At 70.1% G+C, this 56812-nt stretch carries 50 protein-coding genes and 2 pseudogenes (2 of these 52 running past the window's edge); 18 read left to right on the forward strand and 34 right to left on the reverse strand.

The window, feature by feature from the left end; genetic code table 11:
* Window positions 1-46: the beginning of a TetR/AcrR family transcriptional regulator gene (locus tag ACWCQM_RS32210; protein WP_450918603.1), read on the reverse strand. The gene continues 683 nt to the left of window position 1, outside the view; the window shows 46 of its 729 coding nt (coding positions 1-46); the start codon lies at window positions 44-46; the stop codon falls past the left edge of the window.
* 128 nt (window positions 47-174) lie between these two features.
* Here ACWCQM_RS32210 and ACWCQM_RS32215 point away from each other — a divergent pair, with 128 nt between their 5' ends.
* Window positions 175-630 (forward strand): nitroreductase/quinone reductase family protein, encoded by a 456-nt coding sequence (locus ACWCQM_RS32215; protein ID WP_450918604.1) that lies wholly within the window; start codon window positions 175-177, stop codon window positions 628-630.
* Here ACWCQM_RS32215 and ACWCQM_RS32220 read toward each other — a convergent pair.
* Window positions 614-1879, reverse strand: coding sequence for a geranylgeranyl reductase family protein (locus ACWCQM_RS32220; RefSeq protein ID WP_267077325.1), 1266 nt, complete (start codon window positions 1877-1879; stop codon window positions 614-616). The genes ACWCQM_RS32215 and ACWCQM_RS32220 overlap by 17 nt on opposite strands.
* A 195-nt stretch (window positions 1880-2074) precedes the next feature.
* Between ACWCQM_RS32220 and ACWCQM_RS32225 the strand changes: the two genes are divergently transcribed.
* A complete protein-coding gene (locus ACWCQM_RS32225; RefSeq protein ID WP_450918605.1) occupies window positions 2075-3439 on the forward strand; it encodes a M20/M25/M40 family metallo-hydrolase in 1365 nt (454 codons plus the stop codon).
* Between the two features lie 96 nt (window positions 3440-3535).
* The gene (locus tag ACWCQM_RS32230) at window positions 3536-4216 is read left to right on the forward strand and encodes an MBL fold metallo-hydrolase (RefSeq protein WP_450918606.1); all 681 of its coding nucleotides are present in this window, start codon (window positions 3536-3538) and stop codon (window positions 4214-4216) included.
* A 23-nt stretch (window positions 4217-4239) separates the two neighbouring features.
* Here the strand turns inward: ACWCQM_RS32230 and ACWCQM_RS32235 are convergent, their stop codons facing one another.
* Window positions 4240-5289, reverse strand: a complete 1050-nt coding sequence (locus tag ACWCQM_RS32235) for an NUDIX domain-containing protein (protein WP_450918607.1) — start codon at window positions 5287-5289, stop codon at window positions 4240-4242.
* Window positions 5290-5487: 198 nt separating this feature from the next.
* A complete protein-coding gene (locus ACWCQM_RS32240) occupies window positions 5488-5712 on the reverse strand; it encodes a hypothetical protein (RefSeq protein ID WP_450918608.1) in 225 nt (74 codons plus the stop codon).
* Window positions 5713-6159: 447 nt separating this feature from the next.
* Here ACWCQM_RS32240 and ACWCQM_RS32245 point away from each other — a divergent pair, with 447 nt between their 5' ends.
* Complete coding sequence (locus tag ACWCQM_RS32245) at window positions 6160-7347, forward strand: S8 family peptidase (RefSeq protein WP_450918609.1); 1188 nt, start codon at window positions 6160-6162, stop codon at window positions 7345-7347.
* A gap of 479 nt (window positions 7348-7826) precedes the next feature.
* Window positions 7827-11009, forward strand: a complete 3183-nt coding sequence (locus ACWCQM_RS32250; protein WP_450918610.1) for a S8 family peptidase — start codon at window positions 7827-7829, stop codon at window positions 11007-11009.
* Window positions 11010-11696: 687 nt separating this feature from the next.
* Here the strand turns inward: ACWCQM_RS32250 and ACWCQM_RS32255 are convergent.
* Both ACWCQM_RS32255 and ACWCQM_RS32260 read right to left on the reverse strand, forming a co-directional pair.
* A complete protein-coding gene (locus tag ACWCQM_RS32255; protein ID WP_450918611.1) occupies window positions 11697-12224 on the reverse strand; it encodes a hypothetical protein in 528 nt (175 codons plus the stop codon).
* A 30-nt stretch (window positions 12225-12254) separates the two neighbouring features.
* Window positions 12255-13458: pseudogene (locus ACWCQM_RS32260) on the reverse strand (IS110 family transposase).
* Between ACWCQM_RS32260 and ACWCQM_RS32265 the strand changes: the two are divergent.
* Window positions 13457-14158 carry an IS5 family transposase gene (locus ACWCQM_RS32265; protein WP_450918612.1) on the forward strand — a complete coding sequence of 234 codons (702 nt, stop codon included), beginning with the start codon at window positions 13457-13459 and terminating at the stop codon, window positions 14156-14158. The pseudogene ACWCQM_RS32260 and the gene ACWCQM_RS32265 sit on opposite strands and share 2 nt — an antisense overlap.
* Here the strand turns inward: ACWCQM_RS32265 and ACWCQM_RS32270 are convergent, their stop codons facing one another.
* The gene (locus tag ACWCQM_RS32270; protein ID WP_450918613.1) at window positions 14159-14635 is read right to left on the reverse strand and encodes a hypothetical protein; all 477 of its coding nucleotides are present in this window, start codon (window positions 14633-14635) and stop codon (window positions 14159-14161) included. It abuts the gene before it with no gap.
* A 503-nt stretch (window positions 14636-15138) separates the two neighbouring features.
* Between ACWCQM_RS32270 and ACWCQM_RS32275 the strand changes: the two genes are divergently transcribed.
* Window positions 15139-18900 carry a S8 family serine peptidase gene (locus ACWCQM_RS32275; protein ID WP_450918614.1) on the forward strand — a complete coding sequence of 1254 codons (3762 nt, stop codon included), beginning with the start codon at window positions 15139-15141 and terminating at the stop codon, window positions 18898-18900.
* Window positions 18901-18975: 75 nt separating this feature from the next.
* Here the strand turns inward: ACWCQM_RS32275 and ACWCQM_RS32280 are convergent, their stop codons facing one another.
* Both ACWCQM_RS32280 and ACWCQM_RS32285 read right to left on the reverse strand, forming a co-directional pair.
* Window positions 18976-20262: a choice-of-anchor A family protein gene (locus ACWCQM_RS32280; protein WP_450918615.1), complete on the reverse strand. Its 1287-nt coding sequence runs from the start codon at window positions 20260-20262 to the stop codon at window positions 18976-18978.
* 143 nt (window positions 20263-20405) lie between these two features.
* Entirely contained in the window at window positions 20406-21263 is an 858-nt protein-coding gene (locus tag ACWCQM_RS32285; RefSeq protein WP_450918616.1) for an MHYT domain-containing protein, read from the reverse strand.
* A gap of 1113 nt (window positions 21264-22376) precedes the next feature.
* Here ACWCQM_RS32285 and ACWCQM_RS32290 point away from each other — a divergent pair.
* Window positions 22377-22553 carry a hypothetical protein gene (locus ACWCQM_RS32290; protein WP_450918617.1) on the forward strand — a complete coding sequence of 59 codons (177 nt, stop codon included), beginning with the start codon at window positions 22377-22379 and terminating at the stop codon, window positions 22551-22553.
* An 85-nt stretch (window positions 22554-22638) separates the two neighbouring features.
* Here the strand turns inward: ACWCQM_RS32290 and ACWCQM_RS32295 are convergent, their stop codons facing one another.
* Window positions 22639-23607 (reverse strand): ROK family protein, encoded by a 969-nt coding sequence (locus ACWCQM_RS32295; protein WP_267077319.1) that lies wholly within the window; start codon window positions 23605-23607, stop codon window positions 22639-22641.
* A 172-nt stretch (window positions 23608-23779) separates the two neighbouring features.
* Here ACWCQM_RS32295 and ACWCQM_RS32300 point away from each other — a divergent pair, with 172 nt between their 5' ends.
* On the forward strand, window positions 23780-24811 hold the full coding sequence (locus ACWCQM_RS32300) for a LacI family DNA-binding transcriptional regulator (protein ID WP_450918618.1): 1032 nt from the start codon (window positions 23780-23782) through the stop codon (window positions 24809-24811).
* A gap of 3 nt (window positions 24812-24814) precedes the next feature.
* On the opposite strand, the gene ACWCQM_RS32305 is transcribed toward ACWCQM_RS32300, so the two are convergent.
* From ACWCQM_RS32305 to ACWCQM_RS32330, 6 genes are all read right to left on the reverse strand, one after another.
* Window positions 24815-26113: a DUF6986 family protein gene (locus ACWCQM_RS32305; RefSeq protein ID WP_450918619.1), complete on the reverse strand. Its 1299-nt coding sequence runs from the start codon at window positions 26111-26113 to the stop codon at window positions 24815-24817.
* A gap of 159 nt (window positions 26114-26272) precedes the next feature.
* The gene (locus ACWCQM_RS32310) at window positions 26273-27235 is read right to left on the reverse strand and encodes an electron transfer flavoprotein subunit alpha/FixB family protein (protein WP_450918620.1); all 963 of its coding nucleotides are present in this window, start codon (window positions 27233-27235) and stop codon (window positions 26273-26275) included.
* Between the two features lie 58 nt (window positions 27236-27293).
* Window positions 27294-28079 carry an electron transfer flavoprotein subunit beta/FixA family protein gene (locus ACWCQM_RS32315; protein WP_450918621.1) on the reverse strand — a complete coding sequence of 262 codons (786 nt, stop codon included), beginning with the start codon at window positions 28077-28079 and terminating at the stop codon, window positions 27294-27296.
* Between the two features lie 201 nt (window positions 28080-28280).
* The gene (locus tag ACWCQM_RS32320) at window positions 28281-28787 is read right to left on the reverse strand and encodes a flavin reductase family protein (protein WP_450918622.1); all 507 of its coding nucleotides are present in this window, start codon (window positions 28785-28787) and stop codon (window positions 28281-28283) included.
* A 43-nt stretch (window positions 28788-28830) separates the two neighbouring features.
* Window positions 28831-28911 carry a putative leader peptide gene (locus ACWCQM_RS32325; protein WP_323179255.1) on the reverse strand — a complete coding sequence of 27 codons (81 nt, stop codon included), beginning with the start codon at window positions 28909-28911 and terminating at the stop codon, window positions 28831-28833.
* Between the two features lie 72 nt (window positions 28912-28983).
* Window positions 28984-29310: a TlpA family protein disulfide reductase gene (locus tag ACWCQM_RS32330; RefSeq protein ID WP_450918623.1), complete on the reverse strand. Its 327-nt coding sequence runs from the start codon at window positions 29308-29310 to the stop codon at window positions 28984-28986.
* A gap of 219 nt (window positions 29311-29529) precedes the next feature.
* On the opposite strand from ACWCQM_RS32330, the gene ACWCQM_RS32335 reads away from it, so the two are divergent.
* Window positions 29530-30252, forward strand: a complete 723-nt coding sequence (locus ACWCQM_RS32335; protein ID WP_450918624.1) for a lysophospholipid acyltransferase family protein — start codon at window positions 29530-29532, stop codon at window positions 30250-30252.
* A 210-nt stretch (window positions 30253-30462) separates the two neighbouring features.
* On the opposite strand, the gene ACWCQM_RS32340 is transcribed toward ACWCQM_RS32335, so the two are convergent.
* From ACWCQM_RS32340 to ACWCQM_RS32355, 4 genes are all read right to left on the reverse strand, one after another.
* Complete coding sequence (locus tag ACWCQM_RS32340; RefSeq protein WP_450918625.1) at window positions 30463-31059, reverse strand: transglutaminase-like domain-containing protein; 597 nt, start codon at window positions 31057-31059, stop codon at window positions 30463-30465.
* A gap of 72 nt (window positions 31060-31131) precedes the next feature.
* Window positions 31132-32211 (reverse strand): threonine aldolase family protein, encoded by a 1080-nt coding sequence (locus ACWCQM_RS32345; RefSeq protein ID WP_450918626.1) that lies wholly within the window; start codon window positions 32209-32211, stop codon window positions 31132-31134.
* The gene (locus ACWCQM_RS32350; protein WP_450918627.1) at window positions 32190-32954 is read right to left on the reverse strand and encodes an SDR family NAD(P)-dependent oxidoreductase; all 765 of its coding nucleotides are present in this window, start codon (window positions 32952-32954) and stop codon (window positions 32190-32192) included. The genes ACWCQM_RS32345 and ACWCQM_RS32350 overlap by 22 nt, the downstream gene beginning before the upstream one ends.
* Before the next feature lie 26 nt (window positions 32955-32980).
* The gene (locus ACWCQM_RS32355; protein WP_450918628.1) at window positions 32981-34378 is read right to left on the reverse strand and encodes a DUF6421 family protein; all 1398 of its coding nucleotides are present in this window, start codon (window positions 34376-34378) and stop codon (window positions 32981-32983) included.
* A gap of 282 nt (window positions 34379-34660) precedes the next feature.
* Here ACWCQM_RS32355 and ACWCQM_RS32360 point away from each other — a divergent pair, with 282 nt between their 5' ends.
* On the forward strand, window positions 34661-35311 hold the full coding sequence (locus ACWCQM_RS32360) for a glycerophosphodiester phosphodiesterase (RefSeq protein ID WP_450918663.1): 651 nt from the start codon (window positions 34661-34663) through the stop codon (window positions 35309-35311).
* Between the two features lie 35 nt (window positions 35312-35346).
* On the opposite strand, the gene ACWCQM_RS32365 is transcribed toward ACWCQM_RS32360, so the two are convergent.
* Window positions 35347-35895 carry a GNAT family N-acetyltransferase gene (locus ACWCQM_RS32365; protein WP_450918629.1) on the reverse strand — a complete coding sequence of 183 codons (549 nt, stop codon included), beginning with the start codon at window positions 35893-35895 and terminating at the stop codon, window positions 35347-35349.
* 177 nt (window positions 35896-36072) lie between these two features.
* Between ACWCQM_RS32365 and ACWCQM_RS32370 the strand changes: the two genes are divergently transcribed.
* The 5 genes from ACWCQM_RS32370 (at window position 36073) to ACWCQM_RS32390 (ending at window position 39446) form a co-directional block, all read left to right on the forward strand.
* Window positions 36073-36684, forward strand: coding sequence for a DUF5134 domain-containing protein (locus ACWCQM_RS32370; RefSeq protein WP_450918630.1), 612 nt, complete (start codon window positions 36073-36075; stop codon window positions 36682-36684).
* 86 nt (window positions 36685-36770) lie between these two features.
* Window positions 36771-37706 (forward strand): M56 family metallopeptidase, encoded by a 936-nt coding sequence (locus tag ACWCQM_RS32375; protein WP_450918631.1) that lies wholly within the window; start codon window positions 36771-36773, stop codon window positions 37704-37706.
* 34 nt (window positions 37707-37740) lie between these two features.
* Window positions 37741-38430, forward strand: coding sequence for a phosphatase PAP2 family protein (locus ACWCQM_RS32380; protein WP_450918632.1), 690 nt, complete (start codon window positions 37741-37743; stop codon window positions 38428-38430).
* Window positions 38431-38460: 30 nt separating this feature from the next.
* Window positions 38461-39186: an HAD family hydrolase gene (locus ACWCQM_RS32385; RefSeq protein WP_450918633.1), complete on the forward strand. Its 726-nt coding sequence runs from the start codon at window positions 38461-38463 to the stop codon at window positions 39184-39186.
* 80 nt (window positions 39187-39266) lie between these two features.
* On the forward strand, window positions 39267-39446 hold the full coding sequence (locus tag ACWCQM_RS32390) for a hypothetical protein (protein ID WP_450918634.1): 180 nt from the start codon (window positions 39267-39269) through the stop codon (window positions 39444-39446).
* Window positions 39447-39678: 232 nt separating this feature from the next.
* Here the strand turns inward: ACWCQM_RS32390 and ACWCQM_RS32395 are convergent, their stop codons facing one another.
* Window positions 39679-41169 (reverse strand): LVIVD repeat-containing protein, encoded by a 1491-nt coding sequence (locus ACWCQM_RS32395; protein WP_450918635.1) that lies wholly within the window; start codon window positions 41167-41169, stop codon window positions 39679-39681.
* 163 nt (window positions 41170-41332) lie between these two features.
* On the opposite strand from ACWCQM_RS32395, the gene ACWCQM_RS32400 reads away from it, so the two are divergent.
* Both ACWCQM_RS32400 and ACWCQM_RS32405 read left to right on the forward strand, forming a co-directional pair.
* Entirely contained in the window at window positions 41333-42016 is a 684-nt protein-coding gene (locus tag ACWCQM_RS32400) for a DUF305 domain-containing protein (protein ID WP_450918636.1), read from the forward strand.
* 89 nt (window positions 42017-42105) lie between these two features.
* A pseudogene (locus tag ACWCQM_RS32405) lies at window positions 42106-43209 on the forward strand (FAD/NAD(P)-binding protein).
* Window positions 43210-43320: 111 nt separating this feature from the next.
* Here the strand turns inward: ACWCQM_RS32405 and ACWCQM_RS32410 are convergent.
* The 12 genes from ACWCQM_RS32410 to ACWCQM_RS32465 all read right to left on the reverse strand — a co-directional run.
* Window positions 43321-43698: an ArsR/SmtB family transcription factor gene (locus ACWCQM_RS32410; protein WP_450918637.1), complete on the reverse strand. Its 378-nt coding sequence runs from the start codon at window positions 43696-43698 to the stop codon at window positions 43321-43323.
* Between the two features lie 21 nt (window positions 43699-43719).
* Window positions 43720-44457 carry a class I SAM-dependent methyltransferase gene (locus ACWCQM_RS32415; RefSeq protein ID WP_450918638.1) on the reverse strand — a complete coding sequence of 246 codons (738 nt, stop codon included), beginning with the start codon at window positions 44455-44457 and terminating at the stop codon, window positions 43720-43722.
* A gap of 29 nt (window positions 44458-44486) precedes the next feature.
* Window positions 44487-45587, reverse strand: a complete 1101-nt coding sequence (locus tag ACWCQM_RS32420; RefSeq protein WP_450918639.1) for an NADH:flavin oxidoreductase/NADH oxidase — start codon at window positions 45585-45587, stop codon at window positions 44487-44489.
* 140 nt (window positions 45588-45727) lie between these two features.
* Window positions 45728-46120 carry a hypothetical protein gene (locus ACWCQM_RS32425; protein WP_450918640.1) on the reverse strand — a complete coding sequence of 131 codons (393 nt, stop codon included), beginning with the start codon at window positions 46118-46120 and terminating at the stop codon, window positions 45728-45730.
* Between the two features lie 36 nt (window positions 46121-46156).
* Window positions 46157-49333, reverse strand: coding sequence for a glycosyl hydrolase 115 family protein (locus ACWCQM_RS32430; protein ID WP_450918641.1), 3177 nt, complete (start codon window positions 49331-49333; stop codon window positions 46157-46159).
* A gap of 81 nt (window positions 49334-49414) precedes the next feature.
* The gene (locus tag ACWCQM_RS32435) at window positions 49415-49834 is read right to left on the reverse strand and encodes a hypothetical protein (protein ID WP_450918642.1); all 420 of its coding nucleotides are present in this window, start codon (window positions 49832-49834) and stop codon (window positions 49415-49417) included.
* Window positions 49810-50298, reverse strand: coding sequence for a hypothetical protein (locus tag ACWCQM_RS32440; protein WP_450918643.1), 489 nt, complete (start codon window positions 50296-50298; stop codon window positions 49810-49812). Before ACWCQM_RS32440 ends, ACWCQM_RS32435 begins: the two co-directional genes overlap by 25 nt.
* A gap of 37 nt (window positions 50299-50335) precedes the next feature.
* Entirely contained in the window at window positions 50336-51439 is a 1104-nt protein-coding gene (locus ACWCQM_RS32445) for an endo-1,4-beta-xylanase (protein WP_450918644.1), read from the reverse strand.
* 149 nt (window positions 51440-51588) lie between these two features.
* Complete coding sequence (locus tag ACWCQM_RS32450) at window positions 51589-53991, reverse strand: beta-xylosidase/alpha-l-arabinosidase (protein WP_450918645.1); 2403 nt, start codon at window positions 53989-53991, stop codon at window positions 51589-51591.
* A 52-nt stretch (window positions 53992-54043) separates the two neighbouring features.
* Window positions 54044-54943, reverse strand: coding sequence for a carbohydrate ABC transporter permease (locus ACWCQM_RS32455; protein ID WP_450918646.1), 900 nt, complete (start codon window positions 54941-54943; stop codon window positions 54044-54046).
* Between the two features lie 4 nt (window positions 54944-54947).
* Window positions 54948-55877 (reverse strand): carbohydrate ABC transporter permease, encoded by a 930-nt coding sequence (locus ACWCQM_RS32460; RefSeq protein WP_267077291.1) that lies wholly within the window; start codon window positions 55875-55877, stop codon window positions 54948-54950.
* Between the two features lie 2 nt (window positions 55878-55879).
* Window positions 55880-56812, reverse strand: partial view of an extracellular solute-binding protein gene (locus ACWCQM_RS32465; protein ID WP_450918664.1) — the 3' portion only. Its footprint extends 312 nt past the window's final position; the window shows 933 of its 1245 coding nt (coding positions 313-1245); the start codon falls outside the window, past its right edge; the stop codon is at window positions 55880-55882.

Genomic DNA, 56812 nt, shown 5'->3' on the forward strand with positions numbered 1-56812 from the left:
TGACTTCGACGCGGGCTCGTTCCCTGGCTCCTCGGATGGTGCTCATGGGAAGAAGTGTGCCACGAAATCAGATCACCGAACATAAACGAGAGCACTGCTCTTGCTTCGGAGCGCCGCACCAGTGCACACTGCTCTAGAGCGAGAGCACCGCTCTCCCAATCGGCAGGAGCCACCATGTCGCAGCAGCCGTACTATCTCCGGGGCAGCGCCTTCAACGTCTGGATGAACAGCCACATCGGCCGCCTCGCCCGCCTCGGGGTCAGCCTGCTCGGCACCGCCGAGATGTCGGTGCGCGGCCGCAAGAGCGGACAGCTCCAGCGCATCCCCGTGAACCCCCACACCTACGACGGCGCGCAGTACCTCGTCTCCGCCCGCGGCCACTCCCAGTGGGTGCGAAACATGCGGGTGGCCGGGGGCGGAGAGCTGAGGGTCGGCCGTAAGGTCCGGGCGTTCACCGCCGTGGAGATCGCGGACGACGAGCAGAAGGTGCGGATCGTCCGCGCCTACCTGAAGCGCTGGGGCTGGGAGGTCAACCAGTACTTCCAGGGCATCACGGCGAAGTCGACCGACGCCGAACTCCTCGCCGCCTGCCCCGACCACCCGGCGTTCCGGATCACTGTCGAGAGCTGACGCGATCCGATCCCTGGCGGTCCATCACATGCAGCGCGCGCTGGGCCAGGGGATGCGAACGGACCAGCTCGGCCAGCGAGGTCGTCCCCCGGGTGATCCCCGCGAACGCGTTCCACGCGGGGCGGAAGCCCGTCAGGACCGCGTGCAGCAGACCGGGGCGCCGCTCGAACAGCTTGAGCATGCGCCGGCCGACACCCATCTCCACCCCCAGTCCCGCCTTGATCGCGAACGCGTAGTTGAGCGCCTGACGCCGTGCGTCGACGGCGTCGTGCGCCTCCGCGATCCGCACCGCCCACTCACCGGCGAGCCGCCCGGAACGCAGAGCGAAGGAGATGCCCTCCCGGGTCCAGGGTTCGAGCAGCCCGGCGGCGTCGCCGCAGACCACCACCCGGCCACGGGAGAGGGGCGAGTCCTCGCTGCGGCACCGGGTCAGATGACCGGAGGAGATCGTCGGCTCGAACCCGGCGAGGCCGAGCCGGCCGACGAAGTCCTCCAGATACCGCTTGGTACCCGCCCCGTCGCCGCGGGCCGAGATCACCCCGACGGTCAGCGTGTCGCCCTTGGGGAAGACCCAGCCGTAACTCCCGGGCATCGGACCCCAGTCGATGAGCACCCGACCAGCCCAGTCCTCGGCGACGGTCTCCGGAACCGGGATCTCCGCTTCGAGGCCGAGGTCCACCTGATCGAGCTTCACACCGACATGAGCCCCTATGCGGCCCGCGCTTCCGTCCGCGCCGACGACGGCGCGGGCGAGCACCGTCTCACCATCGGCAAGCACCACGGCGACCGTGCGCCGGTCCGGCACGGCGGGACCGTGCTGCTCCACCCGCGAGACCGCCACGCCCGTGCGCAGCTCCGCGCCCGCCTTCTGGGCCTCCTCGACAAGGCCGGCGTCGAACTCCGGACGGTTGATCAGCCCGAAGAGCATGCGCTTGGACCTGCGGGTCCGGGACAGCTTCCCGTTGAGCGAGAAGGTGACCGCGTGGATGCGGTCCTTGAGGGGCAGTTCGAACCCCGGTGGCAGGGAATCCCGGGAGAAACCGATGATTCCGCCGCCGCACGTCTTGTAGCGGGGGATCTCCGCCTTCTCCAGCAACAGCACCCGACGGCCCGCCACGGCTGCCGCGTACGCCGCGGAAGCTCCGGCGGGACCCGCGCCGACCACGACGACGTCCCATACCGAGGACTCCTGCGGTACCGACGACGACTCATCCGGCTCACGTCCGGCGTCTGCGTTCTCGCTGCTCACGATGTGCTTCTGCTCCCGATCCGACCAGTGGCCCCAGCTGCTCACGGCATCCTACGGCGCGTCGCGGCCGAACTCCGCTGTGGGAGGATCAGCCATGAATTCGTTGTACACGGAACGTCGCACCCACGGCGCCGCCCACCGTCGCGTACACAACCGCGCCATAGTCCTAACGTCGCACCCACGAGGAGCGTGCCCATGACCGCCCGTCCGATTTCCGAGACCGTTGCCTCGCTGATGCCCCGCGCGAAGGCGGAGCTGGCCGAGCTGGTGGCCTTCCGGTCGGTGGCGGACCCCGCGCAGTTCCCCAGGAGCGAGTGCGAGGCGGCGGCGAACTGGGTGGCAGACGCCCTGCGTGCCGAAGACTTCCAGCACGTCGCCCTGCTCGACACCCCGGACGGCAGCCAGTCGGTTTACGGCTTCCTCCCCGGCCCCGCCGGGGCACCCACGGTGCTGCTCTACGCGCACTACGACGTGCAGCCGCCGCTGGACGAGGCGGCCTGGCTGTCCCCGCCGTTCGAGCTGACCGAGCGCGACGGCCGCTGGTTCGGCCGGGGCGCCGCGGACTGCAAGGGCGGGTTCATCATGCATCTGCTCGCGCTGCGCGCCCTCAAGGCGAACGGCGGGGTCCCGGTCTCCGTCAAGATCATCGCGGAGGGCTCGGAGGAGCAGGGGACGGGCGGCCTCGAACGGTACGCCGAGGCGCACCCCGAGCTGCTGGCCGCCGACACGATCGTCATCGGCGACACCGGCAACTTCCGGGTCGGACTGCCCACGGTGACCGCGACGCTGCGCGGTATGACCATGCTGCGGGTCCAGCTGGACACCCTCGAAGGGAATCTGCACTCGGGGCAGTTCGGCGGGGCGGCCCCGGACGCGCTGGCCGCGATGATCCAGCTGCTGGCGTCCCTGCGGTCCGAGGACGGTACGACCACCGTCGACGGGCTCGCGACGGACGCGGCGTGGGACGGGCTGCAGTACCCGGAGGACGAGTTCCGCACGGACGCCAAGGTCCTCGACGGCGTGGAGCTGATCGGCACGGGCACGGTCGCCGACCGGATCTGGGCGCGTCCCGCCGTGACCGTCATCGGCATCGACTGCCCGCCGGTCGTCGGAGCCACGCCGTCGCTCCAGGCTAGCGCCCGGGCGCAGATCAGCCTGCGGGTGCCGCCGGGCCAGGACGCGGCCGACGCGACGAAGCTGCTGACCGCCCATCTCGAGTCGCACGCCCCCTGGGGCGCCAGGGTCGTGGTCGAACAGGTCGGCCAGGGCCAGCCGTTCAGGGCGGACACCAGCAGCCCCGCGTACACCTCGATGGCCGAGGCGATGCGGCTCGCCTACCCGGGCGAGGAGATGCAGTCCTCCGGCATGGGCGGGTCCATTCCGCTCTGCAACACCCTGGCGGCGCTGTATCCGCAGGCGGAGATCCTGCTCATCGGGCTGAGCGAGCCCGAGGCACAGATTCACGCCGTGAACGAGAGCGTGTCGCCCGAGGAGCTCGAACGGCTCTCGGTCGCCGAGGCTCTGTTCCTGCGGAACTACGCGGAGTCCAGGAAGAGCTGAGGGGACAACCGCGCGGCCCATGGGGTACGCGCTGAGCGAAGTCGCCCACAGCAGATTTCCGGCCGGTGGGCGACTTCAGCTGCGTACGTTCATGGCATGGACGTTGTCGAAGTGCTTCCCCACCTGCACATGTTCCGCTTCCCGATCGGGCAGGCCTATCTCTGGCGTGACGGCGAGGACCTCACCCTGGTCGACGCCGGCGACGTGCACGCGGCCGACGTTATCGAGGGCGGCGTCCGCCTGCTCGGCCTGGACCCGGACCGGATACGGCGGATCGTGCTCACCCACGGCCACCGCGACCATTACGGGGCGGCCCAGGAGCTCTCTGACCGACACGGCGCCGAGATCCTGGCTCACCGGCTCGACGCCCCGGTCGTCCGGGGCGAGGAGCGCTCGCCCGACCCCGTCCTGCACGACTGGGAACGCCCTTTGTACGCCCACGCGCTGACGGTTCCCGAGGCTCCTCCCACCCGCGTCGACCGGGAGCTGGAGGACGGCGACGGCATCCCCTTCGGCGGCGGTGCCAGGGTGGTGCACTCCCCCGGGCACACCCCCGGCTCCATCGGCCTTCATCTGCCGGTCCACGGAGTGCTGTTCACCGGAGACTCCGTGGCCGGGGTGGGCCGGGTGATGCTCGGCGTGTTCAACACCGATCACGCCCGGGCCCGGGCGTCCTTCAGGCGGCTGGCCGCCCTGGCCCCCGCGGTCGCCTGCTTCGGCCACGGCGATCCGCTCACCGTGGACACGGCGGCCGTCCTGCGGGCCGCCGCACACTGAGGGACCCCGTGTGGCGCTGCGGGTCAGTGCACCTGGTCGCCCACCGGCACTCCGGCCTCCAGATTCAGCACGGTGGACCGCTCGCGGGCGCGCAGTGCCCAGCGCAGGCGTTCGAAGCGGGTCGGCGGGAGCAGGAGTGCTGCCTCCTCCTCGGTGACGAACCGCCAGCCGCGCAGCTCCGCGCCCGGCAGGAGCAGCCGCGCGGCCTCGTCGCGTTGCAGCCGGCCGCCGTCGAACAGGAAGCGCAGCCCTCCGTACGCGGGCCGCTTCGGGGCCTCCCAGTCGACCACCAGCAGCTTCGGCTCCGTGGTGAGGCGGAGCCCCAGTTCCTCGGCGACCTCGCGGACACCGGCCTGGGCCGGGGCCTCACCCGCCTCCACCACTCCCCCGGGAAACTCCCAGCCCGGCTTGTAGGTGGGGTCGACGAGCAGAACCCTGTCCTGCTCGTCGAAGAGCAGGACCCCGGACGCGACGGTCTCCGCACGCGGTTCGGGGGTCTGGACTATCCCGCACTCCCTGGCCTCGCCGCTGCGCAGCGCTTCCGCTATCCGCTCCGCGGTCTCGAACGGGGTGAGGGCGCTGGTGTCGATCGTGAAGGCGTCCTCGGCGATCCATCCGAGAGCCGCGCGGTAGGGCTCCATGTGTGCGTACGCCCACTGCCGGATCCGCTCGCTGTGCTCGGGATCGCCGGGGAATTCCTCACGCCCGGCTATCCGCTCACGCAGGATCGTTTCCTCAGGTGAGAGCAGTACATGGCGCACCGGAATGCGCCGGGAGGCGAGCCCGCCGAAGATCTCGTCGCGGTAGTCCTGCCTCAGCAGCGTCATCGGCACCACCAGCACCCCCGGGAGCTCGGCGAGAAGCGCCGCCGCCGTGTCGACGACCATACGCCGCCAGATCGGCAGGTCCTGGAAGTCGGTCACCTCCGCGAGCTTCTTCTGGGGAAGCAGCTCACGCAGTCCCGCGCCGACCAGCTCGGGGTCGTAGAAGGTGCTGTTCGGGATCAGATCGATCAGTTCGCACGCGGCGCTGGTCTTGCCCGCACTGAACGCACCGTTGATCCAGACGATCATTCGTACTCCAAGACCTGAAGGCCGCTGACCAGCGGCGGAGAGGATTTCGCGGGACCGCCTGGGAGAGGTATGGGAAACGAAGGTATCCACAGCCCGGCTCCCACCACCTCCTTCTCCCATACCCTCTGGAGATACCCAGCGATCCGTTCTTCCATCGCGCTCGTCACCTCGCTGTACGTACCCTCCACGCCGGGCAGCTCATGCCGGCAGGTGACCGCGTGGATAGACGGTGGCGATGGTGACCTTGCCGGGCTTGCGGTCGGTGCGGCGGCGCTTGATCTGGACAGCCTGGCAGGCCACCCCGGCCCAGCTCGCGAAGCTGATCCGGGGCCACTGGGAGATCGAGGCCCTGCACCACGTCCGCGACACCACTTTCGCCGAGGACGGCGTGATGGCAATACGGATGCCCCGAGTCGACCTCACCGACAGCACGGTGTCTCTTGCGCCGGACGATCCCGCACTGGACCGCGTGGCGCTCGCGGTAGTCGGCCGGGTGGTGATGCGGCGGTCGTCCGCCATGGGAATCGAGCTTTCGGCGGCACTGCCGACGGCGCGACGCGTCCGAGTTCAACTCCGCGCATGCCAGCTGAGGTTGGCGTCGCCACCCTCAAGTCCCGCGACAAGTCTTAAGTGTCGACTATCCCCTTCTTAAGTGATTCCTAAGAGGCGCCGTCTGAGCGAGATTGATCCTTTTTGCTCGATTCCGGATCACTACCGTGTTCTGCAACCACCTCAGGGGCGTTCCGACCGGTGCCGAGGGAACGGCCGTACCGGCCAGGCGCGACAAGCCTCGCGGCCGGGCGGCCGGCGCGTCGTGAGCGTGGTTCGGAACCCGCGCGGCCCCCATCAGAATCCGAGGAGTCATACCTGATGTCCCGTTCGAGATTACCCCTGCTTGTCGGCACGTGTACTGCCCTCCTGTTGGGGCTCGCCTCTCCGGCCGGCGCCGAGGAGCCCGTACCGCTCGGTGTCATACGAGGGGCGAGCAGCCCTCAGGCCATCGACAACTCGTACATCGTCGTGTTGAAGCACAATGCCCCCAGCGCCAGGGGAGGCGAAGCCAAGAGCCTCGTCGGCAAGTTCGGCGGCTCGGTGCGCCGTACCTTCGCCACAGCCCTCAACGGCTTCACCCTCACGGCCACCCCGGCCGAGGCGCGCCGGATCGCGGCCGACCCGTCCGTGGCGTACGTCGAGCAGAACCGTGTCGAGCACGCGGAGGCGACCCAGTACTCCGCGACGTGGGGGCTGGACCGCATCGACCAGAAAGCCCGGCCGCTCAGCGGAAGTTACTCCTACTCGACGACAGCGAGCAACGTCACCGCCTACATCGTCGACTCCGGAATCCGCACCACGCACTCCGACTTCGAAGGCCGGGCCTCCCACGGCTACGACTTCGTCGACGGCGACACCGTCGCCTCCGACTGCAACGGCCACGGTACCCACACCGCCGGCACCGTGGGCAGCGCCACCTACGGCGTGGCCAAGGCCGTGCGCCTGGTCGGGGTGCGGGTCCTGAACTGCAGCGGGAGCGGCACCAGCGCGAACGTCATCGCCGGGTACGACTGGGTCGCCGCCAACGCCAAGCTGCCCGCCGTCGCGAACGTCTCCATAGGCGGCAGCGCGAGCGCCGCCAAGGACGCCGCCGTGGCCGGCATGGTCGACGCCGGAGTCACCGTCGCCGTCTCCGCGGGCAACGACGCCGTCGACGCCTGCGCCCAGTCGCCCGCCCGGGAGCCCTCGGTGATCACCGTCGCCTCCACCAGCAGCGCCGACGCACGTTCCAGCTTCTCCAACTACGGCACCTGCGTGGACATCTTCGCTCCCGGTTCCTCCATCATCTCCCTCGGCTACTCCTCCGACACCACCACCGCTGTCAAGAGCGGCACTTCCATGGCGACCCCGCACGTCGCCGGGGCCGCGGCCCTGTACCTGGCCACCCACCCCTCCGCCAGTCCGGCCACCGTGACCGCCGCGATCAAGTCGGCCGCCACCAGCGGCGCGGTGACGAGCCCCGGAACCGGCAGCCCCAACCTCCTGCTGTACACCACGGGGCTGTGACCGGGTCACGCTGATCCGCACGACGCACGGAACACGCCGGGCCTCGCGTCCTGACTCCGGCGTGCGGTGAGCCCTCTCCCTGTCCTTCCGTAGCCGGCAGGAGCGGCCGGGCAGGGAGCCACGCCGAATTCACGCGGACTTGCCGACCACCGGAAGGCGCGCGGCAAGTGGACCACTTCGGGCCCGGTCTGCCGGTGATCGGGCCCGCCCCGCAGGAGGCAGTCTTCCAAAGGTGATCACTCACACTTAACGTCATGGCGCGTGCACGTCAAAATGCGATTGCAGAGGCAGGAGACCATCCGATGTCAGCCAGGCTGAGACGCGGCGTATTGTCCGCCGCCTTACTGAGCGTCACTCTGACCGCGCTTCTCCCCATCCCGCCCGCGGCTGCCGATCCGGCCGCTGACGGCGTCTTCGGCAGCGGCGCCCGCCAAGCGTTCGACGCTGCCGAAAAAATCACGCTCATCACAGGTGACGTGGTGAGCGTGTCCGATGACGGGGCTCGCTACACCATCGACCCGGCCCCCGGCCGGGAGCACATCAGCTACCGAGAGGAACGCGGACCCGGCGCGGACGGGGCCGAGCACGTCAGTCTGATCCCCTTCGACGCCGAGCCCCTCGTCCATTCGGGGAAGCTCGACGCCCGCCTGTTCGACCTCACCGAACTGGCCGCCGCGGGCTACACCGACGCCGACACCACCGAACTGCCGCTGCTGGTCAGCTACGACAACGCCGGCGCGGCGCGCCATCAGCTCGCCGGTGGCGCCGAAGTCACCCACACCCTCGAAAGCATCGACGCCGTCGCCGTGGCCCAGGACAAGTCCAAGGCCGGTGTCCTGTGGGACACCCTCGTACCCGAGGAAGCGGCATCCACCGCGGACTTCGGTGCGAACGTGTCGAAGCTCTGGCTCAACGGCCGTGTGAAGGTACAGGATGACGTCTCCGTACCTCAGATCGGCGCTCCGGACGCCTGGGCCGCCGGGTATGACGGTACGGACACCACGGTCGCCGTACTGGACACCGGATACGACCAGACTCACCCGGATCTGGCTGGAAGAGTTACCGAAGCCAAGGACTTCACCAACAGTCCCAACGGCAGCAAGGACCTGCACGGCCACGGCACGCACGTGGCCACCACGGTCGCCGGTGACGGGGCCGCCTCGGACGGCAGGTACGTCGGCGTCGCCCCCGGTGCCTCCATCGTGGTGGGCAAGGTGCTCGGTGACAGCGGCGCCGGCACCCAGGCAAGCGTCATCGACGGCATGGAGTGGGCGGCACGCGACCAGGGGGCGGACATCGTCTCCATGAGCCTCGGCGGCAGCCCCTCCGACGGCAGCGACCCCGAATCCCTGGCAATCGACGCCCTCACCGAGCAGACCGGCGCCCTGTTCGTCGTGGCGGCGGGCAACGCCGGCGCGGCCGAGACCATCGGCTCCCCCGGCTCCGCCGACTCCGCCCTGACGGTCGGCGCGGTCAGCTCGGCCAACGCGCTGGCGTCCTTCTCCAGCCGGGGCCCCCGGGTGTTCGACGGCGCGATCAAGCCCGACATCACCGGACCCGGCGTCAGCATCATCGCGGGACGTTCATCGACCGGGTCCGCGGGCACCCCGGTGAACCAGCACTACTCCAAGATGTCGGGCACCTCGATGGCCACGCCGCACGTGGCCGGAGCCGCGGCGATTCTCAAGCAGCTCCACCCGGACTGGGCGGCCAAGGAGATCAAGTCGTTCCTGACCTCAACGGCTCTGCCCGGCGCGTACACGGTGTTCCAGCAGGGCACCGGCCGCGTCGACCTGACCCGGGCCGTGAAGCAGTCCGCCTACGCCTCCCCGGCGAGTATCTCCACCTACCTCGAATACCCCGTCGAGAAGCCCGAGACCAAGACCGTCACGTATCACAACGACGGTGACACCGACCTCAACCTGTCGTTGAGCCTCGCCGCGAAGAACAACGCCACCGGTACGGCCACCGACCTGTTCAGCCTCGACCGGAGCACGCTGGTCGTGCCAGCCCACGGCACCGCCGAGATAGCCCTGACCATGGACCCGTCCGCCGACGAATTCGGTGTGTACGGCGGGGTCATCACAGCCGTGGACAGCGACACCCGTATCCTCACGGCCGTCGGCGCCTACAAGGAGCCCGAGACCTACACCGTGCACTTCCCTATCACGGCGAAGAACGGTGACGCGGTCTCCTACACCAGAGTCGGCATGAGCCGTCCGCTGAACCTGGCCACCGGCAAGCGCCACACCATCGGCATCGACCACAAGGCCGGACAGCTCTACACCAGGCTCCCGAAGGGCACCTACAGCTTCGAGGGATACGCGTACTACCCCACCGACGAGGAACGCACCAGCGAGGTCGGGTACACGCTCAAGCCGAACCTCGTCATCGACAAGGACACCGACGTCGTCTTCGACCAGTCCGAAACGACCCCGGTGTCCATCGACGTCGACAAGGCCGACGCCTACGACGCCTACCAGACCTTCTACGCCCTTCAGACACTCAACGGCACGGTGTACGGAGGCGGTGTCCACCTCTCGAACATCCGCGGGTCTCGAAGCCACCTGTCGGCCACGCCCACCCCGGCGGTGACCGACCGGCCGTACGAGGTGTTCTACCGGACGAACAAGATCGACCCGCTGGCCGATCCGTACATCGAAAACCCGGTCGCCGGCCGGTATGCCTACAACCTGATCCACTCCTACGGCAACCGCGTTCCCGCCACAGCCGCGCTGCACCGGCGGAACCGGGACCTGGCGGCCGTACGCGAGAACTACCATGCGCCCGAAGCGGTCGACGGCGCCTCCGGCCGCCAGAGCGACTTCCCCAGCTTCGGCGGCTACTCCTTCCCCACCCTCACGCACGTCGTGCCCTACGGCGACGATGTGGTGCACTACTACAGCACCGAACCCGACACGTCCTGGGCAAGTCAGGTGGTCTACAACGACGGCGCGGGCACCCAGTTGGCCGCCGAGAGCGCGCAATACATCGAATGGGACAAGGGCAAGGACGAAGTCGACTGGTTCGGTTCACCCCAGACCAGTTCGGCATACGCCTCCCGCGCGGCCGGAACGGACAAGCTCACCGTGGCGTACGCACCGTTCTCGTCCTTCACCGCCACCCACATGGGCACGAGCAAGTCCACGACGTCACTGACCCTGGCGCAGGACGGCGTGCCGCTGGGAAGCTCCAGCGGCACGGCGGCAAGCTTCACCGTCCCATCGAGTCCAGGCACATACACCCTCACCGGCACAGCCACGCGACAAGCAGCGGGGACCGATCTGGCGACCCGCGTCGACACACGGTGGACGTTCCATTCCGCGCAGGCGGCCACCGCCGCGTACGCGCCGCTCTACACCGTCCGGGCCGACGCGCACACCGACCTCTCCGGCCGTGTCAACGGCTCGTCCGCCGTGGTCGACATCACGGTGGACCCTGGCTACGCCACCGGTGAGGAGATATCCAAGGTGACCGCGCAGGTGTCGTACGACGACGGTGAGACCTGGAGGAATACCCACATCGCGCACAAGGCCGACGAGTGGAAGGCGCACGTGGCACGGCCCCGTGGCGCGGACTACGCGTCCCTGAGGATCAGTGCGGTCGACGCCTCCGGCAACTCCGTCGAGCAGACGACCATCCGGGCCTTCGCCTTCGGGTGACGACCGGTTCGCCTGACGGGCGAGAACGATGGGGGCGCCGTCGATCACCTGGCGGCGCCCCCGGCCGTTCGTCCTGGCCTCCCGGAGTCGGCTCACCATCTGTCCCTCCGCCCTCCGGACACGGCGCCATAACCGAGGTGCCGCGCACCGGCTGCGGCCACATTGGCTAGGGTGGCGGCGGCGGTGGTGCACCGCCGCCGCCACCCTCGCTCACTCCCCCTTCATCGACGTCCGTCAGGCTTGCCGAACGCCGGTGAAAGTGGCCTCGCGCGCGGCGCCGGCCGCCCCGGAGAGGTCGACGGTCAGGACCAGCGTGGGTGAGGACCGGCTGACGGTGGCCGAGGAGTGCGCCTCCAGCAGGGTGCCGCTGAGGTCGAGTTCGACGGTGACGGTGGTGGCGGTGTGGGTGGGGTCGTAAACGCCGACGACGAGCCCGCACGGACCCCATGAGCTCTACGACCTGACGACCGGTCCGGGCGAGGAGCGCGATCTGTCCGGCGATCCGCACCACGCCGCCGTCCAGGCGGAACTGGCCGGTCGTCTGGACGAGTGGTTCGCCACGTCCGTGGACCCCGAGAAGGACTGGGGCGCGCCTTCCGGTCTCGGGCTCCGGCCAGCGCACGCCGGTGACCCCCGGATCGCTCACCACCGCGTTCGGACGTTCACCGGGCAGGTGACGCGAACGAGTCAACGCAGGGCTGCGACCGACACGAGATGGCCCTTGTGTACGAGGCGCACGGTCTGCCCGGCGACGGTGGCGCCACGCGCCCAGGCAGCCGCCAGCCAGAGATTCGCGCCGCCGGCCTCGGCGGCGGTTCCGGTGATCTCGATGGTCTTGTCCCGCCTGTTCAACCGCACCGCCAGAGTGCCCTCCAGAGCTTGGTCTGCGGTGAGGAGGGTGCTCCTGCCCTGGCGGAGGGTGGTGCCGCCGGTGAGCAGGATGCGCTGCACGCCCTGGTCCTGGTCGACGTAGGCGAGCGGTCCGTCGTAGCTGTACGGTCCGAAGTCGCGGGTGGTCCCGTCGTCTGCCGCTCGCAGGTAGTAGCCCTTGAGCGAGTCGGCCTTCAGTTCCAGCACCCTCGCGCTCCCCGAGCGCTTCACCAGGTTCAGGCTGGCCTTGGCACGGGTGCCCTCCGGCACCGGTAGCAGCAGCGTGTCCAGCCGCACCGTGTTCGCCGCGGTCAGCGAGTAGGACACGTAGGAGGAGGGGGCCACTTGATAGGTAACGTGCCTCTATGGCTTTCGTCAAGCCGTAGTCGGTGTGGGCGGCTGGTAGAAGGTGCCGTCGCGGAGCATGGCGAAGAGGACGTCGATGCGGCGTCGTGCCAGTGCGACGAGGGCGGCAATGTGGTGTTTGCCTTCGCGGCGTTTGCGGTCGTAGTAGGCACGTGACTCGGGCTGGGAGAGCGAAGCGAACGCGGCGAGGTAGAAGGCTCTTTTGAGCTGTTTGTTGCCTCGCCGGGAAGGATGTTCGCCGCGGATGGAGGAACCGGAGTTCCGGGTCACGGGTGCCAGGCCCGCGTATGCGGCGAGGTGGCCGGCGGTGGCGAAGCCGCTGCCGTCGCCGACGTCGACGAGGATGCGGGCGGCGGTCCTGATTCCGATGCCTGGCATCGAGATCAGGACCTGGGAAAGAGGGTGGGCCTCCAGGAGTTCCTCGATCCGGGCGGCAAGGACCTTGCGCTGGTCAAGAACGGACTGGAGTGAACTCGCGAGGCTGGGGACGATCAACGCGGCGGCCTCCGTGCCCGGGACGACGACGGTCTGTTCGTCCAGTGCGGTGAAGATGTCTTCCACCAGCCGCTCTGCCATCCGCGGTGCCTTCGGCCGTAACAGGGTGACCAGCCGTCGCCTTCCGGCTTTGCGGATCCGGGCTGGGGAACCGAACTGGTCCAGCAGCTTGAGCACAGCCGGGTGCTGGATCCGCGGACCCAGGACGCGTTTCCAGGGAGGGGTGGATCTGGGTGAGCAGGCCGCGGAGCCTGTTGGCGATCCTGGTGGATTCGCCCGCGAGATCGTCGTCGAACCCGGAGATCATCGCGAGTTCGGCGATCGTCTCGTCCGCGGGATCGATCGTCCGCGGGGTGTGGGGCATCGCTCTGGCGGCGTCCGCGATGATGAACGCGTCGCGGGCGTCGGTTTTCGCTTCGCCGGGGTAGAGATCGGCGATCCGTCGCATCGTGAGTCCGGGCAGGTAGGCGACGTGGCAGCCCGTGTCCCGGGCGACCGCCAGCGGCAGGGCCCCGATCGAAGCCGGCTGGTCGACGACCACCAGGACCGTTCCGTGCTTGGTCTGGAGCTTGCCGAACAGTTCCCGCAGCTTCGGTTCGCTGTTGGGCAGCGGCTTGTCGAGCACCTTTTTCCCCGCCCGGTTCACGGCGGTGGCATGATGATCACCCTTCCCGACGTCCAGGCCCAGATAGACGTCGATGCCAGTCTCGTCCGACATGCCCTTCGCTCCCGTGCTCGCACTCTCCCCGGCCTCACCTGCGGCATCACGTGCCGGCATCCACGTTACGAAGAGACTGCCCGAAGGCGCTCGTGCCTCTAATCAGCGGTCTGCCAATGCCTTCGGCACCGGCGACACCACCTTTTCGATCATCTCGACTGGGGGCTCAAGTCATACCGGGGCCGAAGGCCGGGAGCCTCGTTGCGAGGCCACGAAGACGGTAACGGGGCTTCTGACGGGACCGAATCCGACCGACCGTGGCAAGTTGGGATCGAAAATCCATCTGGTCACCGACCGGAACGGACTGCCGCTGTCGCTGGGCATCTCCGGCGCCAACATGCACGACAGCCAGGGCCTGGAACCGCTCATTCGCGGAATCCCGCCCATCCGCTCCCGCCGTGGACCCCGCCGCAGGCGGCCTGGGAAGCTGCACGCGGACAAGGGCTACGACTATGACCACCTGCGGCGATGGCTCCGCGGCCGTGGCATACGCCACCGTATCGCCCGCAAGGGCGTTGAGTCCTCGCAGCGGCTCGGCCGCCACCGTTGGGTTGTTGAACGAACTGTTTCCTGGCTGGCCGGCTGCCGACGCCTACACCGCCGCTACGAACGCAAGCCCGAGCACTTCCTCGCCTTCGTCGGCATAGCCGTGACCCTCATCTGTCACCGCCGCCTCGTACGCGTGCACAGACAGGACTAGTCAGTGTGAGGCTCCGACACTGCTGACCCAGACATGGAAGGGTGCGATCTCCGGCTCGGTGTCGGTCTGCTCCGAGCGGCTCTCGTCGTCCAGGTTCGACCATGCGCCGGAGCCGGGCTCGCTGTCTGCCAAAAAGCCTTCGACGATCGGACCGAGGTCGTCGGAAGCCACATAGGTACCGCCGAACGGCAACGCGTCCGGGGGCACGGAGCCGGTCGAGCACCGGAGCTGCCGGGCCTGTTCGTCGTGCCACACGTAGAACGTCGCCGCCCCGGAGAAGTTCAGACCAAGAATGCGCTCCTTTATGGCTGCAGCAGTCCACTCGAAGGCAGCCACCACCTCGGCGGCGGATAACGAGTCCCTGTCCTCGTCCGCCGCACCCAGCGACCAGGTATTGGTCTCCCACTCCACTCGCCGGTCAGCAGGCTCCAGCACCAAGGGCTCGTCCGCCACCTCAGCAATCCAAGTCAACAGCACAGCAGCAGTATCCCTGCATGGCTCAGGCCCCAACAGCCACCATAGGAAACGATGTCTTATCACGGCGATTTTCAGGCAAGCCAGGCTGCCCCCTCTGCGCTCGCCACACGGCCTGCTCCCCCTGTCCCACGCACGAGGTCCCCGAGGCCGGCGGCCCGATCCGGCACCGTGCATGAGCTGGCGATTCCCACTCACCGCTGACGGACGCCAGCTGAACGCCCTGCTCGACAGCACGCATGCCACGGCCTGTACGGGCCCGGGCCGCAGAGCACCGCCCCACGTCACCTCCCGACCTGGAGCTCCGGCACGGCCGGATTCCCAGGGCATGCTGACCTTCTGTCAGGTAATGCCCGTGGCGGAAAACGGCCAAGGCATAAACCCGCCGTATCCATCATCCCTCCACCGCATGTCGCTCTGCCAATGTGTCGCCAGAGCAGTTCCGACAACTTCCGAATTCCCTCGGTTTGTTTCAGGCATGTTCCGATTTCGTTTTGGGGAGAGCGATGGGTATATCGCGCACGGCACTGGGAGCGGCCACCGCCGCCGTCCTTGCCGTCACGGCGGTCGCACCGTCCGCGGCTGCGCCGCAGAACGGCACGGCCACGAAGAAGCCACTGACCGGCAGCGTCACAGCCGATGCCGCATCGGAGAAGCCGGTCACCGTCACCCTCGTCACCGGCGACAAAGTCCTTTTCACCGACGGCAGTTCAGGGAATCCGTCGGTCACGGCACTGCCGCGTGAGGACGGCACCTTGCCTCTCGTACAGACCAGGCGGGCCGGCAAGGATCTGTACGTCTATCCCGACACCGCCACCGATGCGCTGGCGGCGGGCACGGTCGACGAGGAACTGTTCAATGTCAGCGGACTCGTCCGCCAGGGCTACGACGACGCGAGCACGACGACCCTGCCGCTGATCGCCGTCTACGGTGAGAATGCCGCCCGTTCCGTACCCGTCACTCCGCGCGGCGCCGAACGAGGCCTCGTACTCGACGCCATCGACGGTATCGCGCTCAAGGCGGACAAGGCGAAGGCAGCCGACTTCTGGTCCGACGCCACGAATTCCCGTTCACGCTCAGCCCGCGGACTGAAAAAGCTCTGGCTCGACCGCAAGGTACAGAGCACCCTGGACAAGTCGACCCAGCAGATCGGCGCCGACCTCGCCTGGGCCGCCGGATACGACGGCAAGGGCACCAAGGTCGCCGTCCTGGACACCGGTGTCGACGCCGGGCATCCCGACCTCAAGGGCCGGATAGCCGCCGCGAAGAACTTCACCGACTCCGACACCACCGACGACCGACAGGGTCACGGCACCCACACCATCTCCACCGTGGGCGGCACCGGCGCGGCGAGCGACGGAAAGAAGGAGGGCGTCGCCCCCGGCGCCGAACTACTGGCCGGCAAGGTCCTCAACGACTACGGCTCCGGCGCCGAATCCTGGATCATCGCCGGCATGCAGTGGGCCGTCGACCAGAAGGCGGACGTCGTATCGATGAGCCTGGGGACCCCGACGCCCACCGACTGCACCGACCCGATGAGCGTCGCCGCCGAGGAGTTCGCCAAGAGCGAGCACACCCTGTTCGTCGTCGCGGCAGGCAACACCGGACCGGCACTGAACAACGTCTCCTCGCCCGGCTGCGCTCCCGGGGTACTGACCGTCGGCGCCGTGGACCGTGACGACACCACCGCCCGGTTCTCCAGTCCCGGACCGGTGATCGGTTCACACACCCTCAAGCCGGAGATCGCCGCCCCCGGCGTCGCCATCTCGGCCGCGGCGGCGGGCGGTCGCGGCGTCTACGCCTACCGCACGATGTCCGGAACGTCCATGGCCACCCCGCACGTCGCGGGTGCCGCGGCGATCGTCAGGCAACGCCACCCGGACTGGACCGCCCAGCAGATCAAGGCGGCCCTCGTGTCGTCGGCCAGGAGCGACATCCCCGGCGACGTACGCGAGACGGGCGGTGGCCGGCTCGATCTGAAGGCCGCCATCGACACCACGGTCGTCGGTGTCCCCGCAGTGCGGGGCGGCGCCTTCAACTGGCCTCAGGACAGGAGCGACCGCACCACGGTCGACGTTCCGTACACCAACTCCGGCACCGCGCCGGTCAAGCTGTCGCTGAAGGTCCAGCGCGTCACGGGCAACGACGGCTCGGACCTCCGCTCCCCCGTCGCCAAGCTCGGCACCAGCACCGTCACGGTCCCGGCCGGAGCGACCGTCAAGGTTCCGCTCGCCCTGGACCCGGCGGTGAAGCTCAAGGCCGCCCAGTACGGTGATGTCACCGGACGCGTGCTGGCCACCGGCCCCGGCGGTGTCAAGGTCTCGACCCCGTTCTCCCTGTACATCGGCGCGGAGACGGTCACGTTGCGCGTCAAGCTCGTCGACCGTACCGGCAAGCCCGCCGCGGGCTCCTCGTCGCTCGACGTCATCGGCACCGACACGGCCCAGGGCGAGCGCCGCTTCAATAACGGAGCGAATGACCAGACCTACCAGGTACGCCCCGGCGCGTACTTCGTCTCCAGCTTCATCACCTCGCCCGACCTGGACGACGCCACCGGCAGGATGGTCGAGTCCATCGGCTACCTCGCCAGGCCGCAGCTGAACGTCACCAAGGACACCACGCTGGTCCTGGACGCCCGCGACGCCCACCGGCTCCAGGTCAAGACCGAGGACCGCGCCTCCGAGAACCGCTCCACCACCCTTGCGTTCGGCCGCACCTGGGACGACGTCTGGCTGCACTCGGGCTCCATGACCGGCACCCGCGCGGTGAAGAACTACCTGGCCGACATCGAGGGCCGGGCCGGTGACGGCGAATTCGAGTTCACCAGCTCCTGGCGCGCGTACGCCCCGCTCATCGAGAAGCTCTCGGTCGTCGGCGGTGCCGAGCTGCACCCGCAGACCGCGAGCACCGGCGCCGTCAACCTCGACGGTACCGGTGAGGCCGCACTGGTCGACGCCGGCACCGGCACCGCCGACGAGCTGAAGGCAGCCGACGTCGCTGGGAAGATCGCCCTGGTGTCGGTCGCCGACAACGGGTCCCTGATCGTCCCGGCACGTGCCGCCAAGGCCGCGGGAGCGAAGGCGATCATCGCGCACCGGCCGTCCGTCGGCCGATGGCAGCCCTCCGCCGGCTACACCGCGCCTCCCCTGCCCATCCTCGCGGTGCCGGCGTCCGAAGCCGCCGGCCTGACCACGGCCCTGACCGACGGCCCGGTGAAGCTGAGCTGGAAGGCCACCGCCGCCAGCCCCTTCGTCTACAACCTCACCTTCCCCGAGACCGGCACACTCACCTCGGACCGCACGTACAAGGTCCGTGATCGCAAGCTCGGCAGGTCCACGGCCACGTACGAGGCCATGGGCGTCGCGGCCGACTACGTCGACACCATGGTCCACAGTCGGCCGTTCGGCGGGCGCTTCGGCTTCGCGTTCGATGTCGTCGCAGTCCCTGGAAAGCGCACGGAGTACTACTCGGCCGGCGACACCTCCTGGGAGCGGTACCTCTCCTCCAGCTTCCCGTGGGGCGAGTCCATGGTCGACCCGGCACACACCTACAAGGCCGGATCGCACCGCACGGAGAACTGGTACCGGGGGATCGTGGGCCCGTCCACGCCGCGTGACGCCGAAGGAAAGGAGGCACTCGCCGCCGAGCGACAGGACAACCGGATCGGTGTCGCCACTGCCTTCTGGGGGGACACCGAGCACCAGGGTCTCCAGGGAACCTTCGGAGACGTGGGCAGCATGACGCTCTCCAGGGATGGCACGGTCATCGGCGAAAGCGCCTGGCCCTCCGGAGTGTTCGACGTCCCCGCCGAGGACTCCGCGTACGAACTCACCCTGCGCACCTTCAAGTTCGGCCAGCCCGCCGCGGTGTGGACCCGGTCGAACCGAACTGTGACCACGTGGAAGTTCCGTTCGCAGCGGGACGAGACCGCGTACTCGCAGGGGATTCCGCTGCTCTTCCCGGGCTACGACCTGGCGACCGACGGGCTCAAGTCCCTTCCGGCGAAGGACGGTCAGACGATCGGCCTGAGTGTCACCGGCCACGCCGGCTACACCCCCGGGAAGCTGGTCGCCGCGGCGGTCTCCTACTCCTACGATGACGGCGCGACCTGGAACCAGGCCACCACCGCCCAGCGCGGCGGCCACTGGACCGCGACCGTGAACCACGAGGGAGCGGCCGGCAAGCTGGTCACGCTGAAGACCGAACTGACGGATGCCAACGGCAACTCCATCGTCCAGACCGTGACCGACGCGTACGCCGTGCGCTGATCACGACCTGACGGGTCCGCCGGGCGTACTTCTCACGGAAGGCGCCCGGCGGACCCTTTTCATGGCGCTGGCCGGTCAGGCCTTGCGACGGCGGGCAAGGAGGACGACGGCCGCGCCGACGGCGACGACGAGGGCGCCGGCGATCGCGAGCGGGCCGGCCACGCCGGCGCCGGTCCGGGCGAGGTCACCGGAGGCGTTCGAGGCCGCGTCGGCCGGGGCGGAGGCGTCCTCGGTGGGGCTGCCCGAGGTGCTGGACCCGTTGTCGCCCGAGGCTGCCTCGGTGCCACCCGTTGCGGTGGAGGCGTCCGTGGAAGGCGTGGGAGCCTCCTCGGTGTCGGTCGACGGCGTGTCGCCGGTCTCGGTGTCCGAGGGCGTCTCGGTCGGCTCGTCCGTGGAGGAGTCGCCCGGGACATCCGGCAGGCAGCCCGTGAACGGGTAGTGGTGGGTCTCGGCGCCACCTGTGCCGGTGAGGGACTTGGCGATGACCGAGCCGTTGACGGGTCCGCCGCTGCCGAGGTCGAAGGCGGCCTTCGGGGCGAGGATGCTGCCGGGCCAGGCGTTCGGGCTGTTCTTGGCGACGGAGGTCGCCTCGGGGAAGTTCCACAACAGCTTCTCGCGGATCTTCCCGCCGGAGGCGCTGGAGATCTTGTCGTCGTTCACGTACGTGCCGGTAGCGGCGTCGTGCAGTTGGAACGAGCTGGTGCCGGCCGCTGCCTGGTCGTAGGAAGCGCCGGTGACGTTCACGACGGTGACGGCGCCGACGGGCACCTTGATGCGGATCTCCTTCGCCTGGGCGAGCCTGCTCGCGGGAATCACGAAGGAGTTGCTGTCGGCGTCGGTGCCGGTGAGCTGCATGACGTTGCCCACGAGCGAGTAGGTGGCGCCCTCGGACTTGGTGTTCAGCCGGTCGGAGACGTTCCGCAGCTTCGCGAACTCGGCCGTGAAGTCGATCGGGGAGGAAGCCTGGGTGGCTCGGCCCTGGTGCATCTCGATCCTGCCGTCGACCGTGCCGGTGTGAAGGGCGTTGCCCTTCATCACGTTGACGGTTCCCTTGATGTCACCGCCGACGATCAGCGCGTTGCCACCGGGCAGGTCCTTGACCTCGGACGCGGTCAGCTCCTGGCCGACGGAGAATCCGCCGGTGAAGTCGGCGTTCCCGCCGACAGCGACGGCCCCTTCCGCGTCCGGCGTGTGGCGCAGGTCGGTCTCGATGAACTCGCCGTAGCCGTTGGCGACACCGAAGGGCGATTCACAGCTGGTGGTCTCGGCCGCTGCGACGGGTGCGGCGGAAACACCGAGGGCGAGGGACCCTCCGAGCGCGGCCGTCAGTGCGAATGACAGCTTCCTGGCAGGTATGGGCATGGCAACTCTCTTTACTTGGTGCGTGTTGGTGCTGGGTGGCCGGTGCGCTCGCTGCACGGATACGTCCGGCTCGAGCAAATCACCGGTGGCTTCGTCGGGCCCGTTCAGGACCCAGGTCCCCGCCCCGCGCGGGGCGGGGACCGTCATTGCCAGTCAGGCCGCGGCGCGCTGATGTCCCGCGGCTGCCGCTCGTAAGGGGCGGGCTGATGGCTCAGCTGTACGGCGATGGACTCCCGCTGCCGGCCGGAGATGTCGCCGCCCGCGGGATCCCCGCCGACGAGGACGGGGTCGAACATCACGATGACGGCCGCGAGCACGAGGAAGACGAACGGACCGGCGAGCATGGGAACCAGCAGGGCACCGGCGGACTGTCCCGCGTTGTAACCGCCCGTGGTGTGCAGGTGGACACTGACGGACGCCATGCCGGTGTAGTGCATGCCGGTGACCGCGATGCCCATGACGACGCTGGCGCCGAGGGAGGGCAGGAATCCGCGGATGCTGACCGCGGCCCAGAGAGCTGCGGTCGCCGCGATGATCGCGATCACCACGGACAGCAGCACCAGCGGCACGCTGTACTGGATGTCACCGCGCACTCGCAGGGCGGCCATGCCCAGGTAGTGCATGGCCGCCACCCCCAGGCCGGTGAGCACGCCCGCTGCCAGCAGGACGCGCGTCGTGGCACCCCGGTACCCGACCATGAAGACGCCGAGGCTGACCACGGCGACGGCAACCACGAGACTGAGCACGGTCAGAGGGACGTCGTACGTGATGGCGGCCTGGTCCACCCGGAAGCCCATCATCGCGATGAAGTGCATCGTCCAGATTCCGACTCCGAGGCAGGCGGCTCCGAGCGCGAGCCAGGCGGCCCGGCCTCCCTGCTGCTGGTACACCACCGTGCGCGTCACGCAACGGAGCCCCAGGGACGACCCCAGACAGGCCATCAGATAGGCCGCCACAGGTGTGACCAGCCCATAGCTGAAGCTGTCCACTGCACCTGACATGTGCTCTTTTCTCCTGATCATTCACTCAAGTTGAGGTACCGCAGGAAATTACCTCCCCTTTGACGAAGGAGGCACGGAAACCGGGGTTATGTACAGAAAGTTACTCAAGCGTAAGGTCCTGCACGGCGCGGGACTGCCCAAAGAGAGCACGGCTGCGGGCGAGCGGATCGAACGACCGTGGGGATGACGTCCAACCTGTGGAGACTTTCCCTTTCCGCGGCACCGTCGACGACACAGTGGCAAACACATCGACCTCCACACCCCCGGCCGACGTCACCACTCCCCCAGGATGCGAGACGCGACCTTAAGTACCTCTGATCCAGTCCTTAAGTGATCCATAAGAGGTGCCGCGTCGACGGTGGTGATCCTTTTTTTGATCGCCCCCGAATCGCTACCGTGCTGGGCACCCACGTCCGGGACTCGGGGACTCCGGGGCCACGACACAGCTGCACGGGCGGCCTTGGCGACCTGACACCGGCCGGCGGTGGGGGCACCGGGGTGCAGGGGGGTGATGTGCGGGTGGCGCGGCCGACCGCGTTCGAGATGGAGGCTTCGGCAATCATCGCCCCAGCCGCGGCGAAAAGGTGGGCTACCGGCCTCGGGTCCCGGCATGGCTTCCCCCTCCTGTTAACCATGATCCGGAGGGAGTGTCACCAGGCCCGGAGGCACTGACTGACCGCCGATTAGGGGCATGACCACCGACTCTTCGCAGGTCAAGGCGTCATTCGTACTCGGCGCCGCACCTCTGACGCCTATGCTTTTCGGCAGCCGAGACCGGCCTTTCCAGCTCCGCCGGATCGTGCACTGACGGGTTTGGGCGCGCAAGGCGGCACCCTGTTCTCGGTCACCGGGCTCACCGCGCGCTCCTGCGTGCCAGGAGAGACCACCTCGTCGGGTAGGGACCGGCGGTCCGGGAGCCGGACCGCGGCGGATTCCGTAGCCTGTGGCTTGCCCGCAACACCCCGCTGCGGAAACCCCGTCGGGGCGCGCGGTTGCGCCGGGATGCCGCCGGAGCACCACCGGGGGGCGTCCCACTGTACGAGTCCGGCCGTAACGAGGTGCCGCCGAGCGTCGTTGGAGCGGACAGCCAGTGGAACGACGAGGGGGTACGCGGTGCGCCGCACGGTACTTGAGCAGTTTCCCGCGGGTGGGCCTCGGGGCAGCCGGCCCGCGGAGGAGTTCGCGGCGGCCCGCCGCGGCGAGGGGACGCCCGCCGAGGTGGTGATGGACATGGAGCGGGACGCGTTCCTGGTGGTGGTGCCCCAGCAGAGCACGGACCGGAGCGGCTGATCCGGACAGCGCCGCGCAGGACCGGGGCCACCCCGGCCGCCAGGTGCCGTCCCCGCCGTGGCGCGGAGCACCGGCCCGCACACGCCTACTGCGCGGCCACGGCCCGTACGCCGTTGGCGCCGCCCGGACGGACCGTGGAAGCGGCGGCAGCCGCCCCCACGAGGCCCGCGTCGGTGCCCATGACGGCGGCGGTCACCGTGAGCCCTTCGACGAAGGAGAGCGTGGCGTAGTCGCGCAGGGACCTGCGCAGCGGTGCGAAGAGCACCTCGCCCGCGCCCGCGACTCCCCCGCCGATCACCGCGATGTCGATGTCGGCGAGCGTGGCGGTGGCGGCGATTCCCGCGGCGAGCGCCTGGGCGGCCCGCTCGAAGGAGGCGACCGCGACAGGGTCTCCGGCCCGTGCGGACGCGGCGACGGCCGCTGCCGTGGCGTCTCCGTCCGGGCCCGGCCGCCAGCCGTTCTCCAGGGCCCGCCGGGCGATGTTGGGGCCGCTGGCGAGGCGTTCCACGCACCCGCGCGCACCGCACGGGCAGGGGTCGCCGTCCAGGTCGACGCTGATGTGGCCGATGTGGCCCGCGTTGCCCGAGGGGCCGGGGTGCAGCTTTCCGCCGAGTACGAGGCCGCCGCCGACGCCCGTGGAGACGACCAGGCACAGCGCGTTGTCGTACCCCCGGGCAGCGCCCAGCCAGTGTTCGGCCGCCGTCATCGCGACCCCGTCGCCCACGAGCGCGACCGGCAGGCCGCCCGTGGCCGCGCCCACGCGGTCGACCAGCGGAAAGCCGCGCCAGCCGGGGACGTTGACCGGGCTGACCGTGCCCGCGGAGGCGTCCACCGGGCCGGCGCTGCCGATGCCGACCGCGCCGGCCCGGTGCCACAGCGGGGAGGCCGTGAGCTCGGCGAGGACGTCGCTCACGGCGCCCATCACCGCCTCGGCGCCCTCCCGTGCGGGCGTGGGCCGCTGCGCCCGTACGAGAAGGGATCCGCCGCCGTCCACCAGAGCCCCGGCGATCTTGGTACCGCCGATGTCGAGCGCGGCGACGAGGTCGGTATGCATCGGTGTGGACTCTCCGGAGGGGTGAGGCGCAGGACCTGCGGCTTCAGTCTTATGGTCCGCCCAGTCTCCATTCTCTTGACAACGTTGTCCAGGGCCTATGCTCGACGCCACAGCAACCAGCCCCGCGTACAGGGGCCGGAACCACCCGTTCCCGACGACAGGACAGCGCACCGTGGCCGAGACCGCCCGTCACTCCGAGTCCCGCTACGGCAACAGGCCGACCATGAAGGATGTGGCGGCCCGTGCCGGTGTGGGCCTCAAGACGGTCTCCCGGGTGGTGAACAGCGAGCCCGGGGTCACCCCTGACACCGAGCGCCGTGTCCAGGAGGCGATCGAGGCGCTCGGTTTCCGCCGCAACGACAGTGCGCGCGTCCTCCGCAAGGGCCGCACCGCGTCCATCGGCCTGGTCCTGGAGGATCTCGCCGACCCGTTCTACGGCCCGCTGAGCCGCGCCGTGGAGGAGGTGGCCCGCGCCCACGGGGCCCTGCTGATCAACGGCTCCAGCGCCGAGGACCCGGAGCGCGAGCAGGAGCTCGTCCTGGCGCTCTGCGCCCGCCGGGTGGACGGCCTCATCGTGATCCCGGCGGGGGACGACCACCGGTATCTGGAACCCGAGATGAAGGCGGGCATCGCCACGGTCTTCGTCGACCGCCCTGCGGGACGGGTCGACGCGGACATGGTCCTGTCGGACAGCTTCGGCGGCGCACGCGCCGGGGTCACCCATCTGATCGCGCACGGCCACCGCAGGATCGGCTTCGTCGGTGACCAGCCGCGCATCCACACCGCCACGGAACGACTGCGCGGCTACCACGCGGCCCTGGCGGACGCCGGGATCGAGGTGGCGGAGTCCTGGGTCTCCCTCGGACCGACCGACCCGGCCCGGGTCAGGTCCGCGGTCGAGACCATGCTCTCCGGCCCCGAGCCGGTGACCGCGGTGTTCGCGGGCAACAACCGGGTGACGGTCACCGCCGTGCGTGTCCTCGCGGAGCGCGAACGCCGGATCGCCCTGGTCGGCTTCGACGACATCGAACTGGCCGATCTGCTCGGCATCACGGTGATCTCCCAGGACGCCGCGGCCGTCGGCCGCACGGCGGCGGAACACCTGTTCCGCCGCCTCGACGGCGCGGGTCACGCACCCGTCAGGGTGGAACTCCCGACCCGGCTCATCCCCCGCGGCTCGGGAGAACTCCCTCCCGCGCCGTAGCCCCTACGGCGCCGTCACGGTCAGTCCGCCGCGCCGGGGCGAGGCGAAGCCGTCCAGGTCCGCGCGGGTCAGACCGGTGAGCCCGGTGACCTCCTCGGCGTCCAGGGCACCGCAGTCGATCCCGCGGAGGAGGTAACCACTGAGCGCCTTGGCGGTGGCGGGCTCGTCCATGACGTCCCCGCCCGCCTTGGCGACGTAGGCGGCCAGCCGGGAGGCGGCCTGGCCCAGACCCTCGCGGTAGAAGGCGTAGACGGCCGCGTAGCGGGTGGGCAGATGGCGCGGGTGCATGTCCCAGCCCTGGTAGTAGGCGCGGGCCAGGGCGCGACGGGTGAGGCCGTAGTGCAGGCGCCAGGCGTCGTGGACCTGCTGGGCGGGACCGACGGGCAGCACGTTGGTGGAGCCGTCGCAGACGCGTACGCCGGTGCCGGCCGCCGCGACCTGCATGACGGCCTTGGCGTGGTCGGCCGCGGGGTGGTCACTGGCCTGGTAAGCGGGGCTGACACCGACGCAGGCGCTGTAGTCGAAGGTCCCGTAGTGCAGCCCGGTCGCCCGGCCCCGCGCGGCGTCGATCATGCGGGCCACGGCGGCGGTGCCGTCGGCGGCCAGGATCGACTGGCTGGTCTCGATCTGGATCTCGAACCCGAGGCGCCCGGCCGGCAGCCCATGGGTCTCCTCGAAGGCTTCGAGCAGCCGCACGAAGGCGGTGACCTGCTCGGGGTACGTCACCTTGGGCAGCGTCAGCACGAGCCCGTCGGGCAGGCCTCCGGCCCGCATCAGCCCGGTGAGGAAGATGTCCGTGGTGCGGATGCCCCGGTCACGCACCGCGGCTTCCATGCACTTCATGCGAATGCCCATGTACGGAGCAGCGGTGCCGTCGCCGTACGCCGCGGCCACCAGTCGAGCCGCGCGGGCCGCGGCCTCGTCCTCCTCGGCGTCGGGGCGCGGCCCGTAGCCGTCCTCGAAGTCGATGCGCAGATCTTCGACGGGTTCGCGCTCCAGCTTCGCGCGCACCCGGTCGTGAACGGGCCCGGCGAGCTCCTGCGGGATGCCGAGGATTCCGGCGAGAGCGGTGGCGTCCGGGGCGTGCTCGTCGAGGGCCGCGAGCGCCTGGTCACCCCAGGAGCGCAGGGTGGTGGCGGTGAAGTCGTCGGCGGGCACGTAGACGGTGTGGACCGGCTGGCGTGTGCCGGGGTCTCCCGGGTATCGGCGGGCGAGTTCGGCGTCCACCGCCGCGAGGGAAGCGCCGATCTCCTCACCGACCGTGCCGGCGAGGCTCGTTGCCACCTTCTCCTGCTGACCCATGACCGTACCCTCCATGATTCGGCGATTTCCGCTTCCCGGAATCCTTCATCCGCATAGTGAAGTTATAAGGCGTCTGGTCGTGCGTCAATGGTGATCGGAAACGGCCCGGGGCCGCGCGGTGAGAACACCACGCGGCCCCGGGCCGTCGTACCTGCGGGGTCAGCCCTTGCGGGACTTGACCTCGTCGGTGAGCTGCGGGACGACGTCGAAGAGGTCGCCGACGACGCCGTAGTCGACGAGATCGAAGATGGGGGCTTCGGCGTCCTTGTTGACCGCGACGATGGTCTTCGAGGTCTGCATGCCCGCGCGGTGCTGGATCGCGCCGGAGATGCCGGAGGCGATGTACAGCTGCGGCGAGACCGACTTGCCGGTCTGGCCGACCTGGTTGGTGTGCGGGTACCAGCCGGCGTCGACCGCGGCACGCGAGGCGCCGACGGCCGCACCGAGGGAGTCGGCGAGGGCCTCGATGATCGCGAAGTTCTCCGCGCCGTTGACGCCACGGCCGCCGGAGACGACGATCGCGGCCTCGGTCAGCTCGGGACGGCCCGTCGACTCGCGCGGGGTGCGGGAGAGGACCTTGGTGCCGGTCGCCGTGGCCGAGAAGGAGACCGTGAGGGCCTCGACGGCGCCGGCGGCGGGGGCGGCCTCGACGGCGGCCGAGTTCGGCTTGACCGTGATGACCGGGGTGCCCTTGGAGACACGGGACTTGGTGGTGTACGAGGCGGCGAACGCGGACTGCGTCGCGACCGGACCCTCGGCACCGGCCTCCAGGTCGACGGCGTCGGTGATGATGCCCGAGCCGATACGCAGCGCGAGACGCGCGGCGATCTCCTTGGCCTCCGCGGAGGAGGGCAGGAGCACGGCGACCGGGGACACCGCGTCGTAGGCGGCCTGGAGCGCGTCGACCTTGGGTACGACGAGGTAGTCGGCGAACTCGGCGGCGTCCGCGGTGAGCACCTTGACCGCACCGTGCTCGGCGAGCACGGCGGCGGTGTCGGCGGCACCCTTGCCCAGCGCGAGGGCGACCGGCTCACCGATACGGCGGGCGAGCGTCAGCAGCTCCAGCGTGGGCTTGCGGACGGCACCGTCCACGTGGTCGACATAGACGAGAACTTCAGCCATGGGACTTCAATCTCCTGCGTGCGAGAAAGTGCGGGGCGGTGGAGGGAACAGCCGGGGCTCAGATGAACTTCTGGCCCGCGAGGAACTCGGCCAGCTGCTTGCCGCCCTCACCCTCGTCCTTGACGATCGTGCCCGCCGTGCGGGCGGGACGCTCGGCCGCAGAGTCGACCGCGGTCCAGGAGCCGCCGAGACCGACCTCGTCCGCCTCGATCTCCAGGTCCTCCAGGTCCAGGGCCTCGACCGGCTTCTTCTTGGCCGCCATGATGCCCTTGAAGGAGGGGTAACGGGCCTCGCCCGACTGGTCGGTCACGGAGACCACGGCCGGGAGGGACGCCTCGAGCTGCTCGCTCGCGGAGTCGCCGTCGCGGCGGCCCTTGACGGTGCCGTCCTCGACCGAGACCTCGGAGAGCAGCGTGACCTGCGGGACGGCGAGGCGCTCCGCGAGCAGCGCCGGCAGCACGCCCATGGTGCCGTCGGTCGACGCCATGCCGCAGATGACCAGGTCGTAACCGGTCTTCTCGATGGCCTTGGCCAGCACCAGGGAGGTGCCGATGACGTCGGTGCCGTGCAGGTCGTCGTCCTCGACGTGGACGGCCTTGTCGGCGCCCATCGACAGCGCCTTGCGCAGCGCGTCCTTGGCGTCCTCGGGACCCACCGTGAGCACGGTGATCTCCGCGTCGTCCGCCTCGTCGGCGATCTGCAGCGCCTGCTCGACGGCGTACTCGTCGAGCTCCGACAGCAGACCGTCGACGTCGTCACGGTCCAGGGTCAGGTCATCGGCGAAGTGCCGGTCGCCGGTGGCGTCGGGCACGTACTTCACACAGACAACGATCCTCAAGCTCACGCCGGCTCTCCTACTGCATCGTCATTTCTGGGCTGCCTTGTTGCACGCAGCATAGGCGCCTTATCGGGCGGTTTCCGGTCGGGGCGACCGAGGTCCCAGTGCGATATTACTCGCCAGTACACCCAGTACGTTACCCATAAGCAAGCGCTTGGAACTGTGACGTAGCCAACGGACTCCGCTCCGGCACCGCCTTGCTCGCCCTCAGTCTCGCAGAGCCGTGAAACGGCCCTGGTGGTAGACCAGCGGACGGCCGCCCCCGGAGGGGTCCCCCGCGACCACCTGGGCGATCACGATGCGGTGGTCGCCCGCCGGAATCCTGGCCACCACCCGGCAGACCAGCCAGGCCACCACACCGCCCAGGAGGGGAACTCCCTCCGGACCGGTGCTCCAGTCGGTGGACGGGCCGAACCGGTCGGCGCCGCTGCGGGCGAACGTCGCGGCGAGCTCCTGCTGACCCTCGCCGAGTATGTGCACGCCCACATGCTCCGCCTCCGCGACCACGGGCCAGCTGGAGGACGAGGTGCCCACCCCGAAGGAGATGAGCGGCGGCTCGGCGGCCACGGAATTGAGCGAGGTGGCGGTGAAGCCGACCGGACCCGCGCCCGCCGCGGTGATCACGGCGACACCGGCCGCGTGGTTCCGGAAGACGGAGCGGAGGAGTTCGGGGGTCGCCGTGAGAGGGGTACGGAGGTCGGGCGAGGCCGTCATGGAAGGGTCCTTCTGCGAGGGGGCGTACGGGGCCGAGGGTGTTTCAGACACCCGGACAGCGCGCGCTCGCGTAGCGCACCAGGTCGACATGGACCCGGCCGAAGAGAAGGAGTTCTGGCGGCATAGCGTCAGACTGACGATGCGTGGTGCGCACAGTCAAGTGCGTTCCGTCATGTGGGAGAAGCGTCACGGTCCGTCATATCGCCTGCCCCAGGGCCGCGACCACGTCCGCCGTACGCGGCTGGCCGGCCGCCCTGCGGACGACGCGGCCCGACGCGTCGAGCACCAGGACGGTGGGCGTCCGGCTGATCCCGAGCCGCCGCACGAGAGTGAGATGCGCCTCGGCGTCGATCTCCACGTGGGCGACGCCCTCGACCATCCCGGCCACCTCCGCGAGCGTGCGCCGGGTCGCGCGGCAGGGCTGGCAGAAGGCGCTCGAGAACTGGACGAGAGTCGCCCGTTGCCCCAGTTCCGCGCCGAGTTGGACCGCGTCCAGCCTGCCGTCCGCCATCTGCCCGTCCATCCCTGTCTCCTCCCGAGAGCTCCGCGCAGAGGGTCAGCGCCGGGCGACCTCATTACATTCCCGGATGTTTCACGTGACGAGAATCTCTCGCCCCGGGGGCTTAGGGGCTGGCCACGGCGTCGCACATGGGGCACGATCGCCCCAATGCCGAAAACCTACGGCTGCGTAACTTCCGCCGGGAGAACCCTCCCCAGGCATTGAAGAAGGGTCTTCATCCAGATGGCAGAACTCGTCTATCGGCCGGTCATCGGCGCCGCTCGCACGCTGTTCAAGGCGCTCGACCTGAAGATCGACACCCAGGGTTCGGAGCACATCCCGAAGACCGGTGGCGCGGTTCTGGTCAGCAACCACATCAGCTATCTGGACTTCATCTTCACCGGACTCGGTGCCCTGCCGCAGAAGCGGCTCGTCCGCTTCATGGCGAAGGACTCGGTCTTCCGGCACAAGGTCTCGGGCCCTCTGATGCGGGGAATGAAGCACATCCCCGTCGACCGCAACCAGGGTGAGGACGCCTACGCGCACGCGCTCGCGTCGCTCCGGGCGGGTGAGATCGTCGGCGTGTTCCCGGAGGCGACCATCTCGCAGTCCTTCACCCTGAAGAGCTTCAAGTCGGGCGCGGCCCGGCTGGCGCAGGAGGCCGGCGTACCGCTGATCCCGATGGCGCTGTGGGGCACCCAGCGTCTGTGGACCAAGGGCCGGCCGCGCAACTTCCGCCGCAGCCACACCCCGATCACCATCCGCGTGGGCGAGGCAGTGGAGGCCCCCGCCGACCAGTACGCGGGCGCGATCACCCGCCGGCTGCGCGAGCGCGTCCAGGAGCTCCTCGAAGCGGCGCAGCGCGCCTATCCGGTGCGCCCGAAGGACGCGAGCGACACCTGGTGGATCCCGGCCCACCTGGGCGGTACGGCTCCGACGCCCGCCGAGGTGCGCGAGCGCGGCTGACCCCGGCCGCCACGGGCGGAGGAAACGTCACACCGGCCCGTGGGGGCGCGATCCGCGCTCCCACGGGCCGCCGGGCTTCTCGGGCGGCTCGACGGCGCTGGTGACCGCCCCCGGCAGGCCCGGCGGCCCGCCCCCGTCGGCGCCCCGACGGAACGCGCGCCCGGTGGAAGGCGCGCGCCGGACTCCGACCGGGCGAGGGACGCCCCGGCCTCAGAGCTCCGTGGGGAGGTTCCGGCACAGTTCCGCCCGGTCCCCCGCACCGCGCAGCGCGCGCAGCACCGCCGGATGCGGGGCGTCGTGGACCACCGGGTAGTCGACCTCGCCGAACTCGGGCCGTACAGCCCAGACCAGCCTTTCCTCGTCGGCCGAGAAGCGGACACCGGCCCCCGCCTCACCGCCGCGCGGGTCCTGCCGGACCCACCGCTCGCGCCCGGGAAGCCGCACCGCGACCAGACCGTGGACGACGGGGTCCACACCCTCGTCGGAGAGCCGCTGGTAGCAGAGGCCGGCGGGGATCCCCCCGGCGCGGAGCAGGGCGGTCAGGGCATGGGCCTTGGCGTAACAGATCCCGGTACGGGCGGCGAGCACGTCCGAGGCGCGCCAGGTGACCCGCGGATCACCGGTGTCCATCGAGTGGGGCACGGCGTCGCGTACGAATGCGAAGGCGGCAGCCGCGTATGCATATGCATCACCCGACTCGGCCCCGAGGGAGTCCGCGGTCTCCCGCACGAACGGATGGCGATGGTCGATGACCTCGTCGTCGGCGAGGTATGCCGAAATTTCGGGGGCGTGCTGGATAAGCTCCATGCCCGGGAAGCGTAACGACGCGGCCGACCGGACGCAATACAATTCCGGTCGGCCGCATATATATTCTGCCCGCTATCGGGCCATCTCCTCCTTGAGCGCGAGCACGAAGGCGTCGACGTCCTCCTCACGGGTGTCGAAGGCGCACATCCACCGGACATCGCCGGCCGCCTCGTCCCAGAAGTAGAAGCGGAACCGCTTCTGCAGCCGTTCCGACACTTCGTGCGGCAGCCGCGCGAAGACGGCGTTCGCCTGGACGGGGTAGAGGATCTCCACGCCGTCCACCGCGCGCACCCCCTCGGCCAGGCGCTGCGCCATGGCGTTGGAGTGCCGGGCGTTGCGCAGCCAGAGGTCGCGCGAGAGCAGCGCCTCCAGCTGGACCGAGACGAAGCGCATCTTGGAGGCCAGCTGCATCGACAGCTTGCGCAGATGCTTCATGGCCCGGACCGAGTCCGGATTCAGGACGACGACCGCCTCGCCGAAGAGCGCGCCGTTCTTGGTGCCGCCGAACGACAGGACGTCGACGCCGACCACGTTGGTGAACGCGCGCATCGGCACGTCCAGCGACGCGGCGGCGTTGGCTATACGGGCGCCGTCGAGGTGGACCTTCATGCCCCGCTCATGGGCGTGCTCGCAGATGGCGCGGATCTCGTCGGGCGTGTAGACGGTGCCGAGCTCGGTGTTCTGGGTGATCGAGACGACCTGCGGCATGGCGCGGTGCTCGTCGTCCCAGCCGTACGCCTGGCGGTCGATGAGCTCGGGGGTCAGCTTCCCGTCCGGGGTCGGGACGGTGAGCAGCTTCAGTCCGCCCATCCGCTCCGGCGCCCCGCCCTCGTCCACGTTGATGTGGGCCGACTCGGCGCAGATCACCGCACCCCAGCGGTCCGTCAGCGCCTGGAGGGCGACGACGTTGGCCCCGGTGCCGTTGAAGACAGGGAAGGCCTCGGCCGTGGGGCCGAAGTGGCTGTGCATGACCCGCTGGAGGTGTTCCGTGTAGTCGTCCCCGCCGTAGGCGACCTGGTGGCCGCCGTTGGCCAGGGCGAGGGCGGCGAGGATCTCCGGATGCGCGCCCGCGTAGTTGTCGCTCGCGAAGCCGCGCTCCTGCGGATCGTGATGACGTCGCGCATCGGTTCTTACGGTTGCGGGGTCAGCCACAGACGCTTTCCGTTCACTTCTCCGGCGGGCTCGTCCCAGACTCCGGCGATGGCCTCGGCCAGCTCCTTGACGTCGGTGAAGCCCGCGAACTTCGAATTCGGGCGCTCGGCGCGCATCGCGTCGTGCACCAGTGCCTTGACCACCAGGATCGCAGCAGCCGCCGTCGGGCCGGCGTCACCCCCCGCCTTGCGGAAGGAGTCCGCGAGGGCGAGCGTCCACGCCTCGGCCGCGGCCTTGGACGCCGCGTAGGCGGCGTTCCCCGCGGTGGGGCTGCTCGCCCCGGCCGCGCTGATCAGCACGTAACGGCCACGGTCACTGCGCCGGAGTACGTCCTGGAAGGCGAGCGAGGTGGACTGGACGGTGCGGATCAGGAGCTTCTCGAGGAAGTCCCAGTCGGCGAGGCTGGTGTCCTCGAAGCCCGCGCCACCGCGCCAGCCGCCGACGAGGTGGACCAGTCCGTCGACGCGGCCGAACTCCTTCTCCGTCTTGACGACCCACTCCTGGGTGGCCCTCAGATCGAGGAGGTCGACCGTGTCACCGGTGACCGTCGCCCCGCCGTGTGCGTACCGCGCCGCGTCGACGGCTTCCGCCAGCCGCTCGGGATTGGCGTCGGACGCCACCACGGTCGCGCCCGCCTCGGCGAGCCGGAGCAGCGTCGCCCGGCCGGCGGGACCCGCCGCTCCGGCCACCGCGATCACCGCGCCTTCCAGCGCATCGCTGTCGGCCCTGCCTGTTCCGTTCATCGCCACCGCCTCCTGAAAACGCGCGCTCACGCAGCTGCCCGCCCGGCATCCGTCGCAGTGATCCCCTTGGTGGAGGCGATCACATGCTTCAGTTTCTTCGAAAGCGCCTCATAGAACATGCTCAGGGGAAACTCGTCCGGAAGCACGTCGTCGACAAGCTTGCGAGGGGGCTGATCCAGGTCCAGGGCGTCCGGACCCTTGGCCCAGCGGGAGCCCGGGTGGGGGGCGAGATAGGTCGCGACCAGGTCGTAGGCCGCGAACCAGTGCACGAGCTTGGGGCGGTCGATGCCGTCGCGGTAGAGCGTCTCGATCTCCGCGCAGAGCTGGTTGGTGACCTGCGGGGCGCGGGACCAGTCGATCCGGAGCGTGTTGTCGGTCCAGCGGACGACGTCGTGCTTGTGGAGGTAGGCGAAGAGCAGCTGGCCGCCGAGGCCGTCGTAGTTGCGCACCCGCTCGCCGGTGACGGGGAAGCGGAACATACGGTCGAAGAGCACCGCGAACTGGACGTCACGGCCCTGGGCGACGCCTTCGGTCTCCAGCTTCACGGCCTCCTTGAAGGCGGTGAGGTCGCAGCGCAGCTCCTCCAGGCCGTACATCCAGAACGGCTGGCGCTGCTTGATCATGAAGGGGTCGAACGGCAGGTCGCCATGGCTGTGGGTGCGGTCATGGACCATGTCCCAGAGCACGAACGCCTGCTCGCAGCGCTTCTGGTCGCCGATCATCTCGCGGATGTCGTCGGGCAGCTCGACGCACAGCAGGTCGACGGAGGCCTCGGTCACGCGGCGGAAGCGGGCGGCCTCGCGGTCGCAGAAGATGCCGCCCCAGCTGAAGCGCTCCGGCGCCTCGCGCACGGCGATGGTCTCGGGGAAGAGGACCGCGGAGTTGGTGTCGTAGCCCGAGGTGAAGTCCTCGAAGGTGATGCCGCAGAACAGCGGGTTGTCATAGCGCGTGGCCTCCAGATCGGCGAGCCACTCGGGCCAGACCATCCGCAGCACGACCGCTTCGAGGTTGCGGTCCGGGTTGCCGTTCTGGGTGTACATCGCGAAGACGACCAGGTGCTGCACACCGTCGACGCGGTTCCGGGCGGGCTGGAAGGCGAGCAGCGAGTCCAGGAAGTCCGGGACACCGAAGCCGTCGGCCGCCCAGCGGCGCAGGTCCTCGACGAGCGCGCGGTGGTAGGTCTCGTCGTGCGGGAGCAGCGGGGAGAGCTGCTCGACGGCGGTGGTCACACGGGTGACGACGGCCTCGGCCTGGGCGGCGGTGGGGGCTCCTTCCGCCGTGAAGTCGATGGAGCCGTCCTTGGACTGCCAGGGGCGGAGCTCTTCGACGGCACTCTTGAGCGAGGGCCATGCCGGGTGCTCCACGACCCGCTGGTCAGCAGTTATCGCGCCGGTGGCGGTCGCATGCTCAAGAATTTCCGTCATAACACTTCCTTCACGGGAGAACCTCGCGTCAAGCAACCGTATCCATGCACGGCTCCTTCGGACAAGTGGAGGACAGAAAATTATCCTGCCCTCCCCCCATGGTCACCGTTATTTTTCCTGCCACACCCCCCTGGGACAACTTCTTCCGCCGGACTGGCCGCGCGGACTCGGTCCCGTGCGCGAGAACTGGTTCCCTGTGGGTAGGAGCCGCCACGCTGGACGAGAACGACGGACGGAAGCGGGAGTGCCTTGACTTTTCTCACCATCGGTCATCGCGGGGTCATGGGCGTCGAGCCGGAGAACACGCTGCGCTCGTTCACGCGCGCGGAACAGGCCGGCATGGACGCCGTCGAGCTGGATCTTCATCTGAGCAAGGACGGCGCGCTCGCCGTCATGCACGACGCCGACGTGGAGCGCACGACGGACGGGCGGGGGCTGATCGCCGACAAGACGCTGGCGGAGCTCCGGGAGCTCGACGCCGGCCTGGGCGAGAAGGTGCCCGTCTTCGAGGAGGTCCTCGACGCGGTCGGCTCACCCCTCCAGGCCGAGATCAAGGACGTCGCCGCGGCCCGGGCGCTGGCCGAGGTGATGCTGCGGCGTGATCTGGCCGGCCGGGTCGAGGTGTCCTCGTTCCACGACGAGGCGGTCGCCGAGATCGCCCAGCTGGTGCCGGGGGTGCGGACGGTGCTCATCGTTAGCCGCTGGGAGAGCGATGTGGTGGAGCGGGCGAAGGCCGTGGGCGCGGCGACGCTGGCCCTGAACATCCGCCGCCTCACCCTGGAGGTGGTCGAGCGGGCACACGCGGAGGGCCTGAAGGTGATCGGCTGGGTGGTGAACACCCAGGACCATCTGCGTCTGGTGCGCGCCCTGGGCCTGGACGGCGCGACGACCGACTACCCGGAGATCCGCAGGGCGGGCCGCTTCACCGCCTGAGCAGCCCTGGCCCGCGGCCCCGTCGCAGCTCGTCCCTACAGGTCCTTGACCAGCAGCTCGAAGGCGAGGTCGTCGCGCTGCGGGATGCCGAAGCGCTCGTCGCCGTACGGGAAGGGCGTCAGCTTTCCCGTACGGCGGTAGCCGCGGCGCTCGTACCAGGCGATCAGCTCCTCCCGGACCGAGATCACCGTCATGTGCATCTCACCGGCACCCCAGTCCTCCCGCGCCGTGCGCTCCGCCTCGGCGATGATCACCTTGCCCAGGCCCGCCCCCTGCAGCTCCGGCCGGACCGCGAACATGCCGAAGTAGGCTGCCTCGCCACGGTGTTCGAGCTGGCAGCAGGCGACCGGCTCGCCGTCTCGCTCGGCCACGAGAACCCGCCCCGAGGGAGTGTCCAGCACCTCGCGCACCCCGGCCGCGTCGGTGCGCTGTCCCTGGAGGATGTCCGCCTCGGTGGTCCATCCGGCCCGGCTCGCGTCTCCCCGGTAGGCGGACTCGACGAGCCCCACGAGGACGGGCACGTCGGCCTCGGTCGCGTCGCGGAAGGTGAGGTGTACCCGGGCCGAGGCCGGTGCGATGTCCATGTGGCTTTCTCCGGTGGTGTGCTGCCGACGGTGCCGTCCGAGACTAACGCGGCCCCGGCCGCCCCCCGCAGGCCCGGGCGCGCTCCCCCAGTACCCCAATGCGCCCCGGTAGTCGCAGGCGGAACGGGGCATCGATGGGACGACACCGGCGTCATTCGTCGTAGGGGGAGGTGCACTGTGCACGGACCGGCGCTGTCCGGCTGGCTGCTCATGGTGCTGTGCGGGTTCACCGGGGCGTACTGCCTGCTGCGCACCCGCGAAGGCACCGAGCGGGAACGCCGAGCGGCACGCGGGGAGGCGGTGATGGGGTTCGGGATGGCCGCGATGGCGGTGCCCGCCGCCCTGCTGGCCCTCCCGGAGTGGACGTGGGCGGTGTACGCCGTCGTGTTCGGCGCCGCGTCGCTGCGCGCGCTGGTGTACGCCGCGCGGGGCGGCGGCCACCACTGGCATCACCTGGTCGGTTCGCTGGCGATGGTCTACATGGCCGTCGCGATGGCTCCGGGCGCGGCGCACGGGGCGACGGGCGGCCACCTGGCGCACGGGGCGGGGCCGGTGGGCTCCGCCGGCGGCGTCCCGGTGCTGACGGGGGCGCTGCTGGCGTACTACGCCCTCTACGTCCTGCGTGCGGCGGGACGTCTGATACCCGCTCCGGCACCCGCCGGGGTGCCGGCCGGCGGTGGGATCGCCGGTGGCGCGGCGGGCTCCGTCTGGGGCGCGAGACCCGAGATGGCGCTGGCGTGCAGGCTGACGATGGGGATAGCCATGTTCGCCATGCTGCTCACCCTGTGAGACGGCGGGCCCGGCGGACCGTGTCCTGCGTCACTTGGCGCGCGTGGCCATACCCGTGGACAGTGCGGCGCTCATAGGCTGACGCCATGTTGGTCTCCCTCGCGCTGCTGCTGCTCGGCGCCTTGGCCGCGGTCGTGGCCCCGGGCCTGATGGCGAGGGCCCGATGGCCCGAGCGCGAGCCTGTCGTGGCCCTCTGGGTCTGGCAGTGTGTGGTGGCGGGCGTCCTGCTGTCCTTCGGGCTCTCCATGACGCTGAGCGCGGCAGCCGCCTGGCAGGCGGTGCGTGGTCATGTCTTCGCGCCCGCACCGCACGCCGTGGTCGAGGCGTACGCCCTGGGCGCGTACGGCCCTTGGTCCGCGGTCATCGCGGTGCTGCTGGCACTCGGCGGAGTGTGGACGGCGGCCATGCTCGTACGGGAGATCCACCGGGCCCGGGCGCGTCGAAGGCAGCGGCGGAGCGAACTGCTGGTCCGGTCCCCGCTGATGCCGGGCGAGGAGCCCGGCAGCGGTCGCCTCGTGGTGCTGGAGGGCGAGCGTCCGGACGCGTGGTGGCTGCCGGGGGCGGCTCCTCAACTGGTCATCACCACCGCGGCGCTCGGGCGTCTCAAGGGCCGTCAGCTCGACGCGGTGCTCGCACACGAGCAGGGGCACGCCCAGGCGCGCCACGACTGGCTCCTGCACTGCTCGGGCGCGCTCGCGTCCGGCTTTCCGCAGGTGCCGGTGTTCGCGGCGTTCCGCGACGAGATGCACCACCTCGTCGAACTGGCCGCGGACGACGTGGCGTCGAGGCGCTTCGGACGCCTCACGATCGCGCTCGCCCTGGTCGAACTCAACGAGGACCGCGGGGTGTTCGGCCCGTGTCCCACGCCCGACGCGCACATGCCCCTCAGGGTGAACCGCCTGCTCGCACCGGTGGAGCGGCTCACCGCGGGCCGTCGGCTGCGGCTGACGGCCGCTGCCGCGCTGGTGCCCGTCGTGCCGCTGCTCGTGGCCTTCGTGCCGGGTCTCAGCGCCCTGGGTTAGCCTCCCGGGCGCATCGTCCGCGAGGATCGTCCCCATGCACTCCCCTCCCCACCTCCCCCGTACCCGGCCCTTGCTCCTCGTCACCGGCCTGGTCTGCGCCGCCCTGTCCCTCGTCCTGATCGTGCTGGTCGCGGTGCGCTGGTCCCCCCTGGTGTCGCTGGACGGCGTCGTGGCCGACGCCCTGCACCGCGACGCGGTGGCCGAACCAGGGCTGGTCCATGTCAACAGGGTGCTGACGGACTGGGTGTGGGACCCCTGGACGATGCGCGTGCTGACCGCCGTGGCCGTGATCCTGCTGTGGTGGCGCGGGGCGCGTGTGCTCGCCGGGTGGGTGGCCGCGACCAGCCTGTTCGCCACACTGGTCCAGCAGGGCCTGAAGGCGGCGGTGGGCCGGGAGCGTCCCCGGTGGCCCGACCCGGTGGACTCGGCGAACTACGCGGCCTTCCCCTCGGGGCACGCCATGACGGCGGCGGTGACCTGTGGGCTCCTGATGTGGCTGCTGCGCCTGCACGGCGCGCATCCCGCCGTGTGGTGGGGCTCACTGGTCCTCGCCGCCCTCTCGGTTGCCGGCGTCGCCTTCACGCGCCTGTATCTGGGCGTGCACTGGATGAGCGACGTGCTGGGCGGGGTGCTGCTCGCGGGGACCGTGGTCGCCTTCTCCGTCGCCGGATACGGCGCGTACACGGCGCGGCGGACGGCGGGTGGCGAGGAGCCGCCCTTGTAGGGCCTCGCCCGGAGCCACGATGATCGGACCATGCGGATCAGGGGTGTACTTTTCGACTTCTCCGGGACCCTCTTCCGGATCGAGCCGGTCACATCATGGCTGCGCGCCGTCCTCGACGCCCGGGGCATCACCGTGGAGCAGGCAGATTTCGAACGGTACGCGCGCCGGCTGGCGGATGCCGGGGCACAGCCCGGAGGCCCGCGGCCCGTGGAGGTTCCGCCGGCGCTGGCCGAGGTCTGGGCCCTTCGCGACAGCAGCGCGAAGACCCACAGGGAGGCCTTCACCGGCGCCGCACGCCAGGTCCCCCTTCCGGACCCGGTCCTGTACGACGCGCTGTACGAGCGCCATATGGACCCGGCGGCCTGGCAGCCGTACCCCGACGCGGCGGAGGTGCTGCGCGGGCTGCGTGACAACGGCGCGTCGATCGGTGTCGTGAGCAACATCGGCTGGGATCTGCGCCCCGTCTTCCGCGCCCACGGCCTGGACGAGCTGGTCGACGCCTATGTCCTGTCCTACGAGCACGGCGTCCAGAAGCCCGACCCCCTGCTGTTCCGTACGGCGTGCACGCTGCTGGGACACGATCCTGCGGATGTGGTCATGGTCGGTGACGACCGCGACGCGGACGTGGGGGCGGCGGCCGTGGGGTGTGAGGTGCGTTTCGTCGACCACCTGCCCGTGTCCCGGCGGCCGGACGGGCTCAGGGCCCTCGGCCTGGTCGATGGCACGGGAGAGGGGTCAGCTCCGCGCGCCTTGTGAAGGATGCCGGCGGACAGTGTGAGGGATATCCCTGTCCCGGAAGGGGACTCGCGGCCCGATGGGGGTTTAGTTTGGTGGACATGTCCCCGTATCCGAACACGTCCGTCACCGTGCGCCCCGCCTCCGTCGTCAACGAAGAGATTCGCGACCTGTGGCAGCGCTCGGGCGGACTGCTGTCCCCGGACGAGGAGACGCTGTACCAGCGGCTGCTGGTGGAGTGGGCCACGGCCGCGGGTACGAGCGTCCGTCCGGCGGCCTGAGCGTCCGCTCGGCCCTCTGCCTTCCGGCCCCGCCGCCCGTCGTTCCGCGCGGCCCCTCAGGATTTCCGGACAGCGCACGGCGGTGCTTCTGATTCCGGCGATCCCCCGCATCGCCGGAATCAGGGGTACAGCATGTCCCCGTGCCGCCCACGGGTCAATCGGATAGACGTGCCCCGCCGGGCGGAGACTCCCGGCGGGGCACTCGCGTTCACCTGCGGGGGAAGCGGGTGGGTCAGCGGTCGAAGTAGTCCGGCTGCGTCTGGACGTTGAGCTCCTTCAGCCGCACCTTCTTCGCCGGGTCCGTCCGCCGGTCGTCGAGCTTCAGGACGTCGAAGCCCTTGGCGATGTCGTTGGAGTAGATGTAGCCGTTGTAGTAGTACGCCGACCACGGGCCGGCGGTGGTGACCGCCGTCGTGGAAACGGGACCGCGCTCGAAGTACGCGATCTCCTTCGGCTTGGAGGAGTCGGTGAAGTCCCACACGGAGACGCCGCCCTGGTACCAGGCCTGGACCATCAGGTCACGGCCCTTGACCGGGATGATCGAGCCGTTGTGCGCGACGCACACCTCGGTGTCCGCCTGCGGGCGGTCGATCTTGAAGTAGCTGCGGAAGACCAGCTTGCGGTTGTCGCCCTTGCCCGTGATGTCGTAGACACCGTCGGCCCCGCGGTTCGGCCCGATCGCGTCGTTGCAGGTGGCCGCACCGCCGCCGCCGAGCTCGTCGGTGAACACCACCTTGTCCGCGCCCTGGTTGAAGGTCGCGGAGTGCCAGAACGCGAAGTTCACGTTGTCCTGGACCCGGTCGATGATCCTCGGGTTCTCCGGGTCCTTGATGGAGAAGAGCAGACCGTCACCCATGCACGCGCCGGCCGCCAGGTCCTTCGACGGCAGGACGGTGATGTCGTGGCATCCGGTGGTCTTCGAGACGCCGGGGTTGGTCGGCGCGCCCGGGTTGCCGCCGTCCGGGAAGAGGACGGGGAAGTTCACGATCCGGGCGTCCTCGGGAGCGCTGCGCGGCACCTTGATGACGGAGATGCCGTCGTGCGGCGGCTGGCAGTCCGGGAACGTCTCGTTGGGCGAGTACGAGGAGACGTAGACGTAGACGCTCCTGCGCTCGGGAATGATCGTGTGGGTGTGGGAGCCGCACGCGGTCTCGACGGCGGCGACGTACTTCGGGTTGCGCTTGTCGCTGATGTCGAAGACCTTCATGCCCTCCCAGGAGGACTTCTCCGTGGCCGGCTGGGTGGTGCTGGCACAGGAGTTGTCGCTGCGCGAGGAGTCGGTCGACAGGAAGAGGAGGTTCCCGGAGACCGAGATGTCGTTCTGCGATCCGGGGCAGAGGACCTGCGCGACGGTCCTCGGCTTCTTCGGGTTGCGGATGTCGAAGATCCGGAAGCCGTCGTAGTTGCCGGCGTACGCGTAGTCACCCTGGAAGGCCAGGTCCGTGTTGAGTCCCTGGAGCGCGTCCTTGGGGACGTTCGTCAGGTGCTCGATGTTGGCGCTGTGGACGATCTCGTCCACGCCGGGTATCTCACCGCTCTCGATGGCGGCGCGTGCTTCGGCCTGCTCGCTCACGGAAACACCGCTGCGGGTGGTGGCGGTGTCGCCCGGGTCCGGCGTCGCGGCTGCGGGTCCTGCCGTGAACAGCGTGGCGATGAGCCCGGCCGCGGCTGCCGCCACACCCAGACGTCTGCGCCGCACGCTGGTGGTGTGCAACGAGGTCACTGCGTCCTCCCTTGTATCCGTCCGTCGACGAACGGTTCTTGGACCCCGGCAGTATCGTCCCTCTCATGTACACACCAACAGATGGCAACAGAGACGTAATGAAAGTTTTTGATCAACGGCCGGTGGAAGCTGTTAGGACGGTCTGCGACACACTCATGCGGCAATGGAGGTCAGCGTGTTGATCCACCGTCGGAACGCGCACGTGCGCGCAGCTGCCCTGGCTGCGACACTCACGGCTGCCGTTCTCGTCCTGTCGGGCTGCGACGGGGGCAGCGACGACGACGGGGCGAACGCGGCAGCGGACAAGGGCTTTTCGGTCGTGGCGCCCGGGAAGCCCGGCGAACCCGCGAGGACGCTGTCGGCCGAGGAGGCGGCGAAGGAGGTGGGCGACGACACTCCCAACTCCGCCGACTTCCGCTACACCCGGATGATGATCGAGCACCACGAACAGGCCCTCGTGCTCACCGCACTCGTCCCCGGCCGGGCGTCCTCCCCGTCCGTCGAGCGGCTCGCGAAGCGCATATCGGCGAGCCAGCAGCCCGAGATCGGCGCCATGGAAGGCTGGCTGAAGAACAACGGCGGGGGCGACCGCGAGGAGACGCACGACGACCATGCCGCGATGCCCGGCATGGCGACGGACCAGCAGATCGAACAGTTGCGCGCCGCACGCGGCAAGGCCTTCGACACGCTGTTCCTGAAACTGATGATCACCCACCACCAGGGCGCGGTGACCATGGCGACCGAGGCGCTGGCGGACGGCAACAACGTACTGGTGGAGGAGATGGCCAACGACGTCGTCGCCCAGCAGACCGTGGAGATCGACCGGATGCGCGGTCTGATGACCTGATGGACCACGCCGGTCCGCCGGGCCCGTGCTCCTCCCCGCTTCCGCCCGGCGGTGCCATGCTGGAGGCATCCTGCGGGAAGAGGTGCGCCGTGCTCCGTGTCGCCGTCGTCGGTTCGGGTCCCAGTGGGGTCTACACCGCCCAGGCCCTGTTGCAGCAGTCGCGGGTTCCGGATGTGCGGGTGCATGTGCTGGACCGGCTGCCCACCCCGTACGGGCTGGTGCGTTATGGGGTGGCGCCCGACCACGAGAAGATCAAGTCGTTGCAGAGCAGTCTCCGGGCGGTCCTGGAGGACGAGCGGATCACCTTCGCCGGTCATGTGGAGGTCGGCGGCGAGGGCGGGCTGTCACCCGCCCGGCTGAAGGAGCTGTACCACGCGGTGGTCTACTGCGTCGGAGCGGCGGCCGACCGGCCGCTCGCCGTTCCCGGCGAGGGACTGCCGGGCAGCTTCTCCGCCACCGAGTTCGTCTCCTGGTACAGCGCCCATCCCGACGCCGGGGGGCTTCGCGCTCCGCGCGCCGGACGGTCCTGGCGCGGCGTCGCTCCCCGCCGTGGTCCGGCGCAATCTGGAGGTGCTGCGCGGCTGGTCGGCGGCGCCGCCCTCCGCCCCGGCGGACGGCCAGGAGCGCCGCATCCGGCTGCGCTTCTTCCTGCGCCCGGCCGAGCTGCTGGAGCGGGACGGCCGGGTGTCCGGGGTGCGGTTCGTGCGGACCGTCCCTGACGGGGCGGGCGGCGTGCGGGACACGGGGACGTACGAGGACATCGAGGCGCAGCTGGTGCTGCGGGCCGTGGGCTACCGGGGGACGCCGCTGCCCGGGCTGCCCTTCGACCCGGTGCGCGGCACGGTGCCGCACGCGGGCGGCAGGGTGCTCAGGGACGGAGTGGTGTCGCCCGGGGAGTACGTCGCGGGGTGGATCAAGCGCGGCCCCACGGGCGTCATCGGATCGAACAGGTCGTGCGCGAAGGAGACGGTCGCCTCGCTGCTCGCCGACGCTCCGCTGCTGGCCCGCCGGGAGGTCTCCCCCGACCCGCTGGCCGCGCTGCGGACTCAGGGGCGCGGCCCGTGGAGTGGGACGGCTGGCTGTCGATCGAGCGGGCCGAGTCCGCGCTCGGCCGGTCGCTGGGCCGTGGGCGGGTGAAGATCCCCGACTGGCCGGGGCTGCTCGACGCGGCACGCGGCGAGGGCGGCCGGTGACACGGCCGGGAGATGGGCAAGGGCGGCCGGTGACACGGCCGGGGCGGTACGGCGAGGGCGGCCGGTGACGCGGTACGCGGAGAACGCGGCCGGTGACTCCCCGGTGCGGCGTCAGTCCTCGCCGAACCGCTTCGTCTGGAGGTCGGCCGCCCCGAGGACGCTGTCCAGCAGCCCGGGGAAGAGGGCGTCCAGGTCCTCCGTCCGCACACAGCTCAGCTTCGCCGTCCCCCGGTAGAACTGCGTGATGACGCCGTTCTCGCGGAGCACCCTGAAGTGGTGCGTGGTGGTGGACTTGGACACCGGGAGGTCGAAGCGGGAACAGGCCAGCTCGTCGGTCGCGCCGGCCAGCTGCCGCACGATCCGGAGCCTGACCGGGTCCGAGAGGGCGTGGAGCACGCCCTCGACGCGGATCTCCTCGCGCGAGGGATGGGTGAGCACGCGAGCGGCGTTCGTCGTCACGGTTGCTCCACTTCGTACAGGGGTCTTCATTGTACGAGAGTCATCGTAATTTTATCCACGGGCGGCCACCACGAGCCGGGCGCGAGGGCTGCCGTCCGGCCTCCGGCCGAGCGCCTCCAGCGGCAGAAGTCGCACCTCGAATCCGGTGCGTACGAGGTCGTCCACCACGCCGGCGAGCGGGAACGTGCGGTAGTACATGATGAAACGCGGATGCCACAGGGCGTTGCGCACCCGCATCGCCATGTCGAAGCCGAGGAACGACCAGTAGGCCCGGGAACCCACCGCGGGCGGCGCGCCCACCGGGAAGACGAACACGCCGCCCGGCCGCAGCGACGCGTACACCTGGTCGAACAGCGTGGGGCGTTCCTCCGGCAGGAAGTGGCCGAACGCCCCGAAGCTCAGGGCCAGGTCGAAGGCCGGCGCGAAGGGCAGCGCCCGGGCGTCGGCCCGCACCCAGTCCACCGCCGGCCCTTCGGCCGGTGCGGAGGCGACGGTGTGCGCGGACCGCGCCACGCCGAGCATGCCGGCGCTGAAGTCGACGCCGGTGACCCGCTCCCGGCACAGCTCCCGCAGGACGCCCACGCCCGCGCCGGTGCCGCAGCAGACGTCCAGGCCCCGGTCGAAGGGCCCGAGCGGCCGGACCGCGTCGGCGACGGCGTCGAGCACACGGTCCGGGGTCCGGTAGGGCGTCAGGTCGAACTTCGGGGCGAGCAGGTCGTATCCGCGCATCGTCGAGGAGAGCGCTTGTACGGCCAGTTCGCGCAGCGTGGGGCCCTGGGGAGTCGGCATCGCCGCTCAGCGTACCCACTGAGGCCGGCTCACACGGCGTAGCCGTACGGCAGGGGCAACTCGATGTCGCCGTCGAGGGCGCGCGAGGCGTTGCGGGCGAAGTAGGGGTCGCGCAGCAGTTCACGGCCGATCAGGACGGCGTCCGCGCTGCCCTCGGTCAGGATCTTCTCGGCCTGCACGGGGTCGGTGATCAGCCCGACGGCGGCCACCGGGAGGTCCGTCTCCTTGCGCACCCGCTCGGCGAAGGGCACCTGGTAGTCCGGCCCGACGGGGATGCTCGCCCCGGGGGCGAGTCCGCCCGTCGAGACGTCGAGCAGATCCACGCCGTGGGCGAGCAGTTCGCGTGCGAAACGGACGGTGTCGTCGGCGGTCCAGCCCTCGCGCGGGTCCTCGGGGTTCTCGGTCAGCCAGTCCGTGGCGGAGATGCGGAAGAACACGGGCAGTTCCTCGGGCCACACCGCGCGCACGGCGTCGACCACCTCGAGGGCGAAGCGCGTGCGGTTCTCGAAGGAACCGCCGTACTCGTCGGTGCGGTGGTTGCTCTCCGGGGAGAGGAACTGACCGATCAGGTACCCGTGCGCCCCGTGGACCTCGGCGACCTGGAAGCCCGCGTCGAGCGCCCTGCGTGCGGCGTCGGCGAACTGCCGCACGATTTCCTGGATGCCGTCGACGGACAGTTCGGTGGGCACCGTGTAGTGGTCGTCATAGGCGATGGCGCTGGGCGCCACCGGCTGCCAGCCCTCCGGGGAGTCGACGGGGACGGGACCTCCACCCTGCCAGGGGCGGCCTGTTGACGCCTTGCGCCCGGCATGGGCGAGTTGTATGCCGGGGACGGCCCCGTGCGCGGAGAGGGAGGCGGTGACGCGTCGGAACGCCTCCACCTGCCTGTCGTTCCAGATACCGAGGTCGGCGGCGCTGATCCGCCCCTCCGGGCTGACGCCGGTGGCCTCGACGAGCACGAGTCCCGTGCCGCCGACGGCGCGGGACGCGTAGTGGGCGAAGTGCCAGTCGTTGGGCGCACCCGTGTCGGGACCGGCCGCGTCCGCGCTGTACTGGCACATGGGGGCCATCCAGATGCGGTTGGGGAAGGTCAGCGACCGCAGGGTGCAGGGCTCGAAGAGTGCGCTCACAGGGGGCTCCGGATTCTCGGAATGCGACGGGCGGCGCCGTGGCCCGGTCCGCCCGGGCCACAGCATCGTACGAGATTCACCGTACTACGAGAAATACCGTACTACGCCGATCGTCGAATTATGGGCCGCACGGACCCGGCTCACCTCCGGCGCCGGAGCCGGATGTCGGCATCGGCGTCGTACATCTGGCTCCAGCTGCGTCCGCTGCCCGATGTCCAGGTCACCTGGACGTGTCCGCCCTCCGTCCTGACGGCCTCCACCGTCATCAGCCGGTCCGCGTCGCGGACGTCGCCCCGCAGCAGCTCGCGTGCCTTGACGGTGACGGGCTCCGCCGCGCGGGCGTTCTCGGCCTCGGCCGCGGCCGCGAGGAGCGCCGCGGCCAGTTCCCTGGCCGCGGCCGGGGAGCAGGACCAGGAGGCGCCGGCCGGCGTGCCCTCGATCCGGATTCCGACCTGGAGGGGGCCCTCGGCCGGTCCCGGGGCCACCTCCAGCGTCGCACCGTGCCCCTCGGTGTCCCGGATCTCGATGCTCATCCCTGCCGCCTCCTCGTCCTGCTCGTCCCGCTCCGGTCAGCTCAGCCGGAGGCTCTCCGGCGGGCCCAGATAGCTGGGCTTGAGGCCGCCGGTGTCCACCACGAGGTTCTGGAGTACCACGGTCGGGTCGACCATCCAGAATTTCAGGACGTGCGCCCCCGCCCGGCCGATGTGGTGCACGGTGCCGGTGCGGTTGACGTTGTCCGAGGTGTTGCGGGCCCACTGGGTGTTCATCGTGCCGTCGTCGGCCCCGGTGACCGAGGTGATGTTGACCGGCTGCGGAGCCTCGTCGTCGAAGGAGACGGCGTACGTGAGCCCGTCGGACGCCAGCGCGTTGTTACGGGGAGACAGATACGCCCAGACCGTGACCGGCCCGGTCGTGAACAGGCTGACGCGGTACTCCAGCCGGGGCCCTCTGCCGCCCGGGGCCTGGCGCCCGGCGGTGACCGGGAAGGGTTCCATGCCCGATCCGGTGCGGCCGATGTCCGGAATCCGCCGCCAGGAGATGCCGTCGCGGCCGACCGCCCGGTGGAAGTGGTCGGCCTCGATGGAGACGTAACCGTTGGCCTCGACGAATCCCCTGAGCTCCGCGCGCTCCAGGCGGGGCCGGTCGGCCACGGCCTGGACCACGACCTCGCTGCCGCCGGGGCCGGAGATGGCGACGGGGACCCTCGTTACCCCCTTGGGTGCGCGCGACCAGTCCACCCGGAAGGTGACCCTGGTCTGGGCGTCCACCCGGCCGCGTGTCCGGTCGGCGATCAGCCAGGAGGCACCCGTACGGACGCGGAAGTCGAAGGGTTCGGTGCCCCGGTTGAACACCTCGACATACTGAGCGGGCTGGCTCTGGTACGGGCTGAAGACCGGCAGCACCGCTTCGGCAGCGTCACCGGACCCCGGCCACCAGGCGGACGAGCCGTCGACGGCGACGCCCATCTCGGCCTTGCGCGGGAGTTCGATGCGCCGCACGGCGGGGAAGATCTCGTCGGCGAGGGCGACGTTGTTCAGCTCGGGCTGCTGCCAGGGGGCGTTGGGGCCGTAGCGGTCCACGTCGCCGTAACCGATGTGCGGCTGGGTCTGGAAGCCGTTCCACTTCCCGTCGGCCACCTCGGTGTTGAACCGGGCGGCGAGGGCGAAGTCCTCGGCGAGGCCCGACTCGGCCGTTGCGGCAAGCTGATTGGTCAGCGCGCGGCCCTGGGGCGCGTAGTGCAGGTTGGTGAACTCCGCCTCACGCAGGGCGTAGAGATTGGCGGTCGCCCGCACGGCGTAGCCGACGAGTTCGTACCAGGCGTCCTGGGCGGAGGCCGGCAGACCGCGGCGGACGCGTTCGGCCGCGGCGTCCAGGCGCCGCCAGTCCTCGGTGACCCGCTCCAGCTCGCGGTAGTCGACGATGCTGAAGGGCGTGGCCCGGTCGTCGTAGACGATGGCCGAGGAGTCCTTCGCCGGGTCCTTCGCCGGGTCGAGGGTGATCTTCCGGTTGAGCAGCTCGGGCTTGCGGCGGGACTGAAGCCGGGCGTAGGTGCGCAGGATCTCGGCGATCTCCTCGGCCTGCTTCTCCCCGAAGTTCTGCGCGGCGTACCGCTCCTCCCACTCCGCGAGCGCCTCCAGGGGCCAGCGGTCGGGCTTCCAGGCGTACTCCAGGAAGAACTGGGTGGGCAGTTCGTTGCCCTTGAGGTCGCCCACGTTGGTGACCCAGAGGCCGTGGTTGCCGTAGGCCGCGCTCTGGTGGAGCTGGTCCCACATGTTGGGGAGGGACGCGGTGTCGACCCACTTGTAGTTGCGGCCGACCCCGACGTAGTCGAAGTGGTAGTACAGGCCGTAACCGCCGCCGCGGGCATCGTTCTTCAGGTCGGGCAGCTTGCGGACGTTGGCCCAGTTGTCGTCGGTGAGGACGACGGTGATGTCGTCCGGGACACGCAGCCCGCGATCCCAGTAGTGCTGGACCTCCTTGTAGAGGGTCCACACCTGCGGGACCCGGTCCTCGGCGCCGAGCTCCTCGGCGAGGATCTCGCGCTGGGTGGCGATGATCTCGGTCATCAGCTCGATGCCGTCGCCGTCCGGCAGGCTGACATCGCCGTTGCCTCGCATGCCGAGGGTGACCACGCCCTCGAAGTCCTCGTCCGCCATGCGGCGTATGCCCTCGCGCCAGTAGGCCTTGATGGCTTCGGCGTTGCGGCGGAAGGACCACTCACCGGTGCCGCCGTAGGGGTCGTGGCCGGGCTTGGTGATGGTGCCCGCGCTGTCGCGCACGGCGGCGACGGCATGCCGGTTCCACTCCTCGATGCCCCGCATCATGGGTGCCTCGTGCGAGGTGCCCATGACGACACCGTAGGCCTTGGCGGTGGCGTGGTTCTGCGGGTCGTCCTCGGCGAAGGCGCGCCCCCAGACGGCGGGCCAGAGGTAGTTGGCCTTGAGGCGCAGCATCACTTCGAAGATCTTGGCGTAGAAGGCCGCGTTGAACCCGCCCTCGAAGCCCGGAGCCTTGCCGGGGCCGAAGAAGGCGGGGGCCCAGGTGCCCAGCGCCGGGTTCTCGTCGTTGATGAAGAAGCCCCGGTACTTCACGGCGGGGGTGCCCTGGCTGTGGAGGCCGGGCCGGACGTACAGGGCGTCGCGGTGGACGGGCGTGACGTCGTCCCACCAGTACCAGGGCGAGACCCCGATGCCCCGGGAGACGTCGTACGCGCCGAAGATCGTGCCGCGCTGGTCGCTGCCGGCGACGACGAAGGCGCGGTCCACCCCGGGCAGCGGCTTCTCGACCACGGTCTGGAGGCTGGTCTCCCACTTGCCCGTGATCCCGGAGGCCCTCAGCTTGCCCTCGGCGATCAGTCGGTCGATCAGCGGGCTGCGGCCGATGGTGCCCACGAGGACGATCTCGCGGCCCCGGGGCGCGGCGTCCTTGGAGAGCGCGGGGCGGACACCTGTGACGCGCTCGATGTCGTCCCGGAGGTCACCCGCCACCCGTACGACGCCGTCGTGGTCCCTGTCGCTGACCACGATGGGAGCCGCCCGGCCCGACCTGACCAGGGGGAAGGCACCGGAGCTGGGCGTGAACGAGATGTATGCGCCGGGGTCGGTGGGGTGGACCGCCGGGGAGCCGGCGGGCGCGGCCGATGCCTGGCCGGTCAGGCCCATCAGCGCCCTTAGCGGTGTCGCAGTCAGCGCCGTGATGCCGAGTCCGGCCCCGAGGACCGATCTGCGGCTGGTGTGCTTGTCCATGTTGCTCTCCATTTTGTTCACACACATGACAAATTGGACGGGCGTGAGCCCCTGGCGGAATTGCTGTACGGGCCTACGGCCTCATTCGGGTACGGCGGGCGACGCGGCGGGCCGGCCGGCGGCCGGCGCCTGCGCGCGTTCCTCGTCCGGCGAGGGCGAGAGCGCGGCGGTGATCGCGTCGGCGGTGTCGTCGGGCTCCGAGGTGATCAGCCCGACGACGATGTACACCACGAGCGAGGTGGCGAGCGGGGTGACGATCACGAGCGTCTGGTCCGTGCTGTCGAGCACGAACTTCACCAGGAGATATCCGAGCAGGCCCAGCGCCCAGGAGGAGAGGGCGGCCCGTGGTCCGAAGCGCCGGAAGACGGGCAGCAGCCCCAGCAGCATCGGGATGGATATGGGGCCCATCACGGCAGCGACCAGTCCGACGATGATGCCCAGTACGCCGCCGAAGTGGTCCGCCTCGATCGCGACGATCATGCTGACGCCGATGAAGACCACGGTGCACACCCGGGCGACGAGCAGGCCGGTCGCCGGGGAGAGGTCGCGGCTCCGCCCAGCAGATCGCTGACGGGGCGGCCCGCCGCCTTGCCCTGGATGTCCAGGCAGGCCACCTCGAAGGGCGAGAAGACCCGGTCGGCGGCGCTGCTGGTGGTGATCATCCCGGTGAGCCCCGACCCCTCGGGGCCGTCGTCACCGGCCAGCGCCGAGGCCACCTTGCGGTGCATGGCGCGGAGCGCGTGGACGTCCATGCCGGTGACCGCGTCGGCGGCTGCCCGCAGCCGGCGCAGATGCCCCTCGTCCGCGTAGGTCTCGCCGAGGCCGGCCAGTCCTTCGGCCGTGTCCATCTCGACGACCGCCCGCAGCGCGAAGGGTTCGTGTACGCCGACCGCGTTCAGCAGCGCCGGGTCCCGGAAGGCCACCGGAGTGATCCGCACTCCGGTGATCCGGAGGTCCGTCGTCATTCCGCCGCCTCTTCCGTACCCGTGGGGATGGTGTGGTTCAGTGCCTGCCGGCGGCGAGCGTCAGGGTCTGGCGCAGGGTGCCGTAGGCGGGCTTGGGGGCGTAGTTCTCGTCGAGGATGTTGGCCGCGCCCTGGCCGGGGAAGGTGTCCGGCACCCAGGAGTAGGCGTCGGTGAAGCCCCATACGGTGAAGTCGTTGCAGCCCGGGGTGAGGAGGCAGCCGCGCAGCAGGACGCCGTAGCCCTCGGCCTGGGCCTCGAGCTTGGTGCTGTCGGCCGGCATGGGCATCCGGACGTCGGCCTCGGTGATCGCGGTCTCCAGGCCGAGGCGGTCGAAGCGCGCCAGGTTGTCGGCGATGTCGTGGGGCGCGCTGTACTGGACGCCCAAGTGGCCCTGGACCCCCACACCGTGGACCGGCACGCGCTGCTCGCGCAGCTCGGTGACCAGGTCGTAGAGGGCGGTGCTCTTCGCGTTGACGCCCTCGATGTTGTAGTCGTTGATGAACAGCCGGGCCTTCGGGTCCGCCTGGTGGGCCCAGCGGAAGGCGTCCGCGATGTAGCCGGGGCCGAGCTTCCGCAGCCAGATGCTGTCCCTCAGCGTGCCGTCGTCGTTGAACGCCTCGTTGACGACGTCCCACTGCCAGATGTCGCCCTTGAAGTGCTTGACCTGGTCGGTGATGTGCCGTCGCAGGATCTCCCGCAGTTGTCCGGCGGTGAAGTCGCCGTTGTTCAGCCAGGCCGGCAGCTGGCTGTGCCAGACCAGGGTGTGGCCTCGGACCAGCTGGTTGTTCTTCTTCGCGAAGTCGACGAGCTCGTCGGCGGCGGCCCAGTCGTAGGTGCCGCGCTGCGGTTCGACCACCTCCCACTTCATGACGTTCTCCGCGGTGACGGAGGAGAACTCCCCCGCGACCTTGGCGCGGTACGGGGCGTTCTCGGCCAGAGCGGTCGTGTTGACGGCCGTGCCGATGCGCAGGCCGGCCTTCTTCCCGAGGCCGCCGAGCGTCTGCGGTGCCGCGCTCTGCCGGGCCTGCGTGCCGTGTCTCGCGGAGTCGTCGGCGGCGGCGGAGGTGGAGAGGGTGAACGCCGAGACGAGGAGCACGGCGGCGGCGGAGCCCACCGCGACCGAGCGAGTTGCCTTGAGCATGACAGGTGCCTTTCGGTGAGGGCGCGCGGACGCGAAGCCGCTGGCCGAGCGCGCCTGAGTGGCTTTCGAAAGTTTCGGCAGCACCCCGCGCACCCCTCGGGAGGGGCGCGCGGGGCGGGCGCGTGCGGGGAGCCGTGGCCCCCCGCACATCACTTCTGTGCGAGCGGCGCGTCGACCGATGTCTCGCAGACCATGCGGCGCCGGTGGTCGACGGTGCGCTCCGGTCCCGTGAGACGCAGCCGTACGGTGTGCCTGACATCGGCCGGGTCGCTGGAAGCGGCGAAGCGCAGCTCCAGGTCGCCCGGCTCCACGATCCGGTGCCCCGCGGTCCCGGTGAAGGAGACCAGGTCCGGGTGGAACCGGAAACCGACCCTCCGGGACTCCCCCGCGGCGAGCGGCACCCGGGCGTAGCCGATGAGCCGGGCCTCGGGTCGTGTGGTCTGGGCGACCGGGTCGTGGACGTAGAGCTGGACCACTTCGGCGCCGTCGCGGTCACCGGTGTTGCGGACCGTGATCGCGAGCTCGGTCTCACCGTCGGTGGGCAGCTCGGCCGGGACGTCGGGGCCCGGCTCCCAGGCGAACGAGGTGTACGAGAGTCCGTGGCCGAAGGGGTAGAGCGGGCTCGGGTCCAGATTGCTGACCCCGTTGGCGCGGCCGAGCGGCGGCTGCAGATAGGTCCAGGGCTGCCCGCCGGTGCCCTGGGGGACGCCCACGGGCAGACGGCCGGAGGGGTTGACCCGCCCCGAGAGCACCCCGGCCAGCGCCGGGCCGCCCTCCTCGCCCGGGAAGAACGCCTGCACACAGCCGGCCAGCCGGTCGGCCCACCCGCCGAGGGCGTAGGTCCGTCCCGTCAGCAGCACCAGCACGACGGGGGTGCCGGTCGCGAGCAGCGTGTCGAGGAACCGGCCCTGGAGACCGGGCAGCGCCAGGTCCGTCACGTCGCAGCCCTCTCCGGACGTGCCGCGTCCGAAGAGTCCGGCCCGGTCGCCGAGCACGGCCACGCAGACGTCGGCTCCGGCCGCCAGCGCGACGGCGGCCTCGATCCCTTCGGCATCCGTGCCGTCCACGTCGCAGCCCTGCGCGTAGTCGATGGCGGCCCCGGGGAACTCCTCGCGGAGCGACTCCAGGACCGTGGGGATCTCGATGCCCATGGGAGCGTCGGGGTGCTGGACCCCGACATGGCTCGGGAAGGAGTAGCAGCCGAGCATGGCCAGCGGGTCGTCGGCGCGCGGTCCGACGACCGCGATCCGTCCGGTGCCGCTCAGCGGGAGCGCGCCCCCGGAGTTGGCCAGCAGGACGCACGACCGCTCGGCGAGCTGCCGGGCCAGGGCGCGGTTGCGCGGCGGATCGAGGTCCACCGTGCCGCGCGCCCGCTCCGGGTCCACGCCGTCGAGCACGGGCGGCAGGACCTGCCGGTCCGGGTCGAGCAGGCCGAGCTCGCACTTCTGCAGCAGGACCCGGTGCAGGGCGCGGTCCACCAGTTCCTCGGCCACGAGTCCGTCCCGTACGGCGGCGACGAGCGCGTCACCGTAGCTGCGCACGGTGGGCAGTTCCACGTCGACGCCCGCCGTCAGGGCCACCCGGGCGGCGTCGCCCCGGTCCGCGGCGACCCTGTGCAGGGTCTCCAGGAAGCCGATCGCGAAGTAGTCGGCGACGACCGTGCCGCGGAAGCCCCAGGTGTCGCGGAGGAGTCCGGTGAGCAGCGACGGGTCGGCGGCCACGGGGACCCCGTCGATCTCGGCGTACGAGTGCATCACGGAGCGGGCTCCGCCGTCGCGGACCGCCATCTCGAACGGCGGCAGGATCACGTCCGCCATCTCCCTGGACCCGGCCCGGACGGGGGCGAGGTTGCGGGCACCGGCCGAGGCGGAGTAGCCCGCGAAGTGCTTGAGCGTGGTGACGATCCCCGCGGACTCCAGGCCCTTCACATAGGCGGTGGCGACGGTGGCCACCAGATAGGGGTCCTCGCCGACGGTCTCCTCGACGCGGCCCCAGCGCAGGTCGCGCACCACGTCCAGGACCGGGGCGAGCCCCTGGTGGACACCCACCGACCGCATGTCGCTGCCGATGCGGTGCGCCATCTCGGCGACCAGCTCCGTGTCCCAGGCCGCGCCCCAGGCCAGCGGGACCGGGTAGGCGGTCGCCCCCAGCGTCGTGAATCCCGCGAGGCACTCCTCGTGGGCGATCGCGGGGATGCCGAATCTGCTCCCCTCGACGATCCTGGCCTGCGCCCTGGCCAGCGAGACGGCGCCGACGCCCGCGTCCACCGGGGCGGTGCCGAACGACCGGGTGAGCTGGCCGAGTCCGCGTGTGGTGATGTCGTCGAAGTCGATCGGGTCGACCATGTCGTTCTGGTGCGGCGCGACTCCGTCGCCCTCCGCGTCGGCGCCCACCCAGATTCCGTACAGCTGGGCGGACTTCTCCTCGAGCGTCATCCGGGCCGCCAGGTCGGCCACCCTCTCCTCGGGGCTGAGCGAAGTGTCGCGCCACGGGCCGTCGACGGCGGAGGGCGGATCGGCCTGACGGGCCTGCGGGACAGGGTGGATTGCCATGGCGACAGGGGTTCCTCTCATGAGTGCGTGGGTCCGGGGCTGCGTCGGTGTGCTATTTGCCGCCCACGCCCATCAGTCCGTTGATCAGCGCCCGCCGGGCCACGAGGTACACGGCGAAGATGGGGATGACGGAGAGGACGATCGCTGCCAGAACAGCGGGGATGTTCACTCCGAACTGGCTCATGAAGTTGAACAGCCCCAGTGTCAGGACGCGTTGCTCCTCCGACTGCGTCAGGATCAGCGGGAACAGGAAGCCGTTCCACGCCTGCAGGGCGGAGAAGATCGCCACCGTGCTGATCCCGGCCTTGGAGAGCGGTACCGCCAGCTGCCAGAGCATCCGCAGGGGCGATGCTCCGTCGAGGGCCATCGCCTCGTACATCTCCTCGGAGACATCGCGCATGGTGCCGCTGAGCACCAGGACCGCGACGGGCATCGCGAAGGCCGCGGTGGGCAGGATGATCGCCCACAGGGTGTCGTACAGCCCCATCTTCCCGATCATCAGGTACAGGGGCACGATCACCGCCTGCGCCGGGATCGCGACGCCGAGCAGGAAGGTCCGGAAGGCGAGGGACGAGAGGCGGCTGCGGGTGCGCACCGCCACGTAGGCCACCGGGACGGAGAGCACCAGGACGAGCGCGACCGTGGCCACGGCGACGACGGCGGTGTTGCCGATCAGCGAGAGGAACCCGCTGTCCAGCACGGTGTCGTAGTTGTCGAGGGTGGGATCGGTGGGGATCGCGAGCGGGTCGCCGTTCAGCGCCTCGTCCTGCCGCATCAGTGACGCGGAGACCAGGGTGTAGAGCGGCACCAGGACGATGAGCAGCCAGATCAGCGAGCCGATGCCGGCCACCGGGTTGCCCAGGGACCTGCGGCGGCGGGCCGTGCCGGCGCGACGCGGCGCGCTGGGTGTCACGCGGTGCTGCGGCGCAGCGGGGCGGGTGTCGATCGACATCTCGTCACATACCTTCCCGGGTGGACCGCATGGACCCGAAGCCACTGAGCCGGACCATGATCAGCGAGATACTGGTGGCCACGACGACGAGCGCCGTGGCGATGGCCGCCGCGTAGCCGAGGTCGTAGGTCTGGAAGCCGGTCCGGTACATCAGGTAGGGCAGGATCGTGGTGTCCGTGCCGGGACCGCCCTTGGTCATGATGAGCACGGTGTCGAAGTACGTCAGCGAGCCGACGATCATCAGGACCGACGAGGTCGTCATCGTGTGCCGCAGCTGCGGCAGCGTGATGTGGAAGAACTGCCGCACCATGCCCGCGCCGTCGATGGACGCGGCCTGGTACAGGACTTCCGGGATCTGGCGGGCGCCGCCCTGGTAGATCAGCGTGTGGAAGGGCATGAACTGCCAGCCGCCGACGAACGCCACCACGAGCAGGGCGCCGGTGGACGACCCCATGACGTTGGGATCGATGCCGATCCAGGGTCCGATGGTCTGGATCACGCCGAAGTTGGGGTCCAGCAGGGCGTGGAAGAGCATCGCGATCGCCGTGGTGGAGAGCAGCAGCGGGATGAAGAAGATGGCGGACAGGAAGGCGCGGCTCCGCTGGCGGCCGGCCGCCCACACACCCAGCAGCAGGGCCACCGGGGTCTGGAAGACCCAGCTGATCGTGGTGAGCAGGAGGCTCAGCCACGCGGCCTGGCCGAATTCGGAGTCCTTGAACAGCCTGGTCCAGTTGTCCAGGCCGGTCAGGGTCGGGGAGTCCAGCCCGTCCCATTCGCAGAAGGAGAGGTAGACGGCGATCGCCAGGGGGACGATCGCGAAGAGGGCGAAGAAGAGGATGCCGGGGACGGCCCAGGCGACCGGGGGGCGGCCGACGTTGCCGACGGCCGCCTTCCTGTCTCCGTGCCTCTTCGCGACCGGAGTGTGGTGGGACATCGTTACTTGGCGGCCTTCATCGCTTCGACGAACTGTTCGGGAGTGCTCTTGCCGGCGAACAGCTTGCTGATCTCCGTGAGCAGCGGCGTGGCGTACTGGGCTTCGAGCGCCTGGTCCCACGAGAGAGTGAAGCTCGGGGCCTTCTGCACCATCTCGTACTGGTCGGTGGCGAACTGCGGGTTGGGGGAACCGCTGAGCATCGAGGCCGCGTTGGACGTGGTGGGGACGTCACCGTTGTCGACGAGGGCCTGTGCGTAGGACTCCGACGCCATGGCCTTCAGGAAGTCGACGGCGGCGTCCTTGTGCTTGGTCCTGGCGTTGACGGACCAGTAGTTGGTGGGGTTGCCCACCACGTTGGCGGGGTCGCCCACGCCGTCGGCCACCGTCGGGAAGGCGGTCCAGCCGAGGTCCTTCTTCGCGAACTCGGGAGCCTTGCCCAGCTGCGTGGAGTACTCCCACGAGCCCATGAGGTGCATGGCGGCCTTGCCCTTGTTGAGCAGGGTCGGGGCTCCGCCGTTGCCGTAGTCGACGGAGTTGAAGTTCTTGCCGAAGGCGCCGTCGTCGATCAGCTGCTTGACGGTCTGCGCCGTCTTGAGCACCGCCGGGTCGCCCCAGCCGTCGGTGTCGCCGTCCTGGATCTTCTTGAAGACCTCGGGACCGCCGATCCGGTCCAGCAGGTACTCCATCCACATCAGTTCGGGCCACTTGTCGGAGCCGCCGAGCGCGAACGGGGTGATCCCGGCGTCCTTGAAGGTCTTGATGGCCTTCTGGAGGTCTTCCCAGGTCTTGGGCGGCTCGATCTTGTGCTCGGCGAAGAGGGTCTTGTTGTAGAAGAGCATCACCGGCTGCATGCCGCGCATGGGCACCCCGTAGATCTTCCCCTCCAGGCTGCCGGCCGTCATGATCGAGGGGAGGAAGCCCTCCTTCAGCGTGGC

The organism is Streptomyces sp. NPDC002125, assembly GCF_053593715.1.

What these genes read in the sequence shown, in the direction of transcription:
- ACWCQM_RS32450 (WP_450918645.1), bottom strand. Translation starts at nt 53,991, where the DNA reads ATGGCAATCCACCCTGTCCCGCAGGCCCGTCAGGCCGATCCGCCCTCC.
- ACWCQM_RS32415 (WP_450918638.1), bottom strand. Translation starts at nt 44,457, where the DNA reads ATGCCGACTCCCCAGGGCCCCACGCTGCGCGAACTGGCCGTACAAGCG.
- ACWCQM_RS32360 (WP_450918663.1), top strand. Translation starts at nt 34,661, where the DNA reads ATGGGCGTCGAGCCGGAGAACACGCTGCGCTCGTTCACGCGCGCGGAA.
- ACWCQM_RS32375 (WP_450918631.1), top strand. Translation starts at nt 36,771, where the DNA reads ATGTTGGTCTCCCTCGCGCTGCTGCTGCTCGGCGCCTTGGCCGCGGTC.
- ACWCQM_RS32310 (WP_450918620.1), bottom strand. Translation starts at nt 27,235, where the DNA reads ATGGCTGAAGTTCTCGTCTATGTCGACCACGTGGACGGTGCCGTCCGC.
- ACWCQM_RS32400 (WP_450918636.1), top strand. Translation starts at nt 41,333, where the DNA reads ATGGAGGTCAGCGTGTTGATCCACCGTCGGAACGCGCACGTGCGCGCA.
- ACWCQM_RS32410 (WP_450918637.1), bottom strand. Translation starts at nt 43,698, where the DNA reads ATGAAGACCCCTGTACGAAGTGGAGCAACCGTGACGACGAACGCCGCT.
- ACWCQM_RS32230 (WP_450918606.1), top strand. Translation starts at nt 3,536, where the DNA reads ATGGACGTTGTCGAAGTGCTTCCCCACCTGCACATGTTCCGCTTCCCG.
- ACWCQM_RS32355 (WP_450918628.1), bottom strand. Translation starts at nt 34,378, where the DNA reads ATGACGGAAATTCTTGAGCATGCGACCGCCACCGGCGCGATAACTGCT.
- ACWCQM_RS32455 (WP_450918646.1), bottom strand. Translation starts at nt 54,943, where the DNA reads ATGTCGATCGACACCCGCCCCGCTGCGCCGCAGCACCGCGTGACACCC.
- ACWCQM_RS32430 (WP_450918641.1), bottom strand. Translation starts at nt 49,333, where the DNA reads ATGGACAAGCACACCAGCCGCAGATCGGTCCTCGGGGCCGGACTCGGC.
- ACWCQM_RS32460 (WP_267077291.1), bottom strand. Translation starts at nt 55,877, where the DNA reads ATGTCCCACCACACTCCGGTCGCGAAGAGGCACGGAGACAGGAAGGCG.
- ACWCQM_RS32365 (WP_450918629.1), bottom strand. Translation starts at nt 35,895, where the DNA reads ATGGACATCGCACCGGCCTCGGCCCGGGTACACCTCACCTTCCGCGAC.
- ACWCQM_RS32425 (WP_450918640.1), bottom strand. Translation starts at nt 46,120, where the DNA reads ATGAGCATCGAGATCCGGGACACCGAGGGGCACGGTGCGACGCTGGAG.
- ACWCQM_RS32215 (WP_450918604.1), top strand. Translation starts at nt 175, where the DNA reads ATGTCGCAGCAGCCGTACTATCTCCGGGGCAGCGCCTTCAACGTCTGG.
- ACWCQM_RS32285 (WP_450918616.1), bottom strand. Translation starts at nt 21,263, where the DNA reads ATGTCAGGTGCAGTGGACAGCTTCAGCTATGGGCTGGTCACACCTGTG.
- ACWCQM_RS32445 (WP_450918644.1), bottom strand. Translation starts at nt 51,439, where the DNA reads ATGCTCAAGGCAACTCGCTCGGTCGCGGTGGGCTCCGCCGCCGCCGTG.
- ACWCQM_RS32385 (WP_450918633.1), top strand. Translation starts at nt 38,461, where the DNA reads ATGCGGATCAGGGGTGTACTTTTCGACTTCTCCGGGACCCTCTTCCGG.
- ACWCQM_RS32350 (WP_450918627.1), bottom strand. Translation starts at nt 32,954, where the DNA reads ATGAACGGAACAGGCAGGGCCGACAGCGATGCGCTGGAAGGCGCGGTG.
- ACWCQM_RS32305 (WP_450918619.1), bottom strand. Translation starts at nt 26,113, where the DNA reads ATGGGTCAGCAGGAGAAGGTGGCAACGAGCCTCGCCGGCACGGTCGGT.
- ACWCQM_RS32380 (WP_450918632.1), top strand. Translation starts at nt 37,741, where the DNA reads ATGCACTCCCCTCCCCACCTCCCCCGTACCCGGCCCTTGCTCCTCGTC.
- ACWCQM_RS32235 (WP_450918607.1), bottom strand. Translation starts at nt 5,289, where the DNA reads ATGATCGTCTGGATCAACGGTGCGTTCAGTGCGGGCAAGACCAGCGCC.
- ACWCQM_RS32340 (WP_450918625.1), bottom strand. Translation starts at nt 31,059, where the DNA reads ATGGAGCTTATCCAGCACGCCCCCGAAATTTCGGCATACCTCGCCGAC.
- ACWCQM_RS32225 (WP_450918605.1), top strand. Translation starts at nt 2,075, where the DNA reads ATGACCGCCCGTCCGATTTCCGAGACCGTTGCCTCGCTGATGCCCCGC.
- ACWCQM_RS32335 (WP_450918624.1), top strand. Translation starts at nt 29,530, where the DNA reads ATGGCAGAACTCGTCTATCGGCCGGTCATCGGCGCCGCTCGCACGCTG.
- ACWCQM_RS32275 (WP_450918614.1), top strand. Translation starts at nt 15,139, where the DNA reads ATGGGTATATCGCGCACGGCACTGGGAGCGGCCACCGCCGCCGTCCTT.
- ACWCQM_RS32280 (WP_450918615.1), bottom strand. Translation starts at nt 20,262, where the DNA reads ATGCCCATACCTGCCAGGAAGCTGTCATTCGCACTGACGGCCGCGCTC.
- ACWCQM_RS32245 (WP_450918609.1), top strand. Translation starts at nt 6,160, where the DNA reads ATGTCCCGTTCGAGATTACCCCTGCTTGTCGGCACGTGTACTGCCCTC.
- ACWCQM_RS32265 (WP_450918612.1), top strand. Translation starts at nt 13,457, where the DNA reads ATGCCCTTCGCTCCCGTGCTCGCACTCTCCCCGGCCTCACCTGCGGCA.
- ACWCQM_RS32325 (WP_323179255.1), bottom strand. Translation starts at nt 28,911, where the DNA reads ATGCCGCCAGAACTCCTTCTCTTCGGCCGGGTCCATGTCGACCTGGTG.
- ACWCQM_RS32390 (WP_450918634.1), top strand. Translation starts at nt 39,267, where the DNA reads ATGTCCCCGTATCCGAACACGTCCGTCACCGTGCGCCCCGCCTCCGTC.
- ACWCQM_RS32330 (WP_450918623.1), bottom strand. Translation starts at nt 29,310, where the DNA reads ATGGACGGGCAGATGGCGGACGGCAGGCTGGACGCGGTCCAACTCGGC.
- ACWCQM_RS32440 (WP_450918643.1), bottom strand. Translation starts at nt 50,298, where the DNA reads ATGACGACGGACCTCCGGATCACCGGAGTGCGGATCACTCCGGTGGCC.
- ACWCQM_RS32320 (WP_450918622.1), bottom strand. Translation starts at nt 28,787, where the DNA reads ATGACGGCCTCGCCCGACCTCCGTACCCCTCTCACGGCGACCCCCGAA.
- ACWCQM_RS32295 (WP_267077319.1), bottom strand. Translation starts at nt 23,607, where the DNA reads ATGCATACCGACCTCGTCGCCGCGCTCGACATCGGCGGTACCAAGATC.